Source organism: Streptomyces sp. SCA2-17 (assembly GCF_044336695.1).
This window is the reverse complement of the sequence record NZ_CP117521.1, coordinates 4,492,533-4,550,203: the sequence shown is the minus strand read 5'-3', so window position 1 is coordinate 4,550,203 and position 57,671 is coordinate 4,492,533. Positions and strand designations below refer to the sequence as shown.

General features: G+C 72.3%; 41 protein-coding genes (1 of these 41 only partly in view). 20 read left to right on the top strand and 21 right to left on the bottom strand.

Going from position 1 to position 57,671, the window contains the following annotated elements:
- Nucleotides 1-70 precede the first annotated feature (70 nt).
- The 4 genes from glgX (at nt 71) to PS271_RS20715 (ending at nt 9,082) form a co-directional block, all read left to right on the top strand.
- Nucleotides 71-2,428, top strand: coding sequence for a glycogen debranching protein GlgX (gene glgX / locus PS271_RS20730; protein ID WP_398383656.1), 2,358 nt, complete (start codon nt 71-73; stop codon nt 2,426-2,428).
- A 95-nt stretch (nt 2,429-2,523) separates the two neighbouring features.
- Nucleotides 2,524-4,431, top strand: coding sequence for an ABC transporter ATP-binding protein (locus tag PS271_RS20725; RefSeq protein WP_398383655.1), 1,908 nt, complete (start codon nt 2,524-2,526; stop codon nt 4,429-4,431).
- Nucleotides 4,428-6,287, top strand: a complete 1,860-nt coding sequence (locus PS271_RS20720; RefSeq protein WP_398383654.1) for an ABC transporter ATP-binding protein — start codon at nt 4,428-4,430, stop codon at nt 6,285-6,287. Before PS271_RS20725 ends, PS271_RS20720 begins: the two co-directional genes overlap by 4 nt.
- Before the next feature lie 563 nt (nt 6,288-6,850).
- Nucleotides 6,851-9,082 (top strand): M4 family metallopeptidase, encoded by a 2,232-nt coding sequence (locus PS271_RS20715; protein WP_398386959.1) that lies wholly within the window; start codon nt 6,851-6,853, stop codon nt 9,080-9,082.
- A 194-nt stretch (nt 9,083-9,276) separates the two neighbouring features.
- Here PS271_RS20715 and glgP read toward each other — a convergent pair whose 3' ends face one another.
- On the bottom strand, nt 9,277-11,904 hold the full coding sequence (gene glgP, locus PS271_RS20710; protein WP_398383652.1) for an alpha-glucan family phosphorylase: 2,628 nt from the start codon (nt 11,902-11,904) through the stop codon (nt 9,277-9,279).
- Nucleotides 11,905-12,602: 698 nt separating this feature from the next.
- On the opposite strand from glgP, the gene PS271_RS20705 reads away from it, so the two are divergent.
- The 4 genes from PS271_RS20705 (at nt 12,603) to glgB (ending at nt 20,851) form a co-directional block, all read left to right on the top strand.
- Nucleotides 12,603-14,600 (top strand): alpha-1,4-glucan--maltose-1-phosphate maltosyltransferase, encoded by a 1,998-nt coding sequence (locus PS271_RS20705; RefSeq protein WP_398383651.1) that lies wholly within the window; start codon nt 12,603-12,605, stop codon nt 14,598-14,600.
- Nucleotides 14,597-16,330 carry a maltose alpha-D-glucosyltransferase gene (gene treS / locus PS271_RS20700; RefSeq protein ID WP_398383649.1) on the top strand — a complete coding sequence of 578 codons (1,734 nt, stop codon included), beginning with the start codon at nt 14,597-14,599 and terminating at the stop codon, nt 16,328-16,330. Before PS271_RS20705 ends, treS begins: the two co-directional genes overlap by 4 nt.
- Before the next feature lie 335 nt (nt 16,331-16,665).
- Nucleotides 16,666-18,222: a maltokinase N-terminal cap-like domain-containing protein gene (locus tag PS271_RS20695; RefSeq protein WP_398383647.1), complete on the top strand. Its 1,557-nt coding sequence runs from the start codon at nt 16,666-16,668 to the stop codon at nt 18,220-18,222.
- Between the two features lie 277 nt (nt 18,223-18,499).
- Nucleotides 18,500-20,851, top strand: a complete 2,352-nt coding sequence (gene glgB / locus PS271_RS20690) for a 1,4-alpha-glucan branching enzyme (RefSeq protein ID WP_398383645.1) — start codon at nt 18,500-18,502, stop codon at nt 20,849-20,851.
- 94 nt (nt 20,852-20,945) lie between these two features.
- On the opposite strand, the gene PS271_RS20685 is transcribed toward glgB, so the two are convergent.
- Entirely contained in the window at nt 20,946-22,631 is a 1,686-nt protein-coding gene (locus tag PS271_RS20685) for an MFS transporter (RefSeq protein WP_398383644.1), read from the bottom strand.
- A 188-nt stretch (nt 22,632-22,819) separates the two neighbouring features.
- Here PS271_RS20685 and PS271_RS20680 point away from each other — a divergent pair, with 188 nt between their 5' ends.
- Complete coding sequence (locus tag PS271_RS20680; protein ID WP_398383642.1) at nt 22,820-23,419, top strand: TetR family transcriptional regulator; 600 nt, start codon at nt 22,820-22,822, stop codon at nt 23,417-23,419.
- A gap of 8 nt (nt 23,420-23,427) precedes the next feature.
- On the opposite strand, the gene PS271_RS20675 is transcribed toward PS271_RS20680, so the two are convergent.
- The 4 genes from PS271_RS20675 to PS271_RS20660 form a co-directional block, all read right to left on the bottom strand.
- Nucleotides 23,428-25,404, bottom strand: a complete 1,977-nt coding sequence (locus PS271_RS20675; protein WP_398383641.1) for a hypothetical protein — start codon at nt 25,402-25,404, stop codon at nt 23,428-23,430.
- Nucleotides 25,405-25,671: 267 nt separating this feature from the next.
- Nucleotides 25,672-25,857, bottom strand: a complete 186-nt coding sequence (locus tag PS271_RS20670) for a DUF1737 domain-containing protein (protein ID WP_356277424.1) — start codon at nt 25,855-25,857, stop codon at nt 25,672-25,674.
- A gap of 22 nt (nt 25,858-25,879) precedes the next feature.
- Nucleotides 25,880-26,335 (bottom strand): VOC family protein, encoded by a 456-nt coding sequence (locus PS271_RS20665; RefSeq protein WP_398383639.1) that lies wholly within the window; start codon nt 26,333-26,335, stop codon nt 25,880-25,882.
- Nucleotides 26,336-26,412: 77 nt separating this feature from the next.
- The gene (locus PS271_RS20660) at nt 26,413-27,795 is read right to left on the bottom strand and encodes a cation:dicarboxylate symporter family transporter (protein ID WP_398383638.1); all 1,383 of its coding nucleotides are present in this window, start codon (nt 27,793-27,795) and stop codon (nt 26,413-26,415) included.
- Nucleotides 27,796-28,046: 251 nt separating this feature from the next.
- On the opposite strand from PS271_RS20660, the gene PS271_RS20655 reads away from it, so the two are divergent.
- The 4 genes from PS271_RS20655 (at nt 28,047) to PS271_RS20640 (ending at nt 32,884) form a co-directional block, all read left to right on the top strand.
- Nucleotides 28,047-29,747: a sensor histidine kinase gene (locus tag PS271_RS20655; protein WP_398383636.1), complete on the top strand. Its 1,701-nt coding sequence runs from the start codon at nt 28,047-28,049 to the stop codon at nt 29,745-29,747.
- Nucleotides 29,744-30,445 carry a response regulator gene (locus PS271_RS20650; RefSeq protein WP_398383634.1) on the top strand — a complete coding sequence of 234 codons (702 nt, stop codon included), beginning with the start codon at nt 29,744-29,746 and terminating at the stop codon, nt 30,443-30,445. Before PS271_RS20655 ends, PS271_RS20650 begins: the two co-directional genes overlap by 4 nt.
- 125 nt (nt 30,446-30,570) lie before the next feature.
- Nucleotides 30,571-31,938 carry an extracellular solute-binding protein gene (locus tag PS271_RS20645; protein WP_398383633.1) on the top strand — a complete coding sequence of 456 codons (1,368 nt, stop codon included), beginning with the start codon at nt 30,571-30,573 and terminating at the stop codon, nt 31,936-31,938.
- Between the two features lie 49 nt (nt 31,939-31,987).
- Nucleotides 31,988-32,884 carry a carbohydrate ABC transporter permease gene (locus PS271_RS20640; protein WP_398383632.1) on the top strand — a complete coding sequence of 299 codons (897 nt, stop codon included), beginning with the start codon at nt 31,988-31,990 and terminating at the stop codon, nt 32,882-32,884.
- A gap of 37 nt (nt 32,885-32,921) precedes the next feature.
- Here the strand turns inward: PS271_RS20640 and PS271_RS20635 are convergent, their stop codons facing one another.
- Nucleotides 32,922-33,710, bottom strand: a complete 789-nt coding sequence (locus tag PS271_RS20635) for a hypothetical protein (protein WP_398383630.1) — start codon at nt 33,708-33,710, stop codon at nt 32,922-32,924.
- A 150-nt stretch (nt 33,711-33,860) separates the two neighbouring features.
- Here PS271_RS20635 and PS271_RS20630 point away from each other — a divergent pair, with 150 nt between their 5' ends.
- Nucleotides 33,861-34,301: an RICIN domain-containing protein gene (locus tag PS271_RS20630; protein WP_398383629.1), complete on the top strand. Its 441-nt coding sequence runs from the start codon at nt 33,861-33,863 to the stop codon at nt 34,299-34,301.
- Between the two features lies 1 nt (nt 34,302).
- On the opposite strand, the gene PS271_RS20625 is transcribed toward PS271_RS20630, so the two are convergent.
- From PS271_RS20625 to PS271_RS20590, 8 genes are all read right to left on the bottom strand, one after another.
- Entirely contained in the window at nt 34,303-38,502 is a 4,200-nt protein-coding gene (locus PS271_RS20625) for a Pls/PosA family non-ribosomal peptide synthetase (RefSeq protein ID WP_398383628.1), read from the bottom strand.
- A 173-nt stretch (nt 38,503-38,675) separates the two neighbouring features.
- Entirely contained in the window at nt 38,676-39,557 is an 882-nt protein-coding gene (locus PS271_RS20620; RefSeq protein ID WP_398383627.1) for an NAD(P)-dependent oxidoreductase, read from the bottom strand.
- 154 nt (nt 39,558-39,711) lie between these two features.
- Nucleotides 39,712-42,243 carry an ABC transporter permease gene (locus tag PS271_RS20615; protein WP_398383625.1) on the bottom strand — a complete coding sequence of 844 codons (2,532 nt, stop codon included), beginning with the start codon at nt 42,241-42,243 and terminating at the stop codon, nt 39,712-39,714.
- A gap of 65 nt (nt 42,244-42,308) precedes the next feature.
- The gene (locus PS271_RS20610; RefSeq protein WP_398386957.1) at nt 42,309-43,022 is read right to left on the bottom strand and encodes an ABC transporter ATP-binding protein; all 714 of its coding nucleotides are present in this window, start codon (nt 43,020-43,022) and stop codon (nt 42,309-42,311) included.
- Between the two features lie 332 nt (nt 43,023-43,354).
- Nucleotides 43,355-44,350 (bottom strand): AraC family transcriptional regulator, encoded by a 996-nt coding sequence (locus PS271_RS20605; protein WP_398383624.1) that lies wholly within the window; start codon nt 44,348-44,350, stop codon nt 43,355-43,357.
- Nucleotides 44,351-44,622: 272 nt separating this feature from the next.
- Nucleotides 44,623-44,811: a hypothetical protein gene (locus tag PS271_RS20600; RefSeq protein ID WP_398383622.1), complete on the bottom strand. Its 189-nt coding sequence runs from the start codon at nt 44,809-44,811 to the stop codon at nt 44,623-44,625.
- An 83-nt stretch (nt 44,812-44,894) separates the two neighbouring features.
- Nucleotides 44,895-45,116: a DUF6255 family natural product biosynthesis protein gene (locus PS271_RS20595; protein WP_398386955.1), complete on the bottom strand. Its 222-nt coding sequence runs from the start codon at nt 45,114-45,116 to the stop codon at nt 44,895-44,897.
- Between the two features lie 38 nt (nt 45,117-45,154).
- A complete protein-coding gene (locus PS271_RS20590; protein ID WP_398383620.1) occupies nt 45,155-45,361 on the bottom strand; it encodes a hypothetical protein in 207 nt (68 codons plus the stop codon).
- A 132-nt stretch (nt 45,362-45,493) separates the two neighbouring features.
- On the opposite strand from PS271_RS20590, the gene PS271_RS20585 reads away from it, so the two are divergent.
- The 3 genes from PS271_RS20585 (at nt 45,494) to PS271_RS20575 (ending at nt 47,107) form a co-directional block, all read left to right on the top strand.
- Nucleotides 45,494-46,321: a helix-turn-helix domain-containing protein gene (locus PS271_RS20585; protein ID WP_398383618.1), complete on the top strand. Its 828-nt coding sequence runs from the start codon at nt 45,494-45,496 to the stop codon at nt 46,319-46,321.
- Nucleotides 46,318-46,539 (top strand): DUF397 domain-containing protein, encoded by a 222-nt coding sequence (locus PS271_RS20580; protein ID WP_398383617.1) that lies wholly within the window; start codon nt 46,318-46,320, stop codon nt 46,537-46,539. The genes PS271_RS20585 and PS271_RS20580 overlap by 4 nt, the downstream gene beginning before the upstream one ends.
- Nucleotides 46,540-46,633: 94 nt before the next feature.
- Complete coding sequence (locus PS271_RS20575; RefSeq protein ID WP_398383616.1) at nt 46,634-47,107, top strand: GNAT family N-acetyltransferase; 474 nt, start codon at nt 46,634-46,636, stop codon at nt 47,105-47,107.
- Between the two features lie 5 nt (nt 47,108-47,112).
- On the opposite strand, the gene PS271_RS20570 is transcribed toward PS271_RS20575, so the two are convergent.
- The 5 genes from PS271_RS20570 to PS271_RS20550 all read right to left on the bottom strand — a co-directional run bounded on the left by PS271_RS20570 (nt 47,113) and on the right by PS271_RS20550 (nt 51,659).
- Complete coding sequence (locus tag PS271_RS20570; RefSeq protein WP_398383615.1) at nt 47,113-47,784, bottom strand: hypothetical protein; 672 nt, start codon at nt 47,782-47,784, stop codon at nt 47,113-47,115.
- A 151-nt stretch (nt 47,785-47,935) separates the two neighbouring features.
- Nucleotides 47,936-48,880 carry a hypothetical protein gene (locus PS271_RS20565; protein ID WP_398383613.1) on the bottom strand — a complete coding sequence of 315 codons (945 nt, stop codon included), beginning with the start codon at nt 48,878-48,880 and terminating at the stop codon, nt 47,936-47,938.
- 8 nt (nt 48,881-48,888) lie between these two features.
- Complete coding sequence (locus tag PS271_RS20560; protein WP_398383611.1) at nt 48,889-49,320, bottom strand: hypothetical protein; 432 nt, start codon at nt 49,318-49,320, stop codon at nt 48,889-48,891.
- Nucleotides 49,321-49,407: 87 nt separating this feature from the next.
- Nucleotides 49,408-50,244, bottom strand: a complete 837-nt coding sequence (locus tag PS271_RS20555) for a carbohydrate ABC transporter permease (RefSeq protein ID WP_398383610.1) — start codon at nt 50,242-50,244, stop codon at nt 49,408-49,410.
- Nucleotides 50,245-50,633: 389 nt separating this feature from the next.
- A complete protein-coding gene (locus PS271_RS20550; RefSeq protein WP_120753786.1) occupies nt 50,634-51,659 on the bottom strand; it encodes an ATP-dependent 6-phosphofructokinase in 1,026 nt (341 codons plus the stop codon).
- A 338-nt stretch (nt 51,660-51,997) separates the two neighbouring features.
- On the opposite strand from PS271_RS20550, the gene pta reads away from it, so the two are divergent.
- The 3 genes from pta to pyk all read left to right on the top strand — a co-directional run bounded on the left by pta (nt 51,998) and on the right by pyk (nt 56,955).
- Nucleotides 51,998-54,106 carry a phosphate acetyltransferase gene (gene pta / locus PS271_RS20545; RefSeq protein ID WP_398383609.1) on the top strand — a complete coding sequence of 703 codons (2,109 nt, stop codon included), beginning with the start codon at nt 51,998-52,000 and terminating at the stop codon, nt 54,104-54,106.
- A gap of 114 nt (nt 54,107-54,220) precedes the next feature.
- The gene (locus PS271_RS20540) at nt 54,221-55,432 is read left to right on the top strand and encodes an acetate kinase (RefSeq protein WP_398383607.1); all 1,212 of its coding nucleotides are present in this window, start codon (nt 54,221-54,223) and stop codon (nt 55,430-55,432) included.
- 95 nt (nt 55,433-55,527) lie between these two features.
- Entirely contained in the window at nt 55,528-56,955 is a 1,428-nt protein-coding gene (gene pyk, locus PS271_RS20535; protein WP_398383605.1) for a pyruvate kinase, read from the top strand.
- A gap of 85 nt (nt 56,956-57,040) precedes the next feature.
- On the opposite strand, the gene PS271_RS20530 is transcribed toward pyk, so the two are convergent.
- Nucleotides 57,041-57,671, bottom strand: the final stretch of a protein-coding gene (locus PS271_RS20530) for a hypothetical protein (RefSeq protein ID WP_398383604.1). It continues 635 nt past the right edge of the window; the window shows 631 of its 1,266 coding nt (coding positions 636-1,266); the start codon falls outside the window, past its right edge — the gene reads right to left on this strand; its stop codon occupies nt 57,041-57,043.

The following is a 57,671-nucleotide window of genomic DNA, read 5'->3' as shown; positions in this document are numbered from 1 at the left end:
GGACCGCCGCCGCCCGGCACGGGACGCCGGGCGTCCGGCGCGCTGCCCGCGAGCCGCCGGAGGCGAAGACGTGTCGAGCGCACCCGAGCAAGAGGCGGAACGGGGAGACGAGTTCGGCGGCGGCCGGGCCCGGGGCCCCGCGGCCGGGCCGGGGGCCGCCGCCGCCCCGGTCAACGGCCGGCCCCGCCCGGAGGCCGCCCCTGCCCTGCAACCGCTGCCCGGCCCCGCCGTGTGGCCCGGCAGCCCCGAGCCCCTCGGGGCCCGCTTCAAGCCCGCCGCCGGGGGCGCGCCGGCGGGGACGAACTTCGCCCTGTGGGCCGGCGGGGCCGAGGCCGTCGAGCTGTGCCTGTTCGGCGGCGGGCCCGGCGACGGCGGTCCGGCCCCGGCGGAGGGCGCGCCGGAGGGCGAGATACGGCTGCCCCTCACCGAGCTGACCCACGAGATATGGCACGGCTTCGTCCCCGGCGTCCTGCCCGGCCGGCGCTACGGCTACCGCGTCCACGGCCGCTGGGACCCCTGGACGGGCGCCCGCTGGAACCCCGCCAAGCTGCTCCTGGACCCCTACGCCCGGGCCGTCGACGGCGACTTCTCGCTGCCTCCCGAGGTGTACGGGCACGTGCGCGACTGGCCCCAGCAGCACGTCGCCGACACCGTCCGCGACGAGCGCGACTCGGCCCCGTACGTCCCCAAGGGCGTGGTGGTGGCGGACGGCGACGACTGGGCGGACGACCAGCGGCCCAAGACGCCGTGGCCGGACTCGGTCATCTACGAGCTGCACGTGCGCGGCTTCACCAAGCGCCACCCGGGGGTCCCCGAGGAGCTGCGCGGCACGTACGCCGGGCTCGGGCACCCGGCGGCCGTGGAGCACCTGGTGCGGCTCGGGGTGACGGCCGTGGAGCTGCTGCCGGTGCACCAGTTCGCGCACGAGGACCACCTGCTGCGGCGCGGGCTGCGCAACTACTGGGGCTACAACTCCATCGGCTACTTCGCGCCGCACGCCGGCTACGCGGCGACGGGGACGGACGGCCGGCAGGTGGGCGAGTTCAAGCGCATGGTGCGGGCCCTGCACGAGGCCGGTGTCGAGGTGATCCTGGACGTCGTCTACAACCACACCGCCGAGGGCGGCGAACTGGGCCCCATGCTGTCCCTGAAGGGCATCGACAACCGCCGCTACTACCGGCTCCAGGCCGACCGCCGCCGCTACGCGGACTACACCGGCTGCGGCAACACCCTGCACGTCGTCCAGCCGAACGTCCTGCGGCTGATCACCGACTCCCTGCGCTACTGGGTGACGGAGATGGGCGTCGACGGATTCCGCTTCGACCTGGCGGCGGCCCTCGCCCGCTCCATGCACGACGTCGACATGCTCTCGCCGTTCCTGGCCGTCATCGCCCAGGACCCCGTCCTGCGCCGGGTGAAGCTGATAGCCGAGCCGTGGGACGTGGGCTCGGGCGGCTACCAGGTGGGCTCCTTCCCGCCGCTGTGGACCGAGTGGAACGACCGCTACCGCGACGCCGTGCGGGACTACTGGCGCGGCGCCCTGCCCGACGTGCGCGACCTCGGCTACCGCCTCTCCGGCTCCAGCGACCTCTACGCCTGGGGCGGCCGGCGCCCGTACGCCTCCGTCAACTTCGTCACGGCCCACGACGGCTTCACGCTGCGCGACCTGGTGAGCTACGAGCACAAGCACAACGAGGCCAACGGCGAGGGCAACCGCGACGGCACCGACGACAACCGGTCCTGGAACTGCGGCGCGGAGGGCCCGGCGGACGACCCGGCGGTGCCGGCCCTGCGGAGGCGGCAGCTGCGCAACCTGCTGACCACGCTGCTGCTGTCCACCGGGGTGCCGATGCTGGTCGCGGGCGACGAGATGGGCCGCACCCAGGGCGGCAACAACAACGCCTACTGCCAGGACAACGAGACCAGCTGGATCGACTGGTCGCTCCTGGCGGACCCCGGCTGGCGCGCGCTCGCCGACCTGTGCGGGCGGCTCCTCGCGCTGCGCCGCGCGCACCCCGTGCTGCGCAGCCGGGCCTTCTTCTCCGGCCGGCCGCAGAGCGCGGACGGGCTGCGGGACCTCGCCTGGTTCACGGCCGCGGGCGCGGAGATGACAGAGGCGGACTGGTACGCCCCGGCGGCGACGCTCGGGATGTACCTGTCGGGGCGCGACATCCCGCAGCGCGGGCCGCAGGGCGAGCCCGTCACGGACGACAGCTTCCTCGCCGTGCTCCACGCGGGGCCGCGGGACGTGGCGTTCACGCTGCCGGGGCCGCCGTGGGCAGACGCGTACGAGCTGCTCGTGGACACGGCGAGGGAGGAGCAGGGGGCGGCGCCGGGCGAGCGCCGGGCGGCGGGGACGCGCGTCACGGTGGAGGCGCGTTCGGTGCTGCTGTGGCGGGTGGCGACGGGGAGGCCGACGGGAGCGTAACCGGGAGCGGAGCATCCAATTCCGTTCCCATAAGCGGTCCTTGAGGGCGAAAACCACGTGAGCAATGTCAGTGGTGAACCGTAGTCTCACTCCTGATGACAGAGACCCAGGAACCCCCCGAACCCGCCCGCCCGGACCGGAGCCGCTCCGCCGTGCGCTCGCTGCTGCGCCTGTGGCCCTACGTGCGCCCCGTGCGCGGCAGGCTGGTCACGGCCGCGGGGGTGACGATCGTCGCGTCCTGCGCCGGCCTCGCGATCCCGCTCGCGCTCAAGTGGATCGTGGACGGCCCGGTCGCCGGCGGCGACCCGTCCGGCGTGTGGCTCGGCGGCGGGCTGGTGCTCCTGCTCGGCCTGCTGGAGGCGTCGCTGTTCGCGGCGCGCCGGTTCCTCACCGCGCGCCCGCTCGCGCGGGTCGAGGCGGACATGCGGGCGGACCTCTACGGGCACCTCCAGCGGCTGCCGGTCGCCTTCCACGACCGGTGGGCCTCGGGGCAGCTGCTCTCGCGGAGCACCACGGACCTGACGCTGCTGCGCATCTTCTTCGCCTTCCCCCTGACCTTCCTGCTGGTCAACGGCGCGACGATCGTGGCGGGCTTCGTCGTCCTGCTGATACAGCAGTGGATGCTGGGGCTGGTGCTGCTCGCTCCGGTGGTGCCGCTGGTGATCCTCTGCGCGTATTTCGAGGAGCGCTACTCCCGGGCCGCGCGCACCGCCCAGGACCAGTCCGGCGATCTCGCGACGGTCCTCGAAGAGAGCGTGCTCGGGATCCGCATCATCAAGGGCTTCGGCCGGCACCGCGGCCAGGAGAAGGCCTTCGCCGCGCTCGCGGGCCGGCTGCGCGGCACCGAGCTGCGCAAGGCCCACCTGCTGGGCCTCCTCTGGGCGTTCATCATGAGCCTGCCGGAGCTGGCGATCGGCGCGGCGCTGGTGCTCGGCGTGCTCCAGGTCGCCGACGGCGAGCTGTCGGCCGGCACGCTGGTGGCGTTCCTGTCGACGGCCCTGGCGCTGCGCTGGCCGGTGGAGTCGATGGGCTTCCTGATCGCGATCTCCAACGAGGCGGCCACGGCCGCCGACCGCTACTTCGAGGTCATGGACACCCCCGCCCCGCAGGAGGAGGAAGCCTCCTCGCAGGCCGGGGGCGTGCCGTCGCGGAAGACGCCGCACAAGGCACCCGTGCAGCCGTTGCACAAGACTTCGCGGGAGAGAACCGGCCTGCGCCTGGAGGGCGTCGGCTTCCGCTATCCCGACGCCCCGGCGGACGCCCCGCCCGTCCTGGACGGCGTCGACCTGCACATCCGGCCCGGCGAGACGATGGCCCTCGTCGGCACCACGGGCAGCGGCAAGACGACCCTGACGGCCCTCATCCCCCGCCTCCACGAGGCGACGTCCGGGCGGATCACCCTGGACGGCCGGGACATCGCGGCCATGCCGCGCGAGCGCCTCCGCGAGCTGGTCTCCGTGGCCTTCGAGGATCCGACGCTGTTCTCCGCGAGCGTCGGGGAGAACGTGCTGATGGGTGCCGACGGCGGCGGCGAGGCCGAGCTGCGGCGCGCGCTGGAGGTCGCCCAGGCCGGCTTCGTGCACTCCCTCCCGGAGGGCACCCGCACCCAGGTCGGCGAGCAGGGCCTGAGCCTGTCCGGCGGCCAGCGGCAGCGGCTCGCTCTCGCCCGCGCCGTCGTCGGCGACCCGCGCTTCCTCATCCTGGACGACCCGCTGTCCGCGCTCGACGTACACACCGAGGCGCTCGTGGAGGCGGCCCTGCGCGAGGTGCTGGCCGGCACGACCGCCCTCGTCGTCGCCCACCGCCCGTCCACGGTCATGCTCGCCGACCGCGTGGCCCTGCTCTCCGGGGGCCGCATCGCCGCCGTCGGCACCCACCACGAACTGCTGCACACCAGCCGGGAGTACGCCCTCCTCATGGCGGGCGACGAGGACCGCGGCGACGAGGACCACGGCGACGCGGCGGACGGCCCGTACGCACGGCACGAGGGAGGCCGGCGATGACCACCGCCACCGACCAGACCACCACTGAGCCGCAGCAGACGGCTCCCGGGGCCTCCGCCGCACCGGACGACCCCTTCGACAAGGACGTGCTGCCCGCCCCCAAGGGGGCCTCCCGGGCGCTGCTGCGCTCGCTGCTCGCCCCCGCCCGCGGCCGCCTCCGGCTCAGCGCCCTCGTGCTGCTGCTCCAGCAGGCGGCCGTCCAGGCGGGCCCGCTCCTCGTGGCCGTCGCCATAGACCGGGGCGTGCCGGCCGTCCGCCGGGGCGACTACGGCCCGCTGATCGCCGTCGGCGTCGCGTACGTGGTGAGCGCCCTGGCCGCGGGCCTGTTGCAGTACGCGTTCATCCGGCTCTCGGCGCGCATCGGCCAGAACGTGCTGCTCGACCTGCGCGGCCGCATCTTCCGCCACGCCCAGTCGCTCAGCATCGACTTCCACGAGCGCTACACCTCGGGGCGGCTCATCTCCCGGGCGACCACGGACGTCGAGTCGATCCGGGAGCTCATCAACGACGGCCTCCAGGAGCTCATAGGGGTCTGCCTGGCCGTGGTGTACATCTCGGCCACCCTGCTCTATCTGGACTGGGGCATCGGCGCCGTGGCCGTGCTCTCGTTCGTGCCGCTCCGGCTGCTGATGCGCTCGTACGACCGGCGTGCGCGGTCGGTCTACCGCGAGCGGTCCACGGCGATCGCCGCGGTGATCGTGAAGTTCACCGAGACCATGAACGGCATCCGGCCGGTCCAGGCGTTCCGCCGCGAGCGCGCCAACGAGCAGCACTTCGCGAAGCTCAACGAGGAGCACAAGCGCGCCAACGTCGGGGCGATGCTGGAGATGGCCCGCTACGTCTTCCTCTCCCGCCTCGTGGCCAACGTGGTGCTGGCGGGGATCGTCCTGTGGGGCGCGTACCGGGTGGCCGGCGGCGGGCTGGAGCTGGGCGTGCTCGCGGCGGCGGTGCTCTACCTGCGGCGGCTGTACGACCCGATCGACCAGCTGGGCATGTTCCTCAACTCGTACCAGTCGGCGGCGGCCTCGCTCGACAAGATCGCGGGCCTGCTCGCGCAGCGGCCGGGCGTGCCCGAGCCCGCCGAGCCGCGGGCGCTGCCGGAGCCGCGGTCCGGGATGCCCGGCCGCGAGGTCGTCTTCGACGGGGTGCGCTTCGCCTACCGCACGGGCGGCGAGATCCTGCCCCGCTTCGACCTGACGCTGCACGCCGGGCAGACGGTCGCGGTCGTGGGCTCGACGGGCGCCGGCAAGTCCACGCTCGCCAAGCTCCTGGCCCGCTTCTACGACCCCACGGAGGGCCGGGTGCTGCTCGACGGCGTGCCGCTGGACGCGCTCGGCGGGCCGGAGCTGCGGCGCGGCGTGGTGATGGTGACGCAGGAGGCGTTCCTGTTCTCCGGCACCGTCGCGGAGAACATCTCCATCGGCCGCCCCGGCGCCTCCCGGGCGGAGATCGAGCGGGCGGCGAAGGCGATCGGCGCGCACGACTTCATCGCCGCCCTGCCGGAGGGCTACGACACGGACGTGCGCAAGCGCGGCGGCCGCATCTCCGCGGGCCAGCGCCAGCTGGTGGCGTTCGCGCGGGCGCTGCTCGCCGACCCGGCGGTGCTCATCCTGGACGAGGCCACGTCCTCGCTCGACATCCCGGGCGAGCAGGCGGTGCAGCGCGCGATGGCCACGGTGCTGCGCGGCCGCACGGCGGTGGTCATCGCGCACCGGCTGTCGACGGTGGAGATCGCGGACCGCGTCCTGGTGATGGCCGGGGGACGCGTGGTGGAGGACGGCTCCCCTGCGGAGCTGATCGCGGGCACGGGCCGGTTCGCGGATCTGCACCGGGCGTGGCGCGACAGCCTGGCCTGACGGTTTACGGGAATCGCGCACCCGGCGGTACGGGCTCGCCCCCCACGGCGAGCCCGTACCGCTATGCGGACGCCGGTCTTTCGTCAACGGACGGATTCCGGCCAACTTGCCGCCGGACTCCTGACACGTACATGTCCGCGGTGGCACTCTTCCCTCCACTGATGCGCGGCTTCCCCACGGCACCGCCGCCGCGCGCCGGCCGCGTTCCCGCTCCATCGGCACGTGCATGCCTGCTGTTCCCCGGGGCCCCCACGCCTCTCGTTCCCGTCCTGCGGCACCGACCGGCAGCACCCGGCGGCCACCGCACACGGGGCAGCGCAGCGCTCCATCACGCTTCACCGCACCCGCCGCTCCACCGCACCCGCCGGACCCATCGGATTCATCGGACGCATCGGATTCATCGGCCCGGAACCCCGGCCGGGATCGATCGGCCCCCAGCTCCACCTGTTTCTGTCTGCCTGATCTGCCTCGCAGAAGGAGTCAGCGTGAGACCCACCCCCCAGACCGGACGCTCCCCCAAGAAGAGAGCCGTCGCCGCCGGCGCGCTGGTAGCCGTCTCGGCGATGCTCGCCGTCGGCACGCAGGCCGGCAGCGCCTCGGCCGGCTCGTCCGCCGCGGGCAGCGCCCCGCGCCAGCTCATCGCCAAGGCCGACCCCGGCGCCCTGCCCGCCAAGCTCACCCCCGCGCAGCGCGCCGAGCTCATACGGCAGGCCGAGGCGGCGAAGGCGGAGACCGCCCGGGCGCTCGGCCTCGGCCCGAAGGAGAAGCTGGTCGTCAAGGACGTCGTCAAGGACGTCAACGGCACCGTGCACACCCGCTACGAGCGGACGTACGAGGGCCTGCCCGTCCTCGGCGGCGACCTCGTCGTCGACACCGCCAAGTCCGGCAGCCTCAAGAGCGTCGCCAAGGCGACCAAGGCCCGGCTGGCGATCGCGACGACCACGCCGTCGCTCACCGCCTCCGCCGCCGAGAAGCAGGCCGTGAAGGCCGCCGGCGCGCAGGGCTCGAAGGCCACGAAGGCCGACAAGGCGCCCCGCAAGATCGTCTGGGCGGCGAAGGGCACACCGGTCCTCGCGTACGAGACCGTCGTGGGCGGCCTCCAGGAGGACGGCACCCCCAACGCGCTGCACGTCATCACGGACGCGCGCACGGGCGAGAAGCTCTTCGAGTTCCAGGGCGTCAAGCAGGGCACCGGCAACAGCCAGTACAGCGGCCGCGTGACCATCGGCACCTCGCAGTCGGGCGGCTCGTACCAGCTCAACGACGCCACGCGCGGCGGCCACAAGACGTACAACCTCAACCGCGGCTCCTCCGGCACCGGCACGCTCTTCACCGACGCCGACGACGTCTGGGGCAACGGCTCCACCAGCGACGCGGCCACCGCCGGCGTGGACGCGCAGTACGGCGCCCAGCTGACGTGGGACTACTACAAGAACGTGCACGGGCGCACCGGCATCCGCGGTGACGGCGTCGGCGCGTACAGCCGCGTCCACTACGGCAGCAACTACGTCAACGCGTTCTGGTCGGACGACTGCTTCTGCATGACGTACGGCGACGGCTCCGGCAACGCCAAGCCGCTCACCTCGATCGACGTGGCCGCGCACGAGATGACGCACGGCGTCACCGCGGCCACCGCCAACCTCGACTACTCCGGCGAGTCCGGCGGCCTCAACGAGGCCACCTCCGACATCTTCGCCGCCGCGGTCGAGTTCTGGGCCGACAACCCCAGCGACCCGGGCGACTACCTCGTCGGCGAGAAGATCAACATCAACGGCAACGGCACTCCGCTGCGCTACATGGACAAGCCCAGCAAGGACGGCCGCTCCAAGGACGCCTGGTACTCGGGCCTCGGCGGCCTCGACGTGCACTACTCGTCCGGCCCCGCCAACCACTGGTTCTACCTCGCCTCCGAGGGCAGCGGCGCCAAGGTGGTGGGCGGCGTCTCGTACGACTCCCCGACGTCCGACGGCCTGCCGGTGACCGGCATCGGCCGCGACAACGCCGCGAAGATCTGGTTCAAGGCGCTCACCGGGCGCATGCAGTCCACGACCGACTACGCCGGGGCGCGCGAGGCGACGCTGTGGGCCGCGGGCGAGCTCTTCGGCGTGGGCAGCGACACGTACAACAACGTGGCCAACGCGTGGGCCGCGATCAACGTCGGCAGCCGGGCCACGCCCGGGACCGGGGTCAACGTCACGGCCCCCGGTGACCAGACGAGCATCGTGAACACCGCGGTCTCCCTGCAGATCAAGGCCACCAGCGGCACCGCCGGCTCCCTGAGCTACTCGGCCACCGGCCTGCCCGCCGGCCTGTCGATCAACGCCTCCACCGGCCTGATCTCCGGCACGCCGACCACCACCGGCACCAGCAACGTGACCGTCACGGTCAAGGACTCCGCCGGCAAGTCCGGCAGCGCGTCCTTCAAGTGGACCGTGAACGCCACGGGCGGCGGCAGCGTCTTCGAGAGCACGACCCCCGTCGCCATTCCGGACGCGGGTGCCGCGGTGACCTCGCCGATCGTCGTCACGCGCAGCGGCAACGGCTCCTCCGCGCTGAAGGTGGACGTGAACATCACGCACACCTACCGCGGTGACCTGCGGATCGACCTCGTCGCGCCCGACGGCAAGACGTGGCGGCTGAAGGACACGGACTCCTGGGACTCCGCGGCGGACGTGAAGGAGACGTACACGGTCGACGCGTCGGCGGTCTCGGCGCCCGGCACGTGGAAGCTGTCGGTGCAGGACGTGTATTCGGCCGACACCGGCACGATCAACAGCTGGAAGCTCAGCTTCTGAGTGCGGCCAGTAGCCTGCGGGCCGGCTGTGGCTGGTCGCGCAGTTCCCCGCGCCCCTTAAGGGGCGCGGGGTGACGCCCCCATGAACCGGGCGCCGTCCGGGGTGAGCCACGACTCCCCCGGACGGCGCCCCACGCATGTGCGCGGCTGACGGAACCGCGCCCCCGCCAGGCCCGTACCAGCCCTGACCGCGCGTCAGCGCAGGAGCACCCCCGCCGCCTCGCCCGTGGCCTCCGAGGGCAGGGTCACCAGGCCCATCTCCGCGCCGCTGGACAGCAGCCGGTGCGCGGGCAGGATGCGGACCGTGTAGCCGAAGGGGCCCGTGCGGTCAAGGGTGAGGGGGCCCTCGTAGAGGCGGCGGCCGTCCAGGGCCGGCCCGCCGGCGGGCTTGAGGGGGAAGACGGCGGTCCGGCTGAGCCGGTCGGCGGGGTCGACGCGCCCCGCGACGGCCTGCACCTCGACGTCCGCCGGGTCGAGCGGCCCGAGCGTGACGCTGACCCGCAGGGAGACCGTGGAACCGAGCGTGGCCGTGCCGTTGAGGGCGGTGTCGGCGACGGCCTCCACGTGGTCGACGGCGACGGCCGGCCAGCCGGCCCGCACGCGGGCCTTCCAGGCGGCCAGTTCGCTCGCCGCGGCGGGCGTGAGGGCCCGCTGGGCCTCGGCCGCGGGGGCGTAGAGCCGCTCCACGTACTCCCGCACCATGCGCCCGGCGAGGACCTTCGGACCGAGGGTGGTGAGCGTGCGGCGGACCATCTCGATCCAGCGGCCCGGCAGCCCGCCCTGGGCCCGGTCGTAGAAGTGCGGGGCGACCCGCCGCTCCAGCAGGTCGTAGAGGGCGGCCGCCTCCAGGTCGTCGCGGCGGTCCTCGTCCATGGCCGCGCCGTCGGCGGTGGGGATGGCCCAGCCGAAGTCGGGCTCGTACCACTCGTCCCACCAGCCGTCGAGGACCGAGAGGTTGAGGCAGCCGTTGAGGGCGGCCTTCATCCCGGAGGTGCCGCACGCCTCCAGCGGCCGCAGCGGGTTGTTGAGCCAGACGTCGCAGCCGGGGTAGAGCCGCTGGGCCATGGCCATGCCGTAGTCGGGCAGGAAGACCAGGCGGCGGCGCACGCGCGGGTCGTCGGCGAAGCGCACGAGCTCCTGCACGAGGCGCTTGCCGCTGTCGTCGGCGGGGTGGGCCTTGCCGGCGACGACGATCTGCACGGGGCGCTCGGGGTGCAGGAGGAGCTCCATGAGGCGGTCGCGGTCGCGGAGCATGAGGGTGAGGCGCTTGTACGAGGGGACGCGGCGGGCGAAGCCGATGGTGAGGACGCCGGGGTCGAGGACGCCGTCGATCCAGCCGAGCTCGGCGGTGCCGGCGCCGCGCTCGCGCCAGGAGGCGCGCAGCCGCTCGCGCACCTCCTCGACCAGCTGTTCGCGCAGGGTGCGGCGCAGCTCCCAGATGTCGGCGTCGGGGATCTCGGCGAGGGCGTCCCAGCGCTGTGAGCCGCCGACGGCCAGGGCGTCCTCGGCGCGGCCGGCGCCGACCCGGCGGGCGCCCAGGCGGAGCACCTCGGGGGCGACCCAGGTGGGTGCGTGGACGCCGTTGGTGACGGAGTCGATGGGCACCTCCTCGGGGTCGAAGCCGGGCCACAGGCCGGCGAACATCTGCCGGCTGACCTGTCCGTGGAGGGTGGAGACGCCGTTGGCGCGCTGGGCCAGGCGCAGGCCCATGACGGCCATGTTGAACAGGCCGGGCTCGCCGCCGGGATAGGTCTCCAGACCCAGTTCGAGGACGCGTTCGACGTCGATGCCGGGCAGTTCGCCGGCGGGGCCGAAGTGGCGGGCGACGAGATCGCGGTCGAAGCGGTCGATGCCGGCGGGCACGGGGGTGTGGGTGGTGAAGACGGCTCCGGCGCGGGCGCATTCCAAGGCGGCGTCGAAGTCCAGGCCGGTGGTGACGAGCTCGCGGATGCGCTCCAGGCCGAGGAAGCCGGCGTGGCCCTCGTTGGTGTGGAAGACCTCGGGCTCGGGGTGGCCGGTGAGCCGGCAGTAGGTGCGCACGGCGCGCACGCCGCCGATGCCGAGGAGCATCTCCTGGAGCAGCCGGTGCTCGCCGCCGCCGCCGTAGAGCCGGTCGGTGACCTCGCGCTCGCCGGGGCCGTTCTCCTCGACGTCGGAGTCGAGGAGGAGCAGGGGCACGCGGCCGACGCGGGCCTGCCAGATGTAGGCGCGCAGGGAGCGGCCGCCGGGCAGGGCGAGGGCGATGCGGCTTGCGCTGCCGTCGGGCTCGCGGAGCATGGTGAGCGGCAGCTCGTTGGGGTCGAGCAGGGGGTAGTGCTCCTGCTGCCAGCCCTCGCGGGAGAGGGACTGGCGGAAGTAGCCGTGGCGGTAGAGCAGCCCGACGCCGATGAGGGGGACGCCGAGGTCGCTGGCGGACTTCAGGTGGTCGCCGGCGAGGATGCCGAGGCCGCCGCTGTACTGCGGGAGGGCGGCGGTGATGCCGAACTCGGGCGAGAAGTAGGCGATGGCGGCGGGCAGTCCCTCAGGCTGTTCCTGGTACCAGCGCCGGCCGGTGAGGTAGTCCTGGAGGTCGTCGGCGGCCGCGGTGAGCCGGCGCCGGAAGCGGCGGTCGTCGGCGAGGGCGGCGAGCCGGTCGGCGGGCACGGAGCCCAGCAGCCGCATCGGGTCGCCGGCGGCGGCGCGCCAGCCCTCGGGGTCGACGGCCTGGAAGAGCTCACGGGTCTCGGGGTGCCAGGACCAGCGCAGGTTGCGCGCCAGCTCGCTGAGCGGTCGTAGGGGCTCCGGAAGAACGGGGCGCACGCTGAATCGACGAATGGCCTTCACCCGCACGACGGTAGCGGGGAGGCCGGGGGGCTTCGTGGCGCTTCGCGGCAACTGCCTGCTCCCGGCAGGTGCAGGCGGGAAGTGCGCCCCCTGCTGCGGCGGGCGGGATGGGGCCGTCCTGCGCAGCCGGCGGTCCGCCGCTTGGCCGGGAAGGGCGTCCGCATGGTGGACGGGGCGTGAAAGCGGACCGCACGCCTCACTTCGGCGGGTACAGCATCGGTACGAGAGGGGAATACGCCGCGCGTACAGCGGGATCGGCGGCGGGCGACCGGCGCTACGGCCTTCGGCGGCCGTGGTTGCGCACCATTCCCCCGTCTGGCCGCCGGTTACCCGGTTTTCGCGCATTGCACACGATCGGCCTCACGAGGAGACTTCGTACGGGTGACGGAGTGCCGGCCATCCTCCCCGCCCGGTGCCACGGGAACTACGCACCGGTAGGTCCCACGGTGCGGGCATGCCCGCCCGGGACCGGTGGGAAAGCTCAACCGGTATGCAGGCCGTAGCAGTCCGCCGCCGCCCCGAGTACCCGTCCCCGGCACTTCCGCATTTCTTCCGCACCCACCCGAGTGAACGCGGTCAGGAGCAGTCATGCCCGCACCCAGCCGACCGGCGGCGGAGCCGATAGAAAGAGCAGAACCCGCCAGTGCCGCCGCTGTCGTTCCGCCGTTCCCGCCCCCTTCTCCCCCTCAGGTGATCCCATGATCGGTCGTATCCCCGTCCTGGACCTCGGGCCGCTCGTGGACTGCGGCCGCCGGCCGGTCAAGGCGGTCGTCGGCGAGACCTTCCAGGTCACCGCCACCGTCTTCCGCGAGGGCCACGACGCGCTCGGCGCCAATGTGGTGCTGCGCGACCCGGCGGGCCGCTGCGGCCCCTGGACCCCGATGCGCGAGCTCGCGCCCGGCACCGACCGCTGGGGCGCGGACGTGACCCCGGACAGCGAGGGGCGCTGGACGTACGCGGTGGAGGCGTGGAGCGATCCGGTGGCGTCGTGGCGCCGGACGGCCTCGGTGAAGATCCCGGCCGGCATGGACGTCCAACTCGTGCTGGAGGAAGGCGCGCTGCTGTACGAGCGGGCCGCCGCCGGGGTGCCGAAGAAGGAGGGCCGCGAGGCGGTGCTGACCGCCGTCGACGCGCTGCGCGACCCGGGCCGGCCGGCCACCGCCCGGCTCGCCGCCGCCCTCGCGCCCCCGGTCACGGCGGCCCTGGCCGAGCACCCGCTGCGCGAGCTGGTGTCCGCGAGCCGGCCGGTGCCGGTGCTGGTGGAGCGCGAGCGGGCGCTGTTCGGGTCCTGGTACGAGATGTTCCCGCGCTCGGAGGGGGCCCGGCCCGCGGAGGGGCGCCTGCCCGCCCGCAGCGGCACGTTCCGGACGGCGGCGCGGCGGCTGCCGGCCGTCGCCGCCATGGGCTTCGACGTCGTCTACCTGCCGCCGGTGCACCCCATCGGCACCTCCTACCGCAAGGGTCCCAACAACGCGCTCACCGCGGGCCCGTACGACGTCGGCAGCCCCTGGGCGATCGGCTCGGCCGACGGCGGCCACGACGCCCTCCACCCGGACCTCGGCACCTTCGAGGACTTCGACCACTTCGTCGCGCGCGCCCGCGAGCTGCGCATGGAGGTCGCCCTCGACTTCGCGTTGCAGTGCTCCCCGGACCACCCCTGGGTGGCCAAGCATCCCGAGTGGTTCCACCACCGCGCCGACGGCACGATCGCCTACGCCGAGAACCCGCCCAAGAAGTACCAGGACATCTATCCGCTGGCCTTCGACGAGGACTTCGACGGGCTGCTCCGGGAGAGCCTGCGGGTGCTGCGGTTCTGGATGGAGCGCGGCGTGCGGATCTTCCGGGTCGACAATCCGCACACCAAGCCGGTGGTCTTCTGGGAGAAGGTGATCGCCGAGATCGGCCGCACCGATCCGGACGTGGTCTTCCTCGCCGAGGCCTTCACCCGGCCCGCGATGATGCGCACGCTCGGCGCGATCGGCTTCCAGCAGTCGTACACCTATTTCACCTGGCGCAACACCAAGGAGGAGCTCACCGGCTACCTCACGGAGCTGTCCGGGGAGTCGGCGGCCCTCATGCGCCCCAACCTCTTCGTGAACACCCCGGACATCCTGCACGCCTATCTCCAGCAGGGCGGGCGGGCCGCCTTCGAGGCGCGCGCCGTGCTCGCCGCGACGCTCTCCCCGTCCTGGGGGGTCTACGCCGGTTACGAGCTGTGCGAGAACACTCCGGTGCACCCCGGGAGCGAGGAATACCTGGACTCGGAGAAATACCAGCTGCGGCCGCGCGACTGGGAGGCGGCCGAGCGCGAGGGGCGCAGCCTGGCCCCGCTGATCACCCTGCTCAACCGGCTGCGACGACGCCAGCCGGCCCTGCGGCAGCTGCGCAACCTGCGTTTCCATCACGCCGACAACGACGCCGTCATCGCCTATTCCAAGCGTGCGGGCGGCTCGTGCGTGCTGACCGTCGTCAACCTCGACCCCCACCACACCCACGAGGCCACGGTCTCGTTGGACATGCCGGAACTCGGCCTCGCATGGCATGAGTCCGTCCCGGTGCGCGACGAGCTCACCGGAGAGACCTATCACTGGGGCAGGGACAACTATGTGCGCCTCGAGCCGGGCCGTTCTCTCGCGCCCGCGCACGTGTTCTCGCTGCGACCGTCCTCACCGATCGGAGGGTCACCCACACCATGATCGTCAATGAGCCCGTCCCCGATACCTTCGAGGACACCCCCGCCAGGGACCTGGATCCCGATTGGTTCAAGCGCGCCGTCTTCTACGAGGTGCTCGTACGGTCCTTCCAGGACAGCGACGGCGACGGCATCGGCGACCTCAAGGGTCTGACGGCCAAGCTGGATTACCTGCAATGGCTGGGCGTCGACTGCCTGTGGCTGCCGCCGTTCTTCCAGTCGCCGCTGCGCGACGGGGGCTACGACGTCTCCGACTACACCGCGGTGCTGCCGGAGTTCGGTGACCTGGCCGACTTCGTGGAGTTCGTGGACGCCGCGCACCAGCGGGGCATGCGCATCATCATCGACTTTGTCATGAACCATACGAGCGATCAGCACGAGTGGTTCCAGCAGTCGCGCAGCGATCCCGACGGCCCCTACGGCGACTACTACGTCTGGGCGGATGACGACAAGCGCTATCCGGACGCGCGCATCATCTTCGTGGACACGGAGACGTCGAACTGGACCTTCGACCCGGTCCGCAAGCAGTACTACTGGCACCGCTTCTTCTCGCACCAGCCCGATCTCAACTACGAGAACCCGGCGGTGCAGGAGGAGATCCTGGCGGCGCTGCGGTTCTGGCTGGACCTCGGCATCGACGGCTTCCGGCTGGACGCGGTGCCCTATCTCTTCGCCGAGGAGGGCACCAACTGCGAGAACCTGCCGCGCACGCACCAGTTCCTCAAGCGCGTCCGGGCGGAGATCGACGCCCATTACCCGGACACGGTGCTGCTGGCCGAGGCCAATCAGTGGCCCGAGGACGTCGTCGACTACTTCGGGAACTACGACTCCGGCGGCGACGAATGCCATATGGCATTCCACTTCCCGGTGATGCCGCGCATCTTCATGGCCGTGCGCCGGGAATCGCGCTACCCGGTCTCGGAAATCCTGGCCAAGACCCCGGCCATCCCGTCGCGCTGCCAGTGGGGCATCTTCCTGCGCAACCACGACGAGCTGACGCTGGAGATGGTCACCGACGAAGAGCGCGACTACATGTACGCGGAGTACGCCAAGGATCCGCGGATGCGCGCCAACATCGGCATCCGGCGGCGGCTCGCCCCGCTGCTCGACAACGACCGCAATCAGATCGAGCTGTTCACCGCGCTGCTGTTCTCCCTGCCCGGCTCGCCGATCCTCTACTACGGCGACGAGATCGGCATGGGCGACAACATCTGGCTCGGCGACCGCGACGGCGTGCGCACGCCGATGCAGTGGACGCCCGACCGCAACGCGGGCTTCTCCTCCTGCGACCCGGGCCGGCTGTACCTGCCGACCATCATGGACCCGGTCTACGGCTATCAGGTCACCAACGTCGAGGCGGCGATGAGCAGCCCCTCGTCGCTGCTGCACTGGACCCGCCGGATGATCGAGATCCGCAAGCAGAACCCGGCGTTCGGGCTCGGCTCGTACACCGAGCTCACCTCCAGCAACCCGGCCGTGCTCGCGTTCCTGCGCGAAGTGCGGCTGCCGGGGCAGGGGGAGGACGACATCGTGCTGTGCGTGAACAACTTCTCCCGCTTCGCACAGCCGACCGAGCTCGATCTGCGGGCGTTCAGCGGCCGGCATCCCGTCGAGCTGATCGGTGGGGTGCGCTTCCCCGCCATCGGTGAACTGCCCTATCTGCTGACCCTGGCCGGTCACGGCTTCTACTGGTTCCGGCTCCGCCGTGGTGCGCCGCCGCAGGCCGGCCACTGAGGGCGCTCCCGTGCGCGCCGGCGCCCGCCGGCCGGCCGCGCACGGGCGGTTTTCCCCCGGCAGCCCTGGGAACTCGTACTACTACGCACGAGCCGGGCCGAACGGATCGCTTCCGCTACGAGGACCGCCGCAGGGGCCGCACTCCGGCCGCTGCGCGCGCCGCACCAGGGGCCGCAGGCGCTGACCGCACCGGACGATCCCGCACGGCACTTCCCCCGGCCCCGGCCGGGGAGCCCAGCACCGCAGCACCGCGTACAGGTCAATGCCGCAATCCGGGACCGCGATCCGGGACACTTTGCCCCATATGCCACGCCCCGGGGAAAGGACGCGACGCCATGTCGGACGCTGCACCGTCCCGCCGGGGCACCGGACGCCGGGGGGCCTCCGCCTCCTCCGGCCCGCTGCTGTCCTCGGTCCGCGCCGCCCCCGCGGCCCACGCGCCCGAGGCGGAGGCCGCCGACGCGGGGCTGCTGGGGTCGCTGGTGCCGCTGCTCTCCGAGTGGCTGCCCCGTCAGCGCTGGTTCGCCGGCAAGGGCCGCCCCATCACCGGCTTCACGCTCGTCGCGGCCACGGAGCTGCTGCCGCACCTCGCCGGCTCCACCGCCCCCGGCCTGCTCCACCTGCTCGTACGGGCCCAGCAGCCCGGGTCGCCCGGGGCGGCCCCGCCGGGCGGCGTCGCCGGCCCCGCCATCCACGCCGGCACCGACGACTGCTACCAACTCCTGCTCGGGGTGCAGGACGTCCTGCCGCCGCACCTCGCGCCCGCCCTCATCGGGCGGCCCGTCGGCGGCCCGCTGCACGGCCGTGCCGTCTACGAGGGCCTGGCCGACCCCCGGCTCGCCACCCTGCTCCTGGAGCGGCTGCGGCTGCCCGGCCGGCTCGGCCCCCTGCGCTTCACGCGCGAGGAGGGCGTCGTCATCGGCGCCGGGCTCGCGCCCCGGCTCATCGGCGCCGAGCAGTCCAACTCCTCCGTCGTCTACGGCGAAACGTACATCCTCAAGCTCTTCCGCCGCGTGTGCCCCGGCACCAACCCCGACCTCGAACTCCCCCGCGCCCTCGCCGGCACCGGCTGTGCCCGGGTGCCCGCGCCGGCCGCCTGGTTCGAGGCCGTCGTGCCCGGCGCCGGCGCCGAGGCCATGACGCTCGGCGTCCTCCAGCCCTACCTGCCCGGCTCCGCCGACGGCTGGCAGCTCGCCCTCAGCGCGCTCGCCGTCCGCGCCGACTTCACCGCCTCCGCCCGCGCCCTCGGCCACGCCACCGCGGAAGTCCACGGGGCGCTCGCCGAGGCGCTCCCCACCGTCGTGCTGCGCCGCCCCCAGCTCGAACACCTCGCCGCCGCCATGACCCGGCGCCTCGACGCCGCCGCCGAGGCCGTCCCCGCGCTGCGCCCCTACCGGGCCGCGCTGCGCGGCGCCTACGACGACCTGGCCGCGCTCGGCCGGGCCGGGCGCACGTGGCGCGCCCAGCGCATCCACGGCGACCTCCACCTCGGGCAGGCGCTGCGCACGGCCGAGGACGGGCGCTGGGCCCTCATCGACTTCGAGGGCGAGCCCGCGCGCCCGCTCGCCGAGCGGACCCGGCCGCAGCCGGCCGCCCGCGACGTCGCCGGGATGCTGCGCTCCTTCGACTACGCGGCGGCGGTCGGGCGCGCGGGCGGCACGAGCTGGGCGGAGCGCGCCCGCGCCGCGTTCTGCGAGGGCTACGGGGCGGTGCACGGCGATCCGCGCGAGGAGCCGCAACTGCTGCGTGCGCACGAGACGGACAAGGCCGTCTACGAGGTCCTCTACGAGGCCCGCCACCGGCCGGACTGGCTGGTGGTCCCGATGGCGGCGATCCGCCGCCTGGCGGACCCGGCGGCGACGCCGGCGCCGGACGGGGGCCACGCCCTATGAGGACGCGCCCCCGGGACAGCCGCCGGGCCGCTCGGCACCGCCGGAATGCGCCGTTGTGGCTGATCGCCGCGGCGGCGGGAAGTACTTGCCTGCGGCAAGGGAGCCACGCGGGGACTTCGCGCCCGCGACAAGGAAACCGGGCCGACCACCCCCGCCGCGACGGCGAGCAACCACCACGGCGGAAGCCGGCGGTGCCCGGCGTCCGCACCCCTGTCACTTATTCCGCTCCCGGTGCCGGCGGTGTCGTCGGCCGGGAGGTTTCGAGGAGGACCGCACCGTGACCGCTCGACCGCCGTCCCGCCGACCGCCTCATGAGCCCGAAGCCGCGGAAACCGCGCCAGGCGTCCCGGCCACGTTCCTGCCGGGGCGGGGCGGGACGGCAGGGCGGGAGCCCGGACCGGAGCCCGGCGCCCGGCGCCCATCCGCGCGGCGCGGGGCGCGGCGGGCGGAGCCGCTCGGGGCGGAGGACCGGGAGCGGCTGCTGCACGGCGCGCACCACGACCCGCACGGCCTGCTGGGAGCACACCCGGTGCCCGGCGGCGTGCGCTTCCGCGCCCTGCGCCCCTTCGCCCGCTCCGTAGCGGTCACCGCGAAGGGCCTGCGGGTGGACCTGGACGACGAGGGGGACGGCTTCTTCGCGGCGGTGCTGCCCCTCAGCGAGCTCCCCGACTACCGCCTCCTGGTGGGCTACGAGGACACGGAGCTGGAGACGGAGGACCCGTACCGCTTCCTGCCCGCGCTCGGCGACCTGGACCTGCACCTCATCGGCGAGGGCCGCCACGAGCAGCTGTGGCGGGCGCTCGGCGCGCAGCCGATGGAGCACGAGGGGGTGGCGGGCACCCGCTTCACGGTGTGGGCGCCGAACGCCCGGGGCGTGCGCGTCGTCGGCGACTTCAACTACTGGGACGGCACGGCGCACCCGATGCGTTCGCTGGGCGCGTCCGGGGTGTGGGAGCTGTTCCTGCCGGGCATCGGCGAGGGCGCGCTGTACAAGTTCGAGATCACGCGCCCGGACGGCTCGCACACGATGCGCGCGGACCCGATGGCGCGGCGCACGGAGGCCCCTCCGGCGAACGCGTCCGTCGTGCACGCCTCGCACCACACGTGGCGGGACGCGGAGTGGATGGCGGCGCGCACGGCCCGGCCGGTGCACGAACACCCCTTCTCGGTGTACGAGGTGCACCTGCCGTCCTGGCGCCCGGGCCTGACGTACCGGCAGCTGGCCGGTCAGCTCCCGGCGTACGTCAAGGACCTCGGCTTCACGCACGTGGAGCTGATGCCGATCGCCGAGCACCCCTTCGGCGGCTCGTGGGGTTATCAGATCACCGGGTTCTACGCCCCGACCGCCCGCCTGGGCACCCCGGACGACTTCAAGTACTTGGTGGACGCGCTGCACGCGGCGGGCATCGGCGTCCTCATGGACTGGGTGCCGGCGCACTTCCCGCGCGACGACTGGGCGCTGGCCGAGTTCGACGGGCGGCCGCTGTACGAGCACGCGGACCCGCTGCGCGCCGCGCACCCCGACTGGGGCACGCTGGAGTTCGACTACGGCCGTACGGAGGTGCGCAACTTCCTGGTGGCCAACGCCGTGTACTGGTGCGAGGAGTTCCACATCGACGGCCTGCGCGTGGACGCCGTCGCCTCCATGCTCTACCTCGACTATTCGCGCGAGGAGGGCCAGTGGACGCCGAACGCCCACGGCGGCCGGGAGAACCTGGACGCAGTGGCGTTCCTCCAGGAGATGAACGCCACGGTCTACCGCCGCTGCCCCGGCGTGGTCACGGTGGCGGAGGAGTCCACGGCGTGGGACGGCGTCACCCGCGCCACGCACCACGTCGGCGCGGGCGGCTTCGGCGGCCTGGGCTTCGGCCTGAAGTGGAACATGGGCTGGATGCACGACTCGCTGGTCTACGTCTCCAAGGAGCCGGTGCACCGCAAGTACCACCACGGCGAGATGACGTTCTCGATGATCTACGCGTACAGCGAGAACTACGTGCTGCCCATCTCGCACGACGAGGTCGTCCACGGCAAGCGGTCGCTGGTGTCGAAGATGCCGGGCGACTGGTGGCAGCAGCGCGCGAACCACCGGGCCTACCTGGGCTTCATGTGGGCCCACCCGGGCAAGCAGCTGCTCTTCATGGGGCAGGAGTTCGCGCAGGGCGCGGAGTGGTCGGAGGCGCACGGCCCGGACTGGTGGCTGCTGGACCCGTCGTATTCCGCGGAGGCGGACCACCGGGGCGTGCGCGACCTGGTCCGCGACCTGAACGCGGCCTACCGCTCGACGCCCGCCCTGTGGCAGCAGGACACGGTGCCGGAGGGCTTCGAGTGGGTGGTGGGCGACGCCTCCGAGGACAACGTCTTCGCGTTCCTGCGCTTCGACGCCCAGGGCGCGCCCCTGCTGGCGGTCAGCAACTTCTCCCCCGTGGTGCGGCACGGGTACGCGCTGGGCGTGCCCGGCCGGTTCACGGCGTGGCAGGAGATCCTCAACACGGACGGCAGCCGCTACGGAGGCAGCGGCGTCACCACGCCCGACCCGGTCAAGACGGAGGCCACGCGCCACCACGGGCGGCCGGCGAGCATCACGGTGACGCTGCCGCCGCTGGCGACGGTGTGGTGGCGGGCGGTGTAGCGCACGGCCCACCGGCCGGTACGGACGTGCCCCGCACCCCTGGGAGGGGTGCGGGGCACGAGGCTCCAGTCAGCCGAGCGGGCCGGACCTCGCGTCAGACCTTCTCGCCGACGCGGTCCTCGGAGCCGGCCTCCGCGGAAGCGGACGCGGCGGCCTGCTGCGCCTTGCGGCCCGGCAGCAGGAAGGCGACCAGCACCGTGCCGACGCCGAGCACGACCGCGCCGATGACGCTGGTGTGGGCGACGGCGTCCGCGAAGGACTTGTGCACGGCCTCGACGACGGCCTGCGCCTGCTGCGCGCCGAGGGCGGCGGCCTTCTCCGGGCCGACCTTCGGCGCGGCGCCGGCCGCGACCTGCTTGCCGACCTCCTTGGCCACGGCCAGGCCCGCGCCGACCGAGTCCTGCGCGACGGTCAGCGCCTTCTCCGGCAGCTTCGGGCCGCCGGCCGCGGCGGCCTCGGCCGCGGCGTCGCCGAGGTTGGACGAGTAGGTCTTGGCGAGCACGGTGCCGAGGATGGCGATGCCCAGGGAGCCGCCCATCTCGATGGAGGTGCTGTTGACGGCGCCGCCGACGCCCAGCTGGTCCTCCGGGAAGGAGCCCATGATGGCGTTGGTGCAGGGCGACAGGGACAGGCCGATGGCCAGGCCCAGGATGATCAGCGGCAGGACGAAGTCGTCGTACGTGGACGTCTCGTCGACGCGGGCCAGCAGGGCGATGGCGACGGTGCCGACGGTCATGCCGAACGCCACGGTGGCCTTCATGCCGACCTTGGGTGTCAGGATCGCGGTCAGGGCGCCGCCCACGAACACCGCACCGGCCAGCGGCAGCATCCGCACGCCCGTGTCCAGCGGCGAGTAGCCGAGGACGAACTGGAGGTGCTGGGTGAGGTAGTAGAAGGCGCCGAAGACGGCGAGGAAGAACAGCGCGACGGCCATGGTCGAGCCGGCGAACGCGCGCTTGGTGAAACGGCGGACGTCGAGGACCGGGTGCGGGTGGCGCAGCTCCCACAGGACGAAGAGGACCAGGCCGACGCCCGCGATGACGGCGGCGGCGATCGCCTTCGCGCCCCAGCCGAAGTGCGGGCCCTCGATGATCATGTAGATGAGGGAGCCGACCCAGACGACGGACAGCACGCCGCCCACGTAGTCGATCTTCGCCGCCTGCCCGCCGGGCCGCGCGGCCTTGGACGGCGGGACGAGCGCCAGCGCGCCGATGATGCCGAGGGCCGCGATCGGCACGTTGATGAGGAACGTGGAGGCCCAGCCGTGGTCCTCCAGCAGCGCACCGGCCACGAGCGGGCCGACGGCGATGGCGAGACCGGCGGTGGCCGTCCAGATCGTGATGGCCTTGGCGCGCTCCTCGCGCGGGAACGTAGCCGCGAGCAGCGACAGCGTCGCCGGCATGATCATGGCCGCGCCGACGCCCATGACGGCGCGCGCCGCGATGACCGCGCCCGAGCTGTCCACCATCGAGCCGGCGACGGAGGCCGCGCCGAAGACGAAGAGGCCGAGAACGAGCGCTCCGCGGCGGCTGTACTTGTCGCCGACGGCGCCGAGGATCAGCATCAGCGCCGCGTACGGGACGGTGTAGCCGTCGATGACCCACTGGAGGTCGGAGCTGCCCAGGCCGAGGTCCTTGACCATGTCGGGGGCGGCGACCGTCAGGGACGTGTTCGCCATGACGATGATCAGCAGGCTGATGCAGAGCACGCCCAGCGCTGCCCAGCGCCTCTTGTACGGACCGTCCATCTCGTCGACCGGTGTCGACATCGCGAGGCCCATCGGCCACCCCTTCCAGACTTGCACACGGTTGTGCAATTACACAGCAGTGTGCAAATTACGGGACGGCGCCGCTCAGTGCAAAATGAGGGGCGGGATGTCGGCCACGGAAGGCCGCGCCCGAGCCCCCCACGCCAGCCGAGTCCCGGTCCGGGACCCGCTCAGTGACCCCACGGACAGAGAAGAGACCAATGGCCGGCAGAGCGGACGCCAATCGCCGCCGCATCATGGACATCGCGCTCGGGGAGCTGCTGCGCGACGCGGACGCGAGCATGGACCAGATCGCGCGGGCCGCGGGCGTCGTGCGGCGCACCGTCTACGGCCACTTCCCGAGCCGCGAGGCGCTGATGAGCGCCCTCGTCGACGACGCCGCGAGCGCGGTGGAGGTCGCCCAGGCGGAGGCCCTGCGCGACGTCGCCGACCCCGCCAAGGCGCTCGCCCGCTCCATGCTCGCCGCCTGGGAGATCGCCGACGGCTACCGCCTCCTGATCTCCATGGCCCAGCGCAGCGTCACGGTCGAGGGCATCCACCGCCGCCTGGAGCCGGTGCGCCGCGAGTGCGCGGCCATGCTGCAACGCGGCCTGGACGAGGGCCGCTTCGTCTCGCCGCTGCCCGCGATCGCGCTCGCGTACGTACGGGAACAGGTGCTGTTCGGCCTCATGCAGGCGGTCAACGACGGCGTCCTCGCCCCGGCGGACGCCGGCCGCTCGGCCGCCGTGACCGCCCTCACCGCGGCGGGGGTCGCCGCGGTGGAGGCGGAGGAGCTGGTGGCCGAGCTGGTCCCGGCTTAGGACCCGGCTCAGAAGAGGGGCGGGGGCTTGGACGACGCCCCGCCGTGGCTGCGGCTCGGGCCGGGGCCGGCGCTGCTGACGCCGGGACCGGGGCCCTCGCAGCAGCGGCTGCGGCTGGGGCTGACGCTGGGGCTCTTGCTGCGGCTGGGGCTGGGACTACGGCTCCCGCCGGGAATCACGATCACGCTACGGCTGGGACCCGGGCTCGTGCTCGGGCTCGTACTCGGCTGAGGGCTCGTCACCCGGCTGGGGCTGCGGCTCGGGCTGCGGCTGATGACAGGGCCGGGGCCTTCGCTGATACCGCCGCCGCGGCTGGGGCCTGAGCTGATGTGAGGGCCGCTCGCTCTGTCCGACGGCTCGTCGGGCGACCGGCTCCCGCCGTTCACGGGCCCTGTTGCGCTCGGTTGCGGCCCCGGGGGCGGATCGCCGCCGTCACCGGCCAGCGCCCCCCGCACGGCGGCGATCACCACGACGACGGCCACCAGCCCGGCGAGCCAGAGCAGCCCGCGCCGGAGCGGATTCCGCCGGGGCTCCGGGCCACGGACCCGTCCTCCGCCCGGGCCGGAGTCCGTCACGTAGGCGAGGTTCGCCCGGGTGAGTTCCGCTCCGGCGGCGTCGCCGAGGGCCTCGCGCAGTTGCAGGGCGTACCGCAGCCGGGCGGCGGCGTCCTCGGGCCGGTCCTCGACGTAGGCGACGGTGCCCAGTTCGTGGGCGAACAGGGCTTCCGACGCCCGGTCGCCTATGCGCCGGGCCGCGTCCTCGCCCTGCTGGAGCACGTCCTTCCACTGCTGCCAGCGGCGCCCGGCGAACAGCGCGGCCTCGGCGATCTTCGCCAGCCGGATCACGGCCCGCCACTCGGCGCGCTCGGCGGCGGATCCGAGGAGCCCGACGATGCCCTCAGCACCTTCGAGCGCGTCGTCGAGCCCGTGCACTCCTCCGTCGAGGGCGCCTTCCAGCCAGTCGGCAAGCCCGTTGACGGCCGAGCTCAGCGAGATCGCGTCGAGCAGCAGGTCCCGGAGGCTGTCCTCCAGGCACACCGGCAGCCCGAAGCGGTCCTCCTCCGGCCGCTCGACGAGCCCCCGCCCGTGCAGGGAGATCAGGGTCTGCGCCGCGTAGGTGATGTCGCCGGCGGCCGACAGCCAGGCGCCCGGCACCAGCGCCCCGGCCACGAGCGCCAGGACCGCGAGGGCCTTGCGCTCCGGCCCCGACAGCCGCCCCGCGCTCATCCGGTCCAGCTCGCGCACGCCCCGCGCGGCGCGGTGCGCCACCGCCTCGACCGGGTGGCCGGCCCGCACCAGCGCCGCGGCCTGCTTCACGGACAGCGGCCGCCCCCGTACGGCCTCCAGCAGCCGCCGCACGACGGGCAGTTCGGCGTCCCGCACGGGGCGGCCCAGCGACTGGACGAACAGGGCGTACGCCGCGTCCGGCGGCAGCCCCGCCAGCGGCCGTGACGTCACCGTGCCGCCGGGTCCGCCGCCGAGCACCGGCTGCTCCGCGCCCACGAGCAGGACGCAGCCGGGCAGGGCGTCCGCCAGCTGCCGCGGGATCCGCGAGCCGGGCGGCACCTCGTCCAGCACGATCAGCGGCCGGGCGTGCCGCAGGAGCTGCCGGCAGACCGGCGCGGAGTACTTCACCGGTTCCGCGCCCGCGGGCACGTACAACTCGTCCACGAGCAGCTGGAGAACGTCCTCCAGCGGAGTCCCCGCCACGCGGACGAACGCGCTGCGCCTGCCGCCCGAGGCGATGTTCCGGAGCAGGCTGGTCTTCCCGTACCCGCAGGGGCCGTGGAACTCCACCGAGCGCCCGGCCGGGATCTCCCGCCAGGCGGTGGCCAGCGCTTCCTCGCGGCCGAGGAGTACGGGTGCCGGGGCGGCCCACCGCCGCCGCGGCCCGGGGTCGTGCAGCAGCAGCTCCGAGCGCTGGAGCCGGGTGCCGCTGCGAGAGGTGAGAGTGATACGGGAACTGCCGTAGAGAACGCTGTACACATATCCCCCTGGGCACGAAGGACGCGCCGTCGAACGGCAGCGTCTGCCTCGCACGCATCCGCGTCCAGCGCCCGGTACGCCCCATGCACCCGCGCGCCCCCTGGATGCACTGCGCGCCCTCAAGGAGCGCGGACTCGTACACCCGTCGTACGGTGCGATGGCCGTCCCCGCGCACCGGCCACCGCACCGAGCGGCACGGGCATCCGCAGCACGGCGTAGCCGGCGCGGCGCTCCGCGCCGGACCGGGCGGGCCGGGGCGCTTGCCCGCTAGGGCTGTTCGCCCCAGAGGACGGCCTGGGCGACGATGACGCGTTCCCCGTTGAACGTCACCGAGGGGCCGCCGTGCAGCCGGTAGCCCAGTGCCAGCGCCTCGCTCACGCGGTGGCAGAACGCGGCATCGTCCGGGCCGGTCAGGACGCGGTAGACGGGCAGGCCGTCGGGCGGTGTGATCATGCGGCGAGCATGCCACGCACGCTCACGCCACGCAGAATTCATTGCCCTCAGGGTCCTGGAGGACGACGCCGTAGTAGTCCGTGCCGGGCTCGTCCAGGACGCGTATCACCGTCGCCCCCGCAGCGGTCAGCCGGTCCACCGCCACCGTGACCCGTACCGTGCGGGTCGCCAGCGGGACCTCGCGGCCGCCGCCCACCTTGAGGTCGAGGTGGACGCGGTTCTTGGCCGTCTTCGGCTCGGGGACCCGCTGGAACCAGACCCGCGGCCCGCGCCCCGCCGGGTCGACGATCGACTCGGGGGTCTCCCCGGCGCCGTCCGTCAGCTCCTCCTCCGGAACGCCGATGGCCGACCAGTACTCCCGCCAGGTGGCGTGGCCTTCCGGCGGGGGCTCGGGAACGTACCCCAGCGCCTCCGTCCAGAAGGCCACCATCCTGCGCGGATCCGCGCAGTCGATCGTCAGTTGCAGTGTCGGCTCCATGCCCCCACCCTGGCAGAGGGCACTGACACTCGGGCCGGCACTCGGGGCGGCGCTCAGGCCGGTACGCACACCGGCGCTCAGGCCGGCACGCCCGCCCGCTCCTTCGGCGGCTCCGGCAGGGAATCGTCCCCGTGCCCCCCGTCCGCCGCCAGCGTCGTCTCGTCGAACGGCGCCCGCCCGGCGAGGACTTCGGCCACCTGCCGCTTGTCGATCTCCTTGGTCCAGGTGCCCACGAGGACCGTCGCGACCGCGTTGCCCGCGAAGTTCGTCAGCGCCCGCGCCTCGCTCATGAAGCGGTCGATGCCGACGATCAGGCCGACGCCGTCGACGAGTTCGGGGCGGTGGGACTGGAGGCCGCCCGCGAGCGTGGCGAGGCCCGCGCCGGTGACGCCGGCCGCGCCCTTGGAGGCGACGATCATGAACAGGAGCAGGGAGATCTGCTGGCCCAGGGCGAGCGGCTCGCCCATCGCCTCCGCGATGAACAGCGACGACATCGTCAGGTAGATCGCCGTGCCGTCCAGGTTGAAGGAGTAGCCGGTGGGCACGGTGATGCCGACGACGGGCTTGCTGACGCCGAGGTGCTCCATCTTGGCGATCAGCCGCGGCAGGGCGGACTCCGACGACGACGTCGAGAGGATCAGCAGGAACTCCCGGCCCAGGTACTTCAGCAGCGCGAAGATGTTCACTCCGGCCACCAGCCGCAGCAGCGTGCCCAGCACCACGATCACGAACAGCAGGCAGGTGACGTAGAAGCCGATCATGATGACGGCGAGGGACTTCAGGGCGGTGACGCCCGTCGCGCCGACGACCGCCGCCATGGCGCCGAACGCGCCCACCGGCGCCGCCCACATGATCATGGCGAGGATGCGGAAGACGAGCTTCTGGATGTGGCCGATGCCGCGCAGCACCGGCTCGCCCGCCGGGCCCAGCGCCTGGAGCGCGAAGCCCGCGAGGAGGGCCACCAGCAGGGTCTGGAGCACCTGGCCGCCGGTGAAGGCGGAGACCATCGTGGTGGGGATGATGCCGAGCAGGAACTGGGTCGTGGACTCGCTGCCGCCCTTCGCCTGCGCCGCCCCCGCGTGGCGCACCGCGTCCGTCAGGTGCAGCCCGCTGCCGGGCTCCAGGATGTTGCCCACGACGAGGCCGATGGCCAGCGCGACGGTCGACATGACCAGGAAGTAGCCGAGCGCCAGGCCGCCGACGGCGCCGACCTTCGCGGCCTTCCGCACGGAGCCGATGCCCAGCACGATCGTGCAGAAGATGACCGGCGAGATCATCATCTTGATCAGGTTGACGAAGCCGGTGCCGAGCGGCTTGAGCCCGACCGCGACGCCCGGTGCCGCGAGGCCCACCGCGATGCCGGCGAGGACGGCCGCGATCACGGCGAGGTAGAGGTAGTGGGTCCGGTCCGGCCGCCGGGGCGCCCGCCCGGCCGGTGGTGGTGCTGCCTGTGCCGTCACGGGGGTCTCCTCGTCGTCGCGGCTCTGGTACGGCTGGGTACGGCCGAGTACGCCCCCGAAGGGCCTGTACGCAGGGGCCTGTACGCAGGTGATGGTCTGTACACCCGGGCCCGTCCCGGTGTGTCCGGGTACGTTCCGGGCACCCCGCTCTCCCGACGAGTGGGGCTCCGGCGACTATGCACGGCTCTGTGACCGTGGTCACCCTTATGTGCATTACGTTCACGGGCGCGGCGCGGTGCACACTGTCCGCCATGCGCAGACCCCGCATCCGCCGCCCCCGCAGCCTGGCCGGCCAGCTCTTCGCGATGCAGATCGTGCTGGTCACCGTTGTGGTGGCCGGATGCGCGGCCTTCGCGTACGCCGCCGACCGCGGCCAGGCCGGCGAGGCCGCGCGCCGCGAGGTGACCGCGGCGGCGGTCGCCGTGGCCGCGTCGTCCTCCGTCCGGGACGCGGTCCGCTCGCCCGACCCGGCCGCCGGCCTCCAGCCGTACGCCGAGCGCGTGCGCCGCGACACCGGCGTCGACTTCGTGACGATCATGAACCCGGACGGCATCCGCTGGACCCACCCGGACCCCGCCCGCATCGGCGAGCGCTTCCTCGGCCACACCGGGCCGGCCCTGCGCGGCGAGACGTTCTCCGAGACGTACACGGGCACGCTCGGCCCGTCGGTGCGCGTGGTCGTGCCGGTCCTGGACGGCGCCAGGGTCATCGCCCTTGTCAGCGCGGGCATCACCGTCGACGCGATCAGCGCCGAGATACGCCGGCAGCTGCTCGGGCTGCTGCTCGTCGCGCTGGGGGCGCTCGCCCTCGGCGGCGTGGGCACGTACCTCCTCAACGCCCGGCTGCGCCGCCACACCCACGGCATGAACGCCACCGAGCTCAGCCGGATGCACGATTACCACGAGGCGACGCTCCATGCCGTGCGCGAGGGCCTGCTGATGCTCGACGGGCAGCACCGTATCGCCCTCATCAACGACGGCGGCCGCGAACTCCTCGGCCTCACGGGCGAGGTGATCGGCCGCCGCGTGGACGCCCTGGGCCTGCCGCCCACCCTCACGGACGCGCTCCTGGCCGCCGGGCCGCGCGTCGACGAGGTCCACGCGACCGCCGACCGCATCGTCGTCCTCAACACCTCGCCCGTCTCCGGAGGCGAGCGCCACGGCACCGTCGTCACTCTGCGCGACCACACCGAACTCCAGGCGCTCTCCGGCGAGCTGGACTCCGTGCGCGGCTTCGCCGAGGCGCTGCGCTCGCAGGCGCACGAGGCGGCGAACCGGCTGCACGCCGTGGTGTCCCTGATCGAACTGGGGCGCGCGGACGAGGCCGTCGAGTTCGTCACCGCCGAGCTCGAACTCGCCCAGGCCCTCACCGACGAGGTCGTCGGCGCCGTCGCGGAGCCCGTCCTCGCGGCCCTGCTGCTCGGCAAGGCCGCCCAGGCCAACGAGCGCGGCGTCGATCTCGTCCTCACGCCCGAGACGCACGTCGACGACGGCCTGCTGCCGCCCCGGCTGCCCGCCCGCGACCTCGTCACCATCCTCGGCAACCTCGTCGACAACGCCGTGGACGCCGCCGCGGAGGAAGCCAACCGCAGCGCGGCGGAGATCCGGCACGCGCAGGTCACCGTCACCCTGCGGGCGGAAGCCGGAGCGGAAGCCGGCGACGGCGGAGAGCTGCTGCTGCGCGTCGCGGACACCGGGGCGGGCGTGGCGCCCGAGGTCATGGAGGAGGTGTTCCGGCGCGGCTGGTCGACCAAGTCGCCCGGCGGCGCGCCCCACGGCCGCGGGCTCGGCCTCGCGCTCGTCCGGCAGGCCGTGCGCCGCAACGGCGGTACGGTCCGCGTCACCGGCTCGCCGGGCGGCGGCGCGGAGTTCACCGTACGGCTCCCCCTGCACACCGCCCACCCCGCGGACATGCCGCCGACCCCCGCCGTACGGACCGGAGCGCCCTCATGAGCAGACCCGACACCGCCCCGCGGCCCATCCGCGTCCTCGTCGTCGAGGACGACCCCGTCGCCGCCGACGCGCACGCCCTCTACGCCGGCCGCGTGCCCGGCTTCGCCGTGGCCGGGATCGCGCACTCCCTGGGCGACGCCTCGCACTTCCTCAAGCGCACGCCCGTCGACCTGCTGCTGCTCGACCTCTTCCTCCCCGACGGCCACGGCTTGCAGCTGCTGCGCTCCCTGCGCACGGCCGGGCACACCGCCGACGTCATAGCCGTGACGTCGGCGCGCGACCTGACGGTCGTACGGGAAGGGGTGTCGCTGGGCGTCGTGCAGTACGTCCTGAAGCCGTTCACGTTCGCCACCCTGCGGGACCGCCTCACGCGCTACGCCGAGTTCCGCTCGGTCGCGGGCGAGGCCAGCGGGCAGGAGGAGGTGGACCGGGCGTTCGCCGCCCTGCGCGCACCGCAGCCGGCCGCGCTCCCCAAGGGGCTGAGCCAGTCCACTCTCCGGTCGATCACCGAGGCGCTGCGGGGCGCCGGGGACGAGGGCCTGTCGTCCGGTTCGGCGGCGGCCGCCGTCGGCATCTCGCGGATCACCGCCCGCCGTTACCTCGAACACCTGGTGACGACGGGGCGCGCGGCCCGCACGCCCCGCTACGGCCAGATCGGCCGCCCCGAACTGCGCTACCACTGGCAGAGCAGGGCCTGACACGAGCCCCGGGGAACGGCCCCCGGGGATACGGCCGGTGCGAAACGGGAACGTACGACCTCAGGAAGGCGCATCCCGCCGAAGCGCCGCGCCCGGCGCGAAGGCCCGCCCCCAGGAGGTCGCCCGTGCGCCCCACCCTTCTCGCCCTGCTCGCCGTCACAGGTCTCACCGCGGCCTCCCTCAGCGCCTGCGGCCAGGGCTCCGGCGGCGGCGACCCGGACACCGTCCGGATCGCCTACCAGCGCAACACCGACAACAAGAACCGGATCGTCGACGACTATCTGGCCGGGATCAAGAGACAGTTCGAGCGCGCGCACGAGGGCAAGAAGCTGGAACTGGTGCCGATCCAGGCCGCCCAGGCGGACTACTACGCCAAACTCCAGCAGATGATGCGGGCGCCGAAGACCGCGCCGGACATCGTCCGCGAGGACACCTTCCTCATCAAGTCCGACATCAAGGCGGGCTTCTTGCGCCCGCTGGACGACGAGCTGGCGGGCTGGAAGGACTGGGCCCGGTTCGCGCCGGCCGCGAAGGCGTCGGCGCAGGGCGAGGACGGGAAGACGTACGGAGTGCCGGACGGCACCGACACCCGCGGGCTGTGGTTCAACAAGGAGCTCTTCGCGCGGGCCGGGCTGCCCGCCGACTGGCACCCGCGCACCTGGAACGACGTCCTGGACGCGGCCCGTACGGTCAGGAAGAAGGTCCCCGGCGTCATTCCGCTCAACGTCTACACCGGCAAGGCGCCGGGCGAGGCCGCCGCCATGCAGGGCTTCGAGATGCTGCTGTACGGGACGGGGAAGGACCCGCTGTACGACCCGGCGGCGGGCAAGTGGGTGACGTCGAGCCGCGGGTTCCGCGATGCGCTGGAGTTCGTGCGGACGGTCTTCGCGGAGAAGCTCGGCCCTGACCCGGCGGACGCCCTCGACCCCAACGTGGACGGCCGCGTCGCCACGGACTGGCTGCCGTCGGGCAAGCTCGCGATCGACCTCGACGGCTCCTGGCTCGGCAAGTACTGGCAGCCGAACGGCACGAGGCCCTGGCCGCAGTGGACGTCGGTGATGGGCCGGGCGCCCTTCCCCACGCAGAACGGGGCGGCCCCCGGGGCGGTCAGCATGTCCGGCGGCTGGGCGTGGTCGGTGAGCGCCAAGTCCGGCAAGGCGGACCTCGCGTGGCAGGTGATCGAGACGCTGCAGACGGCGGACAACGCCACCACGTGGACGGTGAGCGACGGGCAGATCGCCGTACGGGACGACGTGGCGGCCTCGCGCAAGTACTTGTCGTCGATGCCGGGCGTCGACTTCTTCACCGGGCTCGTCCCGTACACCCACTACCGGCCGGCGCTGCCGCTCTACCCGCAGGTATCCGGCGCGATCAGGGACGCGATGGAGGCGGTGACGACGGGCGACGCGTCCGTCGTGCAGGCGGCGAAGCGCTACGACGAGGAGCTGAAGTCGGTGGCCGGCGGGTCGGGTGTGACGGCGCGGGAGCGGTGACGGTGACCGGGGCGGTGGCCGGAGCGGTGACGACGGCCGGAGCGGTGACATGACCGGCCGGCACAGGGCCCGGCTCCGGCGGCCGCACCGGGGGAAGGCGGCCCTGCGCCTGCTGCCCCTCGCGCCCGCGACTGCCGTCCTGCTGCTCTTCCTCGCGGGCCCGGTCGCGTACTGCGTGGTGATCGCCTTCACCGACACGCAGCTCACCGGCCAGGCGTCCGCGTCCTTCGTCGGCCTCGCCAACTTCCGCCGCGCCTTCGCCGACGACGGCTTCCGCGACGCGGTGGTGCTGACGCTCGTCTTCACCGTGCTGTCGTCGATCGTCGGCCAGAACAGTCTCGGCCTGGCCCTCGCGGGCCTCATGCGGCGCGCCTCCCGGCCCGTACGGACCCTCACGGGCGCGGTCGTGCTGACCGCCTGGGTGCTGCCGGAGATCGTGGCGGGCTTCCTGCTCTACACGTTCTTCCACCGGCGCGGCACGCTCAACGCCGTCCTGGAGTGGCTCCACCTGCCCGCCCAGAACTGGCTGTTCACCCTGCCGATCCTGGCCGTCTCCTTCGCCAACGTGTGGCGCGGCACGGCCTTCTCCATGCTCGTCTACTCCGCGGCGCTCGCCGGGATCCCGCGGGAGGTCACCGAGGCGGCGGAGGTGGACGGCGCGAGCGGGCCGCGCCGTCTGTGGCACGTCACCCTGCCCATGATCCGCCGCTCGGTCGCCACCAACCTCATGCTCAACACCTTGCAGACCCTGTCGGTGTTCGGCCTGATCTGGGCGATGACGCGCGGCGGGCCGGGCAACCGGAGCCGGACGCTCCCGGTGTTCATGTACGACCAGGCGTTCCAGAAGTCGCTGATCGGCTACGGGACGGCCGTCGCGCTGCTCCTGCTGCTGGTGGGGGCGCTGTTCTCGGTGATGTACCTGCGGCTGATGCGGGAGGAGGTGTGAGACCGCCGCCCCCTCCCGCACCGGGGTCCGTCCGGCGTCAGCCGAGCTTCTTCATCTGGGCGTCGACGATCGCCTTCGGCTGCTCGCTCGCACCGGTGAGGCTCACGGCGTAGAAGCCGGCGAGGGTGTTGCCCTTGCGGACGACCACGAGGTGGGTGGGGTTGTCGCTGCCGCCCTCGACCTCCATGGAGAGGGTGAAGGCGACCGCCTCGTCACCCGCGCTGTACGTGGCCGGCGCGACCTTCTTGATCTTGGTCTTGTCCTCGCCGGCGCCCATGGCGAAGCCGCCGGCGCAGTCGGCGCCCGCCTTCTTGACCGCGGCGAACGCCTCCGTGGCGCCCTTGCCGCTGTACGAGGCCAGCGTGTCGCTGGTGATCAGGGCGCCCAGCCCCTGCATGCCGGCCTTCATCTTCTCCTCGGGCGAGGCGTCCGCGCCCACGGCCGGGCCCTTCGGCTTGGCCATGATCTTGCGGGCGGCGGTCGCGGCGGGCGTACCGGCGCCCTGCAGCATCATCACGTCGGACAGCGGCTTGCACTCGGCCTTGTCGCTGGTCATCGCCTTGGCGGAGGCCTGGTCGGCGGCGCTGATCTCGGAGACCTTGTGGTCGGCGAGCTCGCCGTCGGCGATGAGGAGCTTGGTCAGCTGCTCCTTCGACTGCGCGCCCGCACCGCCCGCGGCGTCGGACTTCGCCGGGGCGCTCGACGAGGCCTTGCCCTTGGTCTCGTCCTTCGCCTCGGACTTGTCCGAGCCGCAGGCGCTCACGAGCAGAGCCAGGGAGAGCGCCGAGGCGGCGACGGCGGTACGGCGGACGGTGGTGCGGCGCATGAAGGGTTTTCCTCTGAACTGGATCGGAAAGCGACCCCACATATAGTCATGCCGAAGTAAAAAGTTCAATATCTTTCCCATCGCCGGACGCCCGGCGCGCATTACGATCACATCTCGAACGCTTGATCGACTTCGGTTACCGTGGGGACCATGGAAGGCACGTACCGCGTACGCAACGCCGGCAGCGGTCTGCTGCTGGAGGTCGAGGGCGGCCGCAAGGGCAGCGGCGCCAACGTCCAGCAGGGCTCGGAGGACGGCAGCGCCGCCCAGCTGTGGCACGTGAGCCCGGTCCACGAGGGCAGCGGGCTGCACCACTTCGTGAACGCCGCCAGCGGCAAGCGGCTGGACGTCGCGAACGCAAGCACGGAGAACGGCGCCAACGTCCAGCAGTGGAAGGCCAACAACTTCGGCGCCCAGGAGTGGCTCATCGAGCAGCACCTCGACGCCCCGGGCACGGTCACCCTCGTCGCCCACATCAGCGGCCTCGTGCTGGAGGTCGCCGGCGGGTCGGCGGAGCCCGGAGGCAACGTCCAGCAGGGCGAGGACACGGACAGCCCCGGGCAGTGGTGGCGGCTGGAGCCCGCCGGGTGAGTCAGGCCCGGCTCCCGGCGTCCAGTTCCGCCGCCGGGTTTCCCCGCCAGTGCGTGCGGGCCGGTACGTGTTCGCCCTTCATCAGGAAGGAGTCGGCGTCGATGCGGGCGGCGTCGTCGATGACGACGCCGTAGTGCACGAAGGCGCTGGTGCCGATGGTGCAGCCGTTGCCCACGGCGATGGGGCGCGACTTGAAGACGCCGTCCTCCAGGGAGTGCGCCTGGAGGGTGCTGCCCGCATTGAGGGCGCAGCCGTCGCCGATCCGGGTGAGGGTGCGCTCGATGATGCCGCAGCCGTCGTCGTAGACGCGGCGGCCGGTGCGGACGCCGAGGAGCCGCCAGAGGAGCGGCTTGAAGGGGGTGCCGTTGAAGACCGCGTGGTAGGCCGTGGAGGGCACCTTCCAGTACCGCTCGTGTCTCCAGAACGCCTTGTCGTAGATGGAGCAGAAGCGGGGTTGCAGCCCGTGCGGGCCCACGACGGCCCGTTCGACGAGCGCGAACCAGCCGGCGGTGAAGGCGAGTCCGAGCACGATGGAGGTGGCCGTCTCCACCCAGTGCAGCATGGGGTCGTTCCCCATGGGGAGCATGGCGATCAGCACGAGGCCGAAGACGTACAGGCACCGGACGGTCAGGAACAGGGCGACGGTGACGGCGTTGTGGCGGTTCTTGGCCGCGAGCCGCCGCCGGCGCTCGGCCCCCGTGCCCAGGGCGTCGAAGCCGTGGTCGCGTTCGACCGAGCGCGGGATCTCGAAGGGCGGCGAGCCGAGCAGGCCGGTGGCCTCCTTGAGCGGGCCGCTGACCGGGATCATGGCCTTGGTCGCCAGCAGGCAGTCGTCGCCGGTCCTGCCGCCCGGCGGATAGGCGATGTCGTTGCCCAGGAAGTTGCGCTGTCCGATGGCGGCCGGGACGGCGCGGAAGGAGGTACTGGAGAACTCGGCGTTCATCAGGGACAGCCCGTCCGAGACCATGGTCCCGGTGCCGATGCGGCTGAGGGTGGGGACCTCGTGCTTGACGGTCATGCCGAAGTTGGAGCCGGTCTGCTCGAAGGGTCTCAGCCGGTAGCCGAGGGCGCGCAGGTAGTGCACGACGGCCGAGGTGTCGCCGAACAGCGCGTTGTAGAAGACGATGTTGGTGAGCCGCGCTGTGGCGCGCTGGAGCGCGAACTGCACGCCGTACAGCGGATGGACCGCGCCCGGCCGGACGAGGCGGCACAGCGCCCGCGACAGGAGCGTGACGAGGACCGGCCCGAGGGCGGCGAGGCCGAGCACCGTGCCCGCGGAGATCTCCAGGCCGTGCAGGTAGTACGCCCAGGTGTCCGGGCCGGCCGCCCCCGTGACCGTACGGGCCAGCAGGGAGGGCCTGGACTCCAGCAGCGCGGCGACGGCCACGTCCGCCGCGCCGACGGTCGCGACCGCGATCAGCAGCCGGAAGGCGCAGTGGAGGACGCGGCGGACGGTGCCGCAGTGAGCCGGAGGGACCGTGGAGTACTGGCAGCCGGCCGGCGCCGGGACGGCCGGTGAGCCGTGCCAGCACTGCCCGGCCGGTACGGACTGGCCGGAGTGCAGCGAGGAGGCGTGGCCGAGCTGGGCGGCGTCACCGAGGCGCACGCCGGTGTCGAGGGTGCTGTGCTCGCCGACGAAGGCGCCATCGCCTATGGTGACGGCGCCGGTCTCGACGACGCCGTCGTGGGCCCGGTAGCCGTTGAGGTAGGTGTCCTTGCGGATCACGCTGTCGGCGCCGATGGTGAGCAGGTCGGTACACACCGGCACATGAGTCGTCAGGATCAGGGCGCGGGGCCCGACCTCGGCGCCCAGCGCCCGCAGGTACAGCGGGTACAGCGGCGTGCCGACGGACAGCCGGACGAGCGGGTTGGCAACGACCAGGGTCTTGACGCACCAGAAGCGGGCGTAGGCCGTGCTCCACAGGGGGATGCGCCGCGCGGTCCACCGGCCGACGAGCGCCCACTTCGCGGCGACCGGCACCAGGCCCATCCCGCCCAGCACGGCGGCGGCGAAGGCGACCGCGCGGCCGTAGACGACGGCCCACCCGCCGGCCTGCATCACCCAGGCGGTGCCGGCGTCCAGTGCCATGGAGCCGAAGCACACGTACAGCAGGAACACCAGGAGTTGCAGGGCCGCGCACAGGATGTAGCGGGGGGTGCTCACCGGGGGTGCCGGGGCCGGCTGTGGTTCCGGGGGCTGTGCCGGTACGTGGTGGGGTGCGAGGTCCGGTGCGCGGTCCGCTGCGGCCGGTGCCGCTCGGTCCAGGACCGCGGCGAGGTCGCGCACCGTGGGGTGCAGGTAGACGTCCTTCATCGAGACGCCGGGCAGGTCCGGGAGTTCGCGGACGGCGGCGTTGAAGTGCGCCATGAGGAGGGAGTTGGCGCCGAGCTCGTTGAAGAAGTGGCTGTCCACGGAGACCTGTTCGACGCCCAGGACGCGGGCCAGCCGGCCGGCCAGGGCTTGTTCGGTCGCGGTCTCCGGGGCCGCGTAGTCGCGCTGCGCGGCGAGCCGGCGGGGTCCGCTCGGCGCGGGCAGGCGGCTGCGGTCGGCCTTGCCGCTGGGCAGGACCGGTATCGACGCGAGGGGTTCGAGGTAGGCGGGGACCATGTAGGCGGGCAGCCGCTCCCGCAGCTGGGCGACGACGTCGTCGGGGTCGACGGCGGCGCCTTCGCGGGTGGTGTAGAAGGCGCAGAGCTCTACGGTGGTCGCCGAACTCACGGAACCCGCGGCGGCCTCGTGCCGGGTGACCACGGCCTGGGCGATGCCGGGGACGCGGAGCAGCACGGACTCGATCTCGGCAAGCTCCACGCGGTAGCCGCGGATCTTGACCTGGGTGTCGATGCGGCCGTGGTGCTCGATCTCGCCGCGGGGGTTGATCCTTCCCAGGTCCCCCGTGCGGTAGATCCTGCCGGAGGGGTTGCCGGGGACACCGAGGAAGTCCGGGACGAAGGCGCGGTCGGTCAGGTCCGGTCTGTTGAGGTAGCCGCTGGCGAGCCCCATGCCGGCGATGCCGATCTCGCCCAGCGTGCCCGGCGGCAGGGCGGCGTTCTCCCGCGGGTCGAGCAGGACCACCGCGTACGTGGGCAGCGGGACGCCGATCGTCACCGGGCGGTCCGGGTCCAGGAGGGTCCAGGTCGCGGTGACGGTCGCCTCGGTCGGGCCGTAGACGTTGAGGAACCGCCGGCCGGGCCGGTGCCAGCGGCTGATGAGGTCCTGCGGGCACGACTCCCCCGACACCAGCAGGAACCGCAGGGCGGAGCTGCTCTCGTCCAGCGTGGCCAGCAGCGTGGGCACGCAGCACAGCGCGGTGACGCGCCGCTCCCGCAGGAAGGCGTCCAGCTCGGCCCCGAGCAGGCCACCGGGCCCGGCCGGGCGGGGCACCAGCGTCGCACCGGCCATCCAGGGCACCCACGTCTCCTCGACGGAGAAGTCGAAGGCGAGGGTCATCCCCTGGTAGACGCGGTCCTCGCCGGTGATGCCGTAGACCTCCGCGGCCACGCGGACGAAGTTGCAGATGGCCGGGTGCCCGATGGCCACGCCCTTGGGGCGGCCGGTGGTGCCGGAGGTGTAGATGACGTAGCAGAGGTCGTCGTGCTGCTGCCGTGCGGTGGTGACGGCGCCGAGGCGCTCGCGCGGCCGCGCCGCCACTTCGTCCCGTACGCGGTCCAGGTACAACAACCGTGCACTGTCGGCGAGATGGGCCGCCCGGTCCGCGAGGCGGGAGAGCGAGAGGACCGTCCGCACGGAGGCGTCGGAGACGATGTACGACAGCCGGTCCGCGGGGAAGCCGGCGTCCAGCGGCACGTACGCGGCGTGCGCCTTCAGCACGCCCAGCATCGCGACGTAGGCGTCGACGGCCTCGTCGAGCAGCAGGCCGATCCGGTCGCCGGGGCGGGTGCCGTGGTCCAGCAGGAAGCGGGCGAGCTGGTTGGCCCTCGCGTCCAGCTGCGCGTAGGTGAGCGTGACGTCGCCGGCGTCCACCGCGAGCCGGTCTTCCCGCCCCTCGGCCCGCAGCCGGGCGCACTGCTCCTCGAACAGGCATTCCAGCCGCTCGCCGTCGCGCCACCGGGCCGATCCGTCGTCCGCGGCGGCGGTCAGCAGACCGTCGGGCCGGCTCGAAGACCGTGGCGCCTCCTCCCGCGGCGGGTCCCGCCGGGGCGCCTCTCCTCGTCTCCGCTCGCCGTAGGACGCCATGGACATTCAGGGAGTTGTCGGGCCACTCAGGGCCCCTACATTTTACCGCCGCCGGCCTGCCGCCGCCCGCCGCTCGCCGGGCACATATGCCGTAGCAGGCATATACCCGCAGCTGAAGGCGCTCCGGGAAGCCGGGTCAGGGCGGGCCCGGGCGCCGGCCCGGGCCCGGACCCCGCCCGTCAAGCGCGCTTCCGCAGCAGTTCCACGATGCCCGCGACGTCCTCGTGGCCGTGGCCCTCCGCCACCCGGCGGGCCATCAGCGGCTGGAGCGGGGCGATCAGCTCCGGGCTCAGGCCCTGGTCCTCGGCGGCCCGGAGGAGGTTGCCGAAGGCGGCGGACTGCATGGCCACGTTGGACACGACGCCGTCGGCGTACTCGCCGGACCCGATCTGCCGGGCGTAGTGCGGGATCCCCGTCGCCATGGCCCCGATCCAGGTGCCGAGCAGCGGCGCGAACTCCTCCGCCGGCACACCCGCCGTGTCCACCAGCGCCAGGGCGTGGAAGACGCCGGCGAACATCCCGTACATGCCGCTCAGCAGCGCGATGTCGAGCAGCGCCGCCAGGCCCGGTTCGGTGCCCGCGAAGTGCGCCGCGCCCAGGCGCTCCAGCACGGGCCGGTGCGCGTCGAAGGCGTCCCGCGGCCCGCTGTAGAGGACGAACGCCTGCTCCGTACCGATGCCCGGGGGCACGGCCATGATGCCGCCGTCGAGGTACGTGATCCCGTGCTCAGCCGCCCACGCGGCCGTCTCGCGGGCCTGCGCCGGCGTGCCGTTGGTGAGGTTGACGAGGGTGCGGCCCTTCAGCCGTCCGGCGACGGGCTCCAGGACCTCCCGCACGGAGGCGTAGTCGAGCAGGCAGGCGACCACCAGCTCACTCGCCTCCACCGCACCGGCGACGTCGTCGGCGCGGATGGCGCCCAGCGGCAGCAGCGGCTCGGCCCGGGCGGGGGTGCGGTTCCACACCGTGGTGGGGTGCCCGTTCGCCAGAAACGCGCCGGCCAGGGCCGTCCCCATGGCGCCCAGGCCGAGGACGGTAACGGGAGAGGTAGCGGAGGTGCTCATGTGCGGAAGGCTCCAGTTGTGCGATGCGTAGGTGCAGTACGAAACGGCTGTGGCGCGCCTCCATCAGATTTCCCGATGGGACGCGCCACGCCAAGTACGCACAAAAAGGTGGGCACTTACCTGGAGGTGAGGGGGCGGCGGCAGCCGCCGGAGGCTACTGCGCCCCGATCGACTCCAGTACGTTGAGCTTCGCCGCCCTGCGGGCCGGCCAGAGAGCGGCCAGGACGCCCACGGCGAGGGCGATCAGCAGGAAGACCGCGATCCGTGCCCACGGCACGACCATCTCGTACTGCGGGAAGGACGAGCGGACCAGGTGGCCGCCGGACCAGGCGAGGAAGATGCCCACCCCGACGCCCAGCACCGCGCCGAACATCGCGATCATCACGGACTCCAGCCGGACCATCTGCTTGACCTCGCGCCGGGCCAGGCCGATGGCGCGCAGCATCCCTATCTCCCGGGTCCGCTCGAAGACCGACATGGCCAGGGTGTTGACGACGCCGACGACCGCGATGACGACGGCCATGCCCAGCAGCCCGTACATCAGGTAGAGGATGTCCTCGATGCTCCCCGCCTCGGCGCGGCGCAGGTCTTCGGGTGACTGCACCTTCATGAGGGGGTTGCCGCCCAGGGTCTCCTTGATCTTGGCCTTGAGCTCGCCGGCCTTGCCGGGGGCCGCCTTCACCAGCACCTCGTCGTCGCGGACCTTGTCCAGGTGGGGGTCCACGAGGGCGTGGGTGGCCAGGACGGCGGAGTAGACGTCGTTCTTCGCGTAGACCGCGGCGACCTTCGGGGCGGCCTTCTTGCCGTCGTAGAAGGACATCGGCAGGGTGGAGCCGACCTTCAAACCGTGGTCGCGGGCGTACTCGTCGGACACGGCGACCGTGCCGTCGCGGACGTCGGCCGGCGAGCCGCTGACGAAGCGCACGTCGGACACCTTGCCGATCGCCGCCGGGTCCGTGGCGTAGACGAGGGCGGGCGCGCCGTCCGACTGGAAGCCGACCGAGCGCATGGGGACCGCGGCGGCGACGCCGGGCTCCTTGGCGAGGGTCTCGGCGATGTCCGGGGAGAGGCCGCCGAAGTTGGCGGAGGTGACCTTGTAGTCGGCCGTCAGGTCCTGCTGCCCCATCTTCGCGACGCCCTGATGGGACGAGACCGCGACCACGGTCAGGCCGGTGATCAGCGAGAGGCCGATCATCAGGGCCGAGGCGGTGGCGGCGGTGCGGCGCGGGTTGCGCAGCGCGTTCTCCTTGGCGAGCTTGCCGCTGACGCCGGTGAACCGGCCCGTCGCCCGGGCGAAGAGGTGGACGACCGGGCGGGAGAGCAGCGGGGCCAGCACGATGACGCCCGCCATGGTCAGGGCCGCGCCCGCCATCGCGATCTCCAGGCCGCCGCTGTCCTTGAGCGTCGTGACGTACAGCATGACCGCGGCGCCCAGGGCGGTGAGCACGGCGCCGATCGCGTTGCGGACGACGAGGCTCTTGACGGCCGGCGGCTGCTCGACGGTGGCCAGCGCCTCGACCGGGGCGATCTTCGCGGCCTTGCGGGAGGGCAGCCAGGCGGCCACGACCGTGACCACGACGCCGACGCCGAGGGCGAGCAGGACGGAGGCGGGCTCGATGACGAGCGGGCCGTCCGGCAGGCTCGCGCCGGTCGTGTTCAGCACCGAGCGCAGGCCGGTGGCGACGCCGAGGCCGAGGACGAGGCCCGCGGCGGAGGCCGCCAGGCCCAGCAGCCCCGCCTCGATCAGCACCGAGCGCACCACCTGGCGGCGCGAGGCGCCCACCGCGCGCAGCAGCGCGATCTCCCGGCTGCGCTGGGCGATGAGCATGGTGAAGGTGTTGGCGATGATGAAGACGCCGACGAAGAGGGCGATGCCCGCGAACGCCAGGAAGGTGTTGCGGATCGAGCTGGTCTCCTTGTCGATCATCTTCGACTGCTCGGCCGCCAGTTGCTTCCCGCTCTGCGCCTCGAAGGTCTTCGGCAGTACGTTGCGGACGTCGGCGGTCAGCTTCTGCTGGTCGGTGCCGGGCTTCGCGGAGACGACGAGGTCGCTGAACTCGCCGGGCTTGCCGAAGAGTTTCTGCGCGGTCGCGGTGTCGAACAGCGCGAGGCTGCCGCCGGCGCTCACCCGCGGGTCGTCGGTCTCGGCGATGCCGACGAGCTTCTTGGTCATCACCGGCCCGTCGATCGCGAGCCGGACGGTGCCGCCGATCTTCGTGCCGGTCTTCGCGGCGGTCTTCTCGTCGAGGACGATCTCGCCCTCGGCGGCGGGCCCGCGGCCCTTGACGATCGGGTAGCGGCTGTCCTTGCCGTCCGTGCCCGGTACGTAGTTGGTGCCGGTGCTGCCCCATTCGCTGCCGGCCGGGTTGTTCTGCCTGTCGGCGATCATGGCGACGCCGCCGACGGACGGGCGTACGGAGGCGACGCCCGGCAGCGCGCGGAGCGTGGCGACCACGCGGTCGTCGAGGGCCCGGGCGCCGTCCTTGTCGGTGCTGGGGGCGCCGGGGGTGACGGAGACCGCGACGTCGTCGAGGCTCTTGGTCATCTTGTTGCGGAAGGCGGCGCCGACGGAGTCGCTGAAGATGAGGGTGCCGGAGACGAAGGCGGTGCCGAGGAGGACCGCGAGGGCGGTCATCATCAGCCGGGTCTTGTGCGCGAGGAGGTTGCGCAGGGCGGTACGGAACATGGTCTGTCCTGGGAGAAGGGCCTGCGGGGCCGTCGTCGGGGAGCGGGGAACGGCGGAGCCGCTCCTCAGCTCGTACGGCCCTTGGCGTCAAAAGCCTTCATGCGGTCCAGGACCGCATCCGCGGTCGGCTCGCGCATCTCGTCCACGATCCGGCCGTCGGCGAGGAACACGACGCGGTCCGCGTACGAGGCGGCGACGGGGTCGTGCGTGACCATGACGATCGTCTGCTGAAGGGCCTGGACCGACTCGCGCAGGAAGCCCAGGAGTTCGGCGCCGGAGCGGGAGTCGAGGTTGCCGGTCGGCTCGTCCGCGAAGATGATCTCCGGCTTGGCGGTGAGCGCGCGGGCCACGGCCACGCGCTGCTGCTGACCGCCCGAGAGCTGGCTCGGCCGGTGCGAGAGGCGCCCGGAGAGCCCCACCGTGCTCACCACCATGTCCAGCCACTCCGCGTCGGCCTTGCGGCCCGCGATGTCCATGGGGAGCGTGATGTTCTCCAGGGCGGTCAGGGTCGGCAGGAGGTTGAACGCCTGGAAGATGAATCCGATCTTGTCCCGCCGGAGCCGCGTGAGGCTCTTGTCGTTGAGCGTGCTCAGCTCGGTGTCGCCGATCAGCGTCGAGCCGGACGAGATCGTGTCGAGGCCCGCCATGCAGTGCATCAGCGTGGACTTGCCCGAGCCGGAGGGCCCCATGATCGCGGTGAACTCGGCGCGGCGGAACTCCACGGAGACCGAGTCCAGCGCCGTCACGCGGGTGTCCCCCTGCCCGTAGACCTTGCTCAGGCCGGTGGCGCGGGCTGCGACGGGGAAGCCGCCGCGCGCGCGGGCGGTGGCTCCGGGGGACGTGGGAAAGGCGGCCGCGTGGGACACGGGTCTCCTCCGGGAATCGGGGGGGAAGGGGACGTCCGGCCCTCACTCCGCGCCGGGAATCCCCGGGGACGCAATGGCCGGAATCAACTCCTCCAATTCTCGGCGCGCGGCGTGCGGCGGGCGTCAGCCGTACGGTCAGAAAGTCCGTACGTCCGGAAGGCGGGCGGGAGGGTGCGCGCGTAGTCCCTCAGAGGGACACCGTCATCCTCAGGACGCACAGGGGGCCCACGGCTCGCACGGAGGGGTCAGGCCCGCAGCGTGCGGGACGGCGGGCGCCCGTAGCGCTGCTGGTAGTACCCGGCGAAGCGGCCGAGGTTGTTGAATCCCCAGCGGTAGGCGACTTCGGCCACGGTCACGTCGCCGTCCCCGCGGGCCTCCGCCAGCTCCTGGTGCGCCCGGCCCAGCCGGACCTCGCGCAGATAGCCGAGCGGCGTCGTGTCGACGTGCCGGCGGAACGCCTCCTGCAACGCGCGCGGGCTCACCCGGGCGGCGGCCGCGAGATCCGCCAGGGACAGCGGCTGGTCGGCGCGCTCCTCGGCCAGCGCCATCGCCCGCCGCACGGCGGGGTGCGCGACCTCCCCCGGGCGCTGCGCGTCCACGCCCTGGGTGATCAGCTCGTGGGTCTGCATGAGGATCGCCGCCGTGGACTGCGTCAGGTGCCCGGCGACGAGGGGGCTGCTGCGCGCCACGCCCTCGCCGAGCACCTCCCGGTGCACCGCGGCCGAGATCCCGGCCCAGCTCCGGGCAGCCGCTGCGGACGTCGTTCCGTTGAGCGAGAAGCGGGCCCGTAACGGCCCCTCGACGCCGAGCGCGTCGGCCGCCGCCTGCTCGATGGTCTCCCGGTCGAGACGGACCGTCGTCATGCGGGCGCCGGGCGACCAGTGCACTTGGAAGGAGCGGTACGGGTCGAGCACGTACGTCTGCCCCGGGCCGACGACCCGCTCTTCCCGCCCCGGCGACGACACCCGCACCCGGCCCCGTACCAGCTGGCAGACCAGCAGGTACGAGTCGAGGGGCTGCGGCGCGACCAGCGTCTCCGCCCCGTACTGCAACCCCGACACCGTGATCCCCGGGAAGCCGCCCTCCGCGTACCACGCGGAGAACTCCTTGGGATCGCCCAGCACGCTGAGCTGGTACGGGCTGTAGGCGTTGCTGATGATCTCCCTGGTCTCATCGAGGTCGTTGCTGAGCACGAGCGTGCGCATGTTGCCGGGGGCGTCCGGGCCCAGTGGTTCAGTCATGAGGCTTCCCTCGGGTGTCCGCGTATCGGGGACAGGAGCCGCGTTCGGCGAGTAGCCGGTGGATGGCCCCGTTAGTACCGTTGCCCCTGTCCGCAGTCAAGGCGAGGGCCCGTCCCCACAGCTGTTTCGGGACAGGGCCCCTGCCGGGGGGAAGAGCGGGTGCGGCCCTGGATTCACGGGGGACATCCAGGACCGGTCCCGTCGCGGGGGCGCCCCGCCGTCACGCGGACAGACGGCGGGGTCTTCGCGTGTACGGGCCCCGCCTGCGGCGGTCAGACGAGACCGATCCCTGCCTTGGCCTTGATGGCGTCCACGGCGTCACTGTTGAGCCACCGCAAGGGGACGACGGTCCACCGGTCGCCCTTGTGCATGACCACGGCCTTGCCGTCCCTGGTGCGTCCGACGTGAACGAACCCGTGATCCCGTCGCAGGTCCTTCGCCAGGTTCTCGCCGTGGATCACGGATTCACTTCCCTTCGCGCTCCTCGTCGTCCGCGCTCGACGCCCAGACGTCCCCGTTCTTCTTTCCCATGTCGGCGCCTTTCTCATCCTCGAAGAGTGGTGACAGGTGGCGGCCGCTCGCCCGGCGCGCCTAGCCGGGGACATCCCCACGCCGAACGGGGCGCCCTGTCGGGCAACGGCATCCTCAGCGCCGCGTACGTCGCGTGCCGCTCGGTACCGCACAGGGGACACCGCGCCACTCCGCTTGCGCGGAACCAGCCCGCCGGGTGAGCGCACCGTCGCGGTAGGAGGCGGCCGGCCGCCATACGGGTCGCCGCGGCGACGTCGCGGTCACGTACGGCCGTCACGAGTGCACCACCTGCCGGTGCCGTGCGAACTCGGCGTCCAGCGCCATGGCCTCTTCGGTCCGGCCCAGGCGCCAGGCGCCGTGGAAACGGACCCGCAGCTGGGCGCAACGGAGGCACCACTTCGACATGTCGACGGCCTGTCCCGGGCCGCTTCCTTCCGGCGCGGCGGCGCCGCCGTCTTCTACCTGCTGCTGTCCGCTCACGCGACTTGCCTCCGTCACATTCACCCCTTGGTGGGGGTGGGGGTTGTCTACGCGTCCAGCGTCGCGGAACGTACGTACGCTCGGCCAGGGATTCAATTCCCAACCAGGCACTTGAGATAAGGAGTTGCCGGGATGGCACGACCACCGCGCAAGCTGACACCGGACCGTTCCGCCCGACACCTCTTCGGCGCCGACCTCAGACACCAGCGGGAGGCAGCAGGCATGACACTGGAGAAGCTCGCCGAAGCTGTCCGGTACAGCCGCAGCCACCTGGCCCGCATCGAGACGGCCGAACACGTACCGCCGCCGGACCTGCCGGGGAGGCTGGACGAGGTCTTCGGTACGGGTGAGCACTTTGTGAGGCTGTATGCGATTGCGCGGCACGAGGTCCATCCGGAGAAGTACCGCAGGCGCATGGAGCTTGAGTCGCGAGCCAAGGCGATCGACGAATACGCCGGCAGCCTCGTACCGGGCATTGTCCAGACGGAGGACTATGCGCGCGCTCTCTTCCGCATCGGCAATCCAGAGGCCTCGCCGGACGAAATCGATGAGAAGGTATCGGCCCGGCTGAGCCGTCAAACGTTGCTGAAGAGTGAGGCGCCGCCATATTTCTCCGTAATCCTGGACGAAGTGGTGATCCGGCGGCCTATCGGGGGACCAACTGTCATGCGGAACCAACTGGCTGTTCTGGTAGAGCTCGTGGACACCGCAAGGACGACTGTTCAGGTTCTGCCGTTCAAACACGGGGAACATGCCCTGATTGGCGGCACGCTGACGCTGATGACGCTCGACGACGATACGAACATCGCCTACGTGGAGAGCATCGCCACTGGCTTGCTGATCGAGGATCCGGAGACCGTCAGCGCTCGCCGTCGGTCCTACGATCTACTGAGGGCCTACGCCTTGTCGCCACGCGAGTCGGCGGCCTTCATCCGAGCCGTAATGGAGACACCCTCATGAACGCTCACCTCGACCTCTCGCGAGCAGCTTGGGTGAAGTCCGGCTACAGCAACGACGACGGCGGCGGCTGCGTCGAATGGGCCCCGGCCCTCACCGCTGCCCACGGCATCGTCCCCGTACGGGACTCGAAAATACCCGGCGGCCCGGCGCTGACCTTCGCTCCAGGAGCGTGGTCGTCGTTCGTGGCCGCGGTGTGCGACGGCAGCTTTCGGCCCTGACGAGCGCACAAAGGAGCAAGGGATCATCATCGAGCCCCTAGAGGGGGCGGCAGCGGCGCAGGCCGAGGAGGCATTTCGCCACGTCTACGCCTCGGTGTTCGCCGAGCCGCCCTATGGCGAGACCCCGGACGACGTCGCGGCGGCGTTCCGCCGTTTCCGGGGCCAGGCCCGCAAGCCCGCCTTCCGCGGCGCCCTCGCGCGTACGGAGGCCGGGGATCCCGTAGGCATGGCCTACGGCTATCCACTCAGCGCACGCACACGCTGGTGGGACCAGCTGCTCACCCCCGTCCCGGAGGAAACCCGCCGGGAAGACGGGCGGCGGACCTTCGGGCTGATGGAGCTCGCCGTACGGGCCCCCTGGCGCGGGCACGGCGTCGCACGGCGGCTGCACGACGCCGTCCTCGACGGTACCCACGTGGAGCGTGTGCTGCTCAACGTCCTTCCCGAAGCCGAGTCGGCTCGGGCCGCATACCGGTCATGGGGGTACCGGAAAGTCGGCGAAGCCCGCCCGTGGGACGGGGCCGCGCTCCATGACGTGATGGTGCTCGGCCTCGACAAACGCCCCTGAAGCCGTCACTGGGTGACGGTGACCCACCCCCACGACGCGCCCTTCTTGTACTCGTCCGCGGTCGTCGCGTCCGCGCTCCAGGCGAGTCGGGCAGGCTGCTTCGCTCCGCTTTTCGCGATGTAGATCGAGCACATGGTGCGCGCCTCGCCGATGTCCCAGCCCATGTAGATCTCCCCCACCGGGCAGCCGCCCTCGCCGTAGCCCGAGTGGATGACGGGCCGCTCCGCCGCCTTTTCGCCGTTCTCGTCGAGGATCACGGCACCGGAGTTGAGGTCGGAATTGATGACGCTCGGCTTCCCTTCCTTCAGCGTGTACGTCACGTACACGAAGTACGGGGTGCCGCCCTCCAGCGTTCGGTCGGCGTCAATGTAGTGGCCTTCCTTCAGCTGCTTCTCGGTCCCCTTGACGATCTTCGTGGCCGCCACCTGGAACTTCCCGCCACCGGAAGCTCCGGGCTCGTACAGCCCCGGAGCCGGCTGGCCCATCGTCAACGCGGGAGCCCACTCCACCTTCGCGGCCGGACTCGCCTTGCCGCTTCCGCTCCCGCTCCCGCTCCCGCTCTCGCTCTTTGCCGCACTCTCCTGGGAAGCAGGTGATTCCTTACCACCGCAGGCGGTGAGCGTAATTCCCAGCGCGGTGGCAAATATCCCGTAGAGGACCTTCGAGCGGCGATGCATGTGTTCTTCCTTCTCACAGAAATACCCGGCCCGGTGGAACGGTGGGCCGGGTGTGGCGAGTTCTCCTCTTGACCGCGTCACGCAGGTCATGTACATGCTATGCGGTCTCCGGGCGCACGCCCGTTCCCGCGGCGGTGACGGCTTCGGCGGTTCAGGGAACGGGGACCGCCCGGCCGTCCGCGAAGATGTCGACCCCCCGCGAGGGCTCAAGCCGGGAATGCCTCGGATCGCCGCCCTCCTCCGACACCCCCGCCCAGGACTGGACGCGGTGATTCTCTCCCTTGATGTCCGGCAGGACGCAATTCCTCAGCGGGCTGGACCAGGTCTTCCCCGGATCGATCACGACATGATCCTGAGGGAACGGCGACGAACAGTCATACCGATGCCTCGTCATCCAGTACTCGACCCACACGGACACGGCCACTTGACGGCTGCTCGCATTCCGTACGGTGACGCCGAACTGCGCGCTGCCGGAGAAACTCTTCGCATAGGTGCAGGACTGGAAACTGACGCCCGCCACCCCAGGCACCGGCGTCCAGCGGTCCCCGACGGCGCACACCGTGCCGTCGGGGTACGAATCACCCCACGTTTCGCGGCGTACCGCCGCAGACCGGGTGTCTTCGCCACGGGACTCGGGAGCCGCGTCCTTCCCCAGGTCCTCCGGCCCCGGGACCGCACTCGGCGCGGTGCCGGATTCAGGCCGTTCCGGCCCGGCTTCCGGGGCGGAAGAAAGCGAACCGCCCGCCGACGCCTTGGGGGAGGCAGGGGTCGCAAGGGGCGTCGAATGCCCGGGCATTCCAGAGGCGGCAGAACGGGTGGAGCCGCCGGCCGCGCTCGTCCGGTCCGGCGATGACGGCAACAGAGCCAGAGCGATCGCCACGCCGGCGACCGAGACGACTACCGCGGCCGCGAGAAGAACCGACCGCCGCCTCGCGAGCCGCCCGCTGCCCTTCGACCCAGCCGTCCGCCGACTGCCGGTGTCCTCCACGAGCGCCCCGGGCGGATAGACATTGATGTCGCCACCACTGGTGATGTACTGAATCGCGCTGTCCTGCGCGGAGTTGTGCTGCTCCGCCCCCGGGGATTTGTCGCTCATCCCGGTCCTCAGCCGGCGGTCGCACCGCGGCCGACGTTGATGTCGCCGCCCTGCGTGATGTACTGGACCGCGCCTGCCTGCGCGGTGTTGTTCTGCACCCACGACTGCTGCGCCGCCGGCAGCTCGGCCTGCACTCGTTCGATCAGTTCACGCAGCTCGTGCGCGGCCTCGGGATGTTCTTCGAGGAGGATTTCCAGCTGACCGGTCCAGCGGTTCCGCAGCTTGTCGCTCAACTGCTGCCTGCTGCCGTCGGCAGCCTGGGCGATCTCGGTGGCGGTCCGGTCGAGCCGCTCGATCGCGTACTGCTCCTGATCGCGGTCTCCGCGCCCGAGTAAGCGCGCGGCGCCTGCCCGCGCCGTGTGCCAGGCGTCGGTCGCCGCCGCCCCCACCAGCGCGGAGCCGCCCGCGGCTGCCAGACCTTCCAGCGCTTCCGTCAGCACCGGTACCTCCCTGTCGGCTGACCAACACATCCTTAGGAACAACTCCCCGCGAATGGCGAGGTAACGGCCTGCCGCAGGATTCGGGCGTCAGCCCTTGACCGCCGCGCCGAGGGCGAAGCCACCGCCCAGCCGGCGGGTGATCAGGGCGTACAGCAGGATCACCGGCGTCGAGTACAGGATCGAGAACGCCGCCAGCTGCCCGTACGCCACCTGACCGAAGTTGCCGAAGAACGTGAAGACGCTGACGGACGCCGGGAGTTGGTTGGGCGACAGCAGCAGCATGAACGGCACGAAGAAGTTTCCCCAGGACAGCGCGAAGCAGTAGATCGCGACGACCCCGACGCCGGGACCCATCAGCGGCAGGATCACCCGTATCAGCGCCTGCATGCGGCTCGCCCCGTCCGTCCAGGCCGCCTCTTCCAGCACGGCCGGGATGTCGTCCATGAAGTTCTTCATGAGCCAGATCGCGAAGGGGAGTTGGGCGGCGGCCATGAAGAGCGCCGTGCCGTACATCGTGTCGACGAGGTCGACCCGTACGAACAGCCCGTACACCGGCACCATGATCGCCGTGACCGGCAGACAGGTCGTGAACAGCACTCCCAGCAGGTACGGCCGGTTCAGCCGGGACCGGAACCGCGACAGCGGGTACGCCGCGAGCGCCGCGCACACGATCGTCACGGCCGTCGCGCCGCCGCAGAGCAGCAGGCTGTTGAGCATGGGCGTGAAAGTGATCTCGTCCGTCAGCACCGCGGAGAAGTTCTCCGCGGTCGCCCTCTCCGGCACCCGCACGGAGAGCCCCGCCCCGGCGTCCACGGACGCGAGCAGCAGCCAGACGAGCGGCACGGCGAACGCCGCGACCACGACGAGCAGCGCGGCGTCGGCGGCCAGCCGACGCCGGGTGCGGCGGGCGAGGAGCGGGCGCATGGCACCTCCGGGCGGGGAATGCGGAGTGGTGCGGCCTCTCATCGTTCTACCCGGCGACAGCCCCGGACACCGGGTCCGAGGTCCTGCCGCGCACGCACGCCGGCGCCCGCTCCCCGCGGGGTGAAGCGCGCCGACTCCGACGGGAGGGCCGGGGGCGCAGGGGCAGGGGTCCGGGACGCTGACGTGTATTTGCGGGCTCGACGAGGGGCAACGCGACGGCGCGGGGGGCCCGTAAATATACGGTCCCGGACCCCTGCCCCGGAGCCCGCGGCCCGGCACCAGCCACACGGACCCCAGCCCGGAGCCCCCGGCCCCGCACCAGCCACACGACGGGGCCCCCACCGACCACAGTCGGCGGGGGCCCCGTAAGCCTCGCTAAAAGAAACGCGTCAGAAGACCGACTCCGCCTCGTCCATCCGGCTCTCCGGCACCCGCTTGAGCTCCGTCACCGCGTCAGCAATCGGCACCATCTCGATGTTCGTCCCCTTCAGGGCGGTCATCTTGCCGAAGTCACCGCGGTGCGCGGCCTCGACCGCGTGCCACCCGAAACGCGTCGCGAGGACACGGTCGTACGCGGTGGGCGTGCCGCCGCGCTGGACGTGGCCGAGGATGACCGGGCGGGCCTCCTTGCCCAGGCGCCGCTCCAGCTCGCCGGCGAGCTTGGTGCCGATGCCGGCGAAGCGCTCGTGACCGAACTGGTCTATGGCGCCCTTCTTGTAGTCCATCGACCCCTCGGCGGGGTGGGCGCCCTCGGCGACGCAGATGACGGCGAACTTCTTGCCGCGGGCGAAGCGCTCCTCGACCATCTTCACGAGGTCGTCGACCTCGAAGGCCCGCTCGGGCAGGCAGATGCCGTGGGCGCCGCCGGCCATGCCGGACTCCAGGGCGATCCAGCCGGCGTGCCGGCCCATGACCTCGACGACCATCACCCGCTGGTGGGACTCTGCGGTGGTCTTGAGGCGGTCGATGGCCTCCGTCGCGACACCGACGGCGGTGTCGAAGCCGAAGGTGCGGTCCGTGGAGGAGATGTCGTTGTCGATGGTCTTGGGGACGCCGACGACGGGCAGGCCCGCGTCCGACAGCATCCGGGCCGCGGTCAGCGTGCCCTCGCCGCCGATCGGGATGAGCACGTCGATGCCGTACTCACGGGCGAGCTCCTTGGAGCTCTCACAGGCCTCGCGAAGGCGGGCGCGCTCCAGGCGGGACGAGCCGAGGATGGTGCCGCCGCGGGCCAGGATGCCGCTGACGGCCTCCAGGTCGAGCTTGCGGTGCCGGCCGTCGAGGAGGCCCTTGAAGCCGTCTTCGAAGCCGATGACCTCGTCGCCGTGGCCGACGACCGCGCGGTGCACCACCGAGCGGATGACAGCGTTCAGGCCGGGGCAGTCGCCGCCTGCGGTGAGAACTCCGATGCGCATCGCGTGCTGTGTCTCCTGCTCTGGGGTCCCCCCTACCGAGGGTAAGGGGATGGTACATGTGAGCCGGGCCGATTGTTTCACGGTCCGATGGGTACCGGCACACCCCCGGGGTAGCGCCGGCTTCCGACCTCCGCTCCTGCGGTGCGCTCCCGCCTGCTGACGCGCGCCTTATCCAGGGGCGCAGGTATTGTCAAGAGGTCAAGCCCACCATAACGGGTAATTTTTAAGGCGAGGCACACGGCGCGGAACACGCCGGAGCCGAAGCCGAAGCAGCAGCACACCGCAGAACCGCAAAACCACAGACCGAAGAACACGGCGATGGAGCAAGGAGAGCACGCGTGACGCGCAGCGTGTACGTGACCGGGACCGACCGGGGCGACGGGCGCCAGGTCATCGAGCTGGGAGTCATGGAGCTCCTGACCCGGCAGGTGGACCGGGTGGGCGTCTTCCGCCCCCTCGTGCACGGCGACGGCCCGGACCGCCTCTTCGACCTGCTGCGGTCCCGCTACCGGCTCGGCCAGTCCGCCGAGTCGGTGTACGGCATGAGCTACGCCGACGCCTCCGCGCTCCAGGCCGAGCGCGGCACGGACGAGCTCGTGTCGCAGCTGGTGGAGCGCTTCCACGCGGTCGCCCGCGAGTACGAGTACGTGCTGGTGCTCGGCACCGACTACGCCGGCTCGACGCTCCCCGACGAGCTCGCGCTCAACGCCCGCCTCGCCAACGAGTTCGGCGCGTCGGTGATCGCGGTGGTCGGCGGCCAGGACCAGACGGCGGAGTCCGTCCGCTCCGAGGCCCGCAACGCCTACCGCGCCTACGAGGTGCTGGGCTGCGACGTCGTCGCCCTGGTCGTGAACCGGGTGGCCCCGGCCGACCGCGAGGCCGTCGGCGAGCGCCTCTCGGCGAGCCTGCCCGTGCCCTGCTACGCGCTGCCCGAGGAGGCGGGCCTGTCCGCGCCGACCGTGGCGCAGATCGTCCGCAAGCTGGGCGCCGAGGTGCTGCTGGGCGACGACGCCGGGCTCGCTCGCGACGCCAAGGACTTCGTCTTCGGCGGCGCCATGCTGCCGGCCTTCCTGCCGGCCCTGACCGAGGGCTGCCTGGTGGTGACCCCCGGCGACCGCGTCGACCTGATCGTCGGCGCGCTGGCCGCGCACAGCGCCGGCGCCCCGCCCATAGCCGGCGTGCTGCTGACCCTGGACGAGAAGCCGGGCCCGGACATCCTGGCGCTGGCCGACCGGCTGGCCCCGGGCACCCCGGTCGTCTCCGTGCCGGGCGGCTCCTTCCCGACCGCGGCGGAGCTGTTCGCCGTCGAGGGCAAGCTCGACGCGTTCTCGCCGCGCAAGGCGGAGACCGCCCTCGGCCTGTTCGAGCGGCACGTGGACACCGCGGAGCTCACGAACCGCATCGCCGTGGCCCGCTCCAGCCGCGTGACCCCGATGATGTTCGAGCACGAGCTGATCGAGCGCTCCCGCTCGGCCCGCCGCCGCATCGTCCTGCCGGAGGGCACCGAGGAGCGCGTGCTGCGCGCAGCCGACGTGGTGCTGCGCCGCGACATCTGCGACCTCACGCTGCTCGGCGAGGAGGCCGCGATCCGCAAGCGCGCCGGCGAGCTGGGCATCGACCTGGCCGCCGCGCAGATCATCGACCCGCAGACCTCCCCGCTGCGCGAGCGCTTCGCGGAGATCTACGCCAAGGCCCGGGCCCACAAGGGCATGACCGTCGAGCTCGCGCACGACGTGGTCACGGACGTCTCGTACTTCGGCACGCTGATGGTCCAGGAGGGCCTGGCCGACGGCATGGTCTCCGGCGCGGTGCACTCCACCGCCGCCACCATCCGCCCCGCCTTCGAGATCATCAAGACGGCGCCGGGCGCCCAGATCGTCTCGTCCGTCTTCTTCATGTGCCTGGCGGACCGCGTGCTGGTCTACGGCGACTGCGCCGTCAACCCCGACCCGAACGCCGAGCAGCTCGCGGACATCGCCATCCAGTCCGCCACGACCGCCGCGCAGTTCGGCGTGGAGCCGCGGATCGCGATGCTGTCGTACTCCACCGGCACCTCCGGCTCCGGCGCGGACGTCGACAAGGTCCGCAAGGCCACCGAGATCGTCCGCGAGCGCCGCCCCGACCTGCTGGTCGAGGGCCCGATCCAGTACGACGCCGCCGTCGACGCCGCGGTCGCCAAGACCAAGCTGCCCGGCTCGGAGGTGGCCGGCAAGGCGACCGTGCTGATCTTCCCCGACCTCAACACCGGCAACAACACCTACAAGGCCGTCCAGCGCTCGGCCGGCGCCGTCGCCGTCGGCCCGGTCCTCCAGGGCCTGCGCAAGCCGGTCAACGACCTCTCCCGCGGCGCCCTGGTGCAGGACATCGTGACGACCGTCGCGATCTCCGCCATCCAGGCCCAGGGCGAGCGCACCAACGGAACCGCGCCGGACGCGCCCGCCGTCTGACACCCACAGGCCGTACGGGACCGCCGCCCGGCCCCGTACGGCCCCCGCCCCCGACGTAGACACAGCCGTAGACGTACGAGACCCCCACAACCCCCACAACCCCGGAAAGCGTTCATGACTGCCAACCCCACCCGAGTCCTCGTCCTCAACTCCGGCTCCTCCTCGGTCAAGTACCAGCTGCTCGACATGGCCGACGGCGCCCGGCTGGCCGCGGGCCTGGTCGAGCGCATCGGCGAGGAGACCTCCCGCCTCGTGCACTCCCCGCTCGCCACGGGCGGCGAGAAGCGCGAGCAGGAGGCGCCGATCGCCGACCACGAGGCCGCGCTGCAGGCGGTCGCCGCGGAGCTGGCCGCGGACGGGCTGGGCCTCGACTCGCCGGAGCTCGCCGCGATCGGCCACCGGGTGGTGCACGGCGGTCAGAAGTTCACCGCCCCCACCGTGATCACCGACGAGGTGCTGGCCGAGATCGAGCGGCTGGTGCCGGTGGCCCCGCTGCACAACCCGGCCAACATCACCGGCATCCGCACCGCGCAGGCGCTCCGCCCCGACCTGCCGCAGGTCGCCGTCTTCGACACGGCCTTCCACACCACGATGCCGGAGCCGGCCGCCCGCTACGCCATCGACACGGCCACGGCCGACGCCCACATGATCCGCCGCTACGGCTTCCACGGCACCTCGCACGCCTACGTCTCGCGCGAGACCGCCAAGCTGCTCGGCAAGGACCCGTCCGAGGTCAACGTGATCGTGCTGCACCTGGGCAACGGCGCCTCCGCCTCCGCGGTCGAGCGCGGCCGCTGCGTCGACACCTCCATGGGCCTGACCCCCCTGGAGGGCCTGGTCATGGGCACCCGCTCGGGCGACCTGGACCCGGCGGTCCTGCTCCACCTCTCCCGCAACGCCGGGATGTCCACCGACGAGATCGACACGCTGCTCAACAAGAAGAGCGGCCTGATCGGCCTGTGCGGCGACAACGACATGCGCGAGATCCGCCGCCGCATCGACGAGGGCGACGCGCAGGCGCGGCTCGCCTTCGACATCTACGTGCACCGGCTGAAGAAGTACATAGGCGCCTACTACGCGGTGCTCGGCAAGGTCGACGCCGTGGCCTTCACCGCGGGCGTCGGCGAGAACGCGGCGCCGGTCCGCGAGGCCGCCGTCGCGGGCCTCGAAGAGCTGGGCCTGGCCGTGGACGCCGGGCTCAACGCCGTCCGCTCCGGCGAGCCGCGCCTGATCTCCCCCGAGTCCGCCCGGGTCGCGGTCGCCGTCGTGCCCACCGACGAGGAGCTGGAGATCGCCACCCAGACGTACGACCTGGTCAGCGCTTGATCGCCGACCGGTCGCCCGGCCGTTCGCCTGCCGTTCGTCGGTCGTTCCCACAGCTCGAATATTCCGCTCCGAAACAAACCGATAGGATCTGCCCCATGCGCCGTTCCAAAATCGTCTGCACCCTGGGCCCCGCCGTCGACTCCTTCGACCAGCTGAAGACGCTGATCGAGGCCGGCATGAACGTGGCCCGCTTCAACATGAGCCACGGGACCCACGCGGAGCACGAGGAGCGGTACCACCGCCTCCGTAAGGCCGCCGCGGAGACCGGCCGGGCGGTCGGCGTCCTCGCCGACCTCCAGGGCCCGAAGATCCGCCTGGAGACCTTCGCGGACGGCCCGGTGGAGCTGGTGCGCGGCGACGAGTTCACCATCACCACCGAGGACGTCCCGGGCGACAAGACGATCTGCGGCACGACCTACAAGGGCCTGCCGGGCGACGTCTCCAAGGGCGACCAGATCCTGATCAACGACGGCAACGTCGAGCTGCGGGTCACCGAGGTCGAGGGCCCGCGCGTGCGGACCATCGTCATCGAGGGCGGCGTCATCTCCGACCACAAGGGCATCAACCTGCCCGGCGCGGCGGTGAACGTCCCGGCGCTGTCCGAGAAGGACGTCGAGGACCTGAAGTTCGCCCTCGCCATGGGCTGCGACATGGTCGCCCTGTCCTTCGTCCGCGACGCCAAGGACGTCCTCGACGTCCACCGGGTCATGGACGAGGTCGGCCGCCGGGTCCCGGTCATCGCCAAGGTCGAGAAGCCGCAGGCCGTCGCCAACATGGAGGACGTCGTCATGGCGTTCGACGGCGTGATGGTGGCCCGTGGCGACCTGGCGGTGGAGTACCCGCTGGAGAAGGTCCCGATGGTGCAGAAGCGCCTCATCGAGATGTGCCGCCGCAACGCCAAGCCGGTGATCGTCGCGACCCAGATGATGGAGTCGATGATCACCAACTCGCGGCCGACCCGCGCCGAGGCCTCCGACGTCGCCAACGCCATCCTCGACGGCGCCGACGCGGTCATGCTCTCCGCCGAGTCGAGCGTCGGCGCGTATCCGATCGAGACCGTCAAGACGATGTCCCGCATCGTCGAGGCGGCCGAGGAGGAGCTGCTCTCCAAGGGCCTCCAGCCGCTGGTCCCGGGCAAGAAGCCGCGCACCCAGGGCGGCTCGGTCGCCCGCGCGGCCTGCGAGATCGCCGACTTCCTCGACGCGAAGTCGCTGGTCGCCTTCACCAAGTCCGGTGACACGGCCCGCCGCCTGTCCCGCTACCGCGCGAAGCAGCCGATCCTGGCCTTCACGACGGACGCCGCCACCTGCAACCAGCTCACGCTGAGCTGGGGCGTCGAGACCTTCGTCGTCCCGCACGTGGAGAACACGGACGCGATGGTCGACCTGGTCGACGCGGAGCTGCTGAAGCTCAAGCGCTACAACGACGGTGACACCATGATCATCACGGCGGGTTCCCCGCCCGGTGTCCCCGGCACGACGAACATGGTGCGGGTGCACCACCTGGGCGGCGAGGGCCGCTAGGCTCCCCGCTCCCCTGCGGCTGTGGCCGCCGTCCCCGCGAGGGGGCGGCGGCCACAGCCGTTTGCGTGTCCAGGGGCCTGTGGACCTACGGGTACGTGCCGTCGGTCAGGTACTGGTGCAGGTTCGGGATGTGCAGCGTGCCGCCGAACTGCCCGCCCTGCCGGATCTTGACGTTGGTGTAGAAGATGGGGATCGGCAGCTTCAGCCCGGGTATCAGCGGGGGCGGGATGCTCGGCGAGTGGGTGGCCGGGATGAGCCCGAGGAGGTTGCCCTTCAGCTCCTCGGTGTACATGGTGACCTTCCCACCGGTGATGGTGGAGTCCGTGCCGATGCCCGCCACGTGGTACTGCTTGCCCTGGCTGTTGACGATCTGGTGCAGGTCCTTGATCACCAGGGAGTCGGCGGTGAACTTGAGGACGTCCTTCTTCTGCCCGTTCACCATGGTGATCTTCTTGATGCCCTCGTAGGTGAGCCCGGTGAGGGTGAGCTTGCTCGCCTCCAGGTACCAGGGCTGGTTGGGGAAGGCGCGGTGCTCGTTCTCGTCGACGACGGTGCCTTTGGGGCAGGGGGGAAGTTCGCCGTCGCCGGTGCCGGTTCCGCCCTCCGGGCCGGGCGAGGCCGAGCCGGACGGGGCAGGGCTCGGGGACGTGGACGGCCCGGTGGACGGGGCGTCCTTGTCCTCGCTCTTGCCCTTGTCCTTGTCCTTGTCCCCGGGC

Bases quoted from the DNA above. Each gene is read 5' to 3' on its own strand.
- PS271_RS20725 (WP_398383655.1), top strand. From the start codon at position 2,524: ATGACAGAGACCCAGGAACCCCCCGAACCCGCCCGCCCGGACCGGAGC.
- PS271_RS20720 (WP_398383654.1), top strand. From the start codon at position 4,428: ATGACCACCGCCACCGACCAGACCACCACTGAGCCGCAGCAGACGGCT.
- PS271_RS20715 (WP_398386959.1), top strand. From the start codon at position 6,851: ATGCTCGCCGTCGGCACGCAGGCCGGCAGCGCCTCGGCCGGCTCGTCC.
- PS271_RS20705 (WP_398383651.1), top strand. From the start codon at position 12,603: ATGATCGGTCGTATCCCCGTCCTGGACCTCGGGCCGCTCGTGGACTGC.
- treS (WP_398383649.1), top strand. From the start codon at position 14,597: ATGATCGTCAATGAGCCCGTCCCCGATACCTTCGAGGACACCCCCGCC.
- PS271_RS20695 (WP_398383647.1), top strand. From the start codon at position 16,666: ATGTCGGACGCTGCACCGTCCCGCCGGGGCACCGGACGCCGGGGGGCC.
- PS271_RS20685 (WP_398383644.1), bottom strand. From the start codon at position 22,631: ATGGGCCTCGCGATGTCGACACCGGTCGACGAGATGGACGGTCCGTAC.
- PS271_RS20680 (WP_398383642.1), top strand. From the start codon at position 22,820: ATGGCCGGCAGAGCGGACGCCAATCGCCGCCGCATCATGGACATCGCG.
- PS271_RS20670 (WP_356277424.1), bottom strand. From the start codon at position 25,857: ATGATCACACCGCCCGACGGCCTGCCCGTCTACCGCGTCCTGACCGGC.
- PS271_RS20665 (WP_398383639.1), bottom strand. From the start codon at position 26,335: ATGGAGCCGACACTGCAACTGACGATCGACTGCGCGGATCCGCGCAGG.
- PS271_RS20655 (WP_398383636.1), top strand. From the start codon at position 28,047: ATGCGCAGACCCCGCATCCGCCGCCCCCGCAGCCTGGCCGGCCAGCTC.
- PS271_RS20650 (WP_398383634.1), top strand. From the start codon at position 29,744: ATGAGCAGACCCGACACCGCCCCGCGGCCCATCCGCGTCCTCGTCGTC.
- PS271_RS20640 (WP_398383632.1), top strand. From the start codon at position 31,988: ATGACCGGCCGGCACAGGGCCCGGCTCCGGCGGCCGCACCGGGGGAAG.
- PS271_RS20635 (WP_398383630.1), bottom strand. From the start codon at position 33,710: ATGCGCCGCACCACCGTCCGCCGTACCGCCGTCGCCGCCTCGGCGCTC.
- PS271_RS20630 (WP_398383629.1), top strand. From the start codon at position 33,861: ATGGAAGGCACGTACCGCGTACGCAACGCCGGCAGCGGTCTGCTGCTG.
- PS271_RS20625 (WP_398383628.1), bottom strand. From the start codon at position 38,502: ATGTCCATGGCGTCCTACGGCGAGCGGAGACGAGGAGAGGCGCCCCGG.
- PS271_RS20620 (WP_398383627.1), bottom strand. From the start codon at position 39,557: ATGAGCACCTCCGCTACCTCTCCCGTTACCGTCCTCGGCCTGGGCGCC.
- PS271_RS20615 (WP_398383625.1), bottom strand. From the start codon at position 42,243: ATGTTCCGTACCGCCCTGCGCAACCTCCTCGCGCACAAGACCCGGCTG.
- PS271_RS20605 (WP_398383624.1), bottom strand. From the start codon at position 44,350: ATGACTGAACCACTGGGCCCGGACGCCCCCGGCAACATGCGCACGCTC.
- PS271_RS20595 (WP_398386955.1), bottom strand. From the start codon at position 45,116: ATGGCGGCCGGCCGCCTCCTACCGCGACGGTGCGCTCACCCGGCGGGC.
- PS271_RS20585 (WP_398383618.1), top strand. From the start codon at position 45,494: ATGGCACGACCACCGCGCAAGCTGACACCGGACCGTTCCGCCCGACAC.
- PS271_RS20580 (WP_398383617.1), top strand. From the start codon at position 46,318: ATGAACGCTCACCTCGACCTCTCGCGAGCAGCTTGGGTGAAGTCCGGC.
- PS271_RS20570 (WP_398383615.1), bottom strand. From the start codon at position 47,784: ATGCATCGCCGCTCGAAGGTCCTCTACGGGATATTTGCCACCGCGCTG.
- PS271_RS20565 (WP_398383613.1), bottom strand. From the start codon at position 48,880: ATGAGCGACAAATCCCCGGGGGCGGAGCAGCACAACTCCGCGCAGGAC.
- PS271_RS20555 (WP_398383610.1), bottom strand. From the start codon at position 50,244: ATGCGCCCGCTCCTCGCCCGCCGCACCCGGCGTCGGCTGGCCGCCGAC.
- PS271_RS20550 (WP_120753786.1), bottom strand. From the start codon at position 51,659: ATGCGCATCGGAGTTCTCACCGCAGGCGGCGACTGCCCCGGCCTGAAC.
- PS271_RS20540 (WP_398383607.1), top strand. From the start codon at position 54,221: ATGACTGCCAACCCCACCCGAGTCCTCGTCCTCAACTCCGGCTCCTCC.
- pyk (WP_398383605.1), top strand. From the start codon at position 55,528: ATGCGCCGTTCCAAAATCGTCTGCACCCTGGGCCCCGCCGTCGACTCC.